This is a genomic window from Methylobacterium sp. 001424705 (assembly GCF_059816145.1).
Window position 1 is genome coordinate 1 of sequence record NZ_JCBANU010000009.1, and the last position, 57671, is coordinate 57671.

The following is a 57671-nucleotide window of genomic DNA, read 5'->3' on the forward strand; positions in this document are numbered from 1 at the left end:
AAGGTGAAGGCGGAAGCCGCGGCCGTCGCCGCCAAGTCCGCCGCCACCCAGGGCGCCTTCTACGGCGCGCTCGCCCTCATCCTGGGCGCGCTTGCCGGCTTCTTCGGCGGACGCCTCGGCGCTCCCAAGGCCGCCACCGTCGTGGCCGGTTACGACGCCCGCCGCGTCTGAACGGACGGGGCTGACCGACGCCGGCCAGCCCCGCCCCCTCCGATCGGGCGCCCCCGTCAGGCACGCACCGTGTCTCGGGGTCTCCTGCCGCCGACGTGTCCTTGCCTCCGCGACAGGCCACCGTTGCCGCCCAAGCCGCCGGCCCGCGATAGCCTGTTCGCTGGACATCGAGATGCCGGATCGGAGGCGCCGGGCGGCACGGTGGACATCGGCCGCCGGTCTGTTCGCCGGGCGAGGCCCCGCCAACGCAAGTGGTACGGTACTGATGCCTCGCCAGCCGGATTCGAGAGCAAGGATCGGGATGCGGCTCCGGGGATTTCAGGGCAGGACAGGCTGCGACGCGGCCGCGACAAGCGGGGGCCGCCCCTGGACGACGGAGGACGTTTCCCCATGCGGCGCGCTGACACCCATCCGGAGTGGGACGACCCGAGCGCCCCCGATGACGCGGACGCGCAGCGATGGGCCGCGCTCACCGCCCGCGACGCGCGGGCCGACGGCACCTTCGTCTACGCCGTTCGCACCACCGGCGTGTATTGTCGCCTCAGTTGCCCCTCCCGCGCGGCCAACCCGGAGAACGTGAGCTTCCACGCCACCTGCGACGCAGCCGAGGCCGCGGGCTTCCGCCCGTGCCGGCGCTGTCGGCCCAACGACGCGACCCTGGCCGAACGGCACGTCGCCGCGATCGTCCGGGCCTGCCGCCTGATCGACGCGGCCGAGACCATGCCGACACTCGAAGGCCTCGCCGCGGAAGCGGGCCTGAGCGCCTTCCACTTCCACCGCGTCTTCCGAAGGGTCACCGGCATCACGCCGAAGGCCTACGCGACGGCCAAGCGGGCCGAGCGCGTGGCGCAACGCCTGCCCGAGGCCGGGACGGTGACCGAAGCGGTCTTCGCGGCCGGCTTCAACGCGTCGAGCCGCTTCTACGCTGAAGGCCCGGATCGGCTCGGGATGCGCCCATCGGCCTATCGCACGGGAGGCGCCGGGACGGCGATCCGCTTCGCGGTGGCCGCGTGCTCCCCCGGCGCGCTCCTGGTGGCGGCGACCCCCAAGGGCCTCTGCGCGATTCTCCTGGGCGACGATCCCGACGCCCTGGTCCGCGATCTCCAGGACCGCTTCCCCAGGGCCGACCTGGCGCCCGGCGATCCAGCCTTCGACGGGTGGGTGGCGACGGTCGTCGGTTTCGTCGAGGCGCCGGGCCGCGGCCTCGACCTGCCCCTCGACATCGGCGGCACCATCTTCCAGCAGCGGGTCTGGGCCGCCCTTCGCGCCGTCCCGATCGGCACCACGACGACCTACGGCGCGATCGCCCAGGCCATCGGCGCCCCGACATCCATGCGGGCCGTGGCCCAGGCGTGCGGCGCCAACCGGCTGGCGGTCGCCATCCCGTGCCACCGGGTGGTCCGCGCGGACGGGTCGCTCTCCGGTTATCGCTGGGGCGTCGCGCGCAAGCGCCAGCTCCTCGACCGCGAGGCGGATGCGCGCTGAGGGTCTCGCCCGCGCCTGACGGTTTGAGAGAGCAGGTTCGACGTGTCGGGTTCGACGTGGCATGGGAGCCACAGGTCACGACCACAGGGTGTCCGACCCGTCGCGCCCCCTCGGTCCACGGGGTAGAAGCGACCTCGGCATTCCCGGACGCGCGATGCGCATGAATGGACGTCGCGGTTCGCGTCCGGCCCGACCGGCCTCCCTCCCTACGGCGTGACCCGCCCCCGCTCCCGTGGTCGAAACCGGCATGACCGCTGTTCCCCGTTCTCCGCGTTCCCAGGCCGTCGCGCCCCGAACTGCGGCCCCGCGAACCGGAGCCGTCCGGCTTGCCCTCGTCGCCGTCCTTCTCTCCGCGTCGGAGGTGCGCGCCGAGGAGGCGGGCGGGATCGTGCTGGAGGAGGTCTCGATCACGGCCGAGGGTCGCCCGGCACCGGCCGGGGTGCCGTTCGGTGTCTCGGCGCCCCCCGGTTCCAGCCCGAGCGTGATCGAACAGCCCCTGGGCGCCACCGCCACGCGCGTCAGCCGAACCGAAACGATCGAGAACCGGCCCGCCACAAGCCTCGGATCGGTGCTGGTGAACAGTCCCGGCGTCACCGTGCGCCCGGGCAATGGCGGGCGCGACGTGGTGATCTCCATCCGCGGCAACAATGCCCGCTCCACCGGCGTCATCCGGAACATGGTTGTGCTGGACGACGGCTTTCTCCTGACCCAGCCGGACGGCGCCTCGCGCTTCGACCTCGTCGATCCGCGCGCCTACAGCCGCATCGACGTGTTCCGCGGTCCGCAATCAGCGCTCTTCGGCAACTACGCCACCGGCGGCGCGCTCGCCTTCCGCACCCGGACGGGCCGCGAGATCGACGGCTTCGAGATCGGCACCGATGCGGGCAGCTTCGGCTACCTCAGCAATTACTTCACGGTCGGCGGCGTCAGCGGCCCCGTCGAGATCAGCCTGTTCGCAAGCGACGTCCGCGCCAACGGCTACCAGGATCACAGCGCCTACGACACGCAGACGATCAACCTGCTGGCCAGCTACACGCCGACGCCGGACAACCGCTTCACCCTGAAGGTAATCAACAACCCGTTGCAGGCGAACCTGCCCGCCCGGTCCTCCCTGAACCAGTACCAGATCAATCCCTACCAGCGCGGATGCGGCACGGTGGCGACGGCGGCACCGGGCTGTACCCTGACGAACCTGTTCGCCAACGGGGCCTTCGGCCGGACCGTCGGCGTGACCGCCACCGAGGGCGGGTTCGGACGGGACGACCGGCGCACCGTCGTGGCCCTGCGCTGGGAGCACGACCTCGACGCACAGACGACCTGGCGGACCCAGCTCGGCTTCGACGAGCGCAACTTCGACCAGCCGTTCTACACCTCCGCCGTCCGGGGCAGTTACCCGTCCCTGACCCTCCTCACGGACCTGACCCGACGCTACGACCTGATGGGCCTGCCGGCCGTGGGCTACGTGGCCTTCACCTCCGAGATCCTCGACAACCACGTGACCACGTTCAACCGGGCGCCGGGGGCGGGACGACCGGCCCTGGGCGCCCTGATCGGAGACCTGCGCGGCGACCAGACCAATCTCGGCGGGCGCGCCCGCACGGAGGTGGCACTTTCCGACCAGTGGAGCGGGCTCCTCGGACTCAGCGCGACGAACACCACGATCACCGGACGCAACAGCGCCTATACCTATTCGGAAGCCGGACGGACGGCCTCGGTGGTCGATGCCGCGCGCAGCTTCCTCAACGTCGCGCCGGAACTGGCCGTGGTCTATCGGCCCCGGGACGCCTGGAGCGTCCGCGGGCGCGTCGCCACCGGCTACGCCACGCCGACGGGCAGCAACCTGTTCGTCACCAGCGCGGGGCTGCCGGGCAACAACACGCAGCTTCAGGCACAGACGAACCTCGGCTTCGACCTCGGCGTCGACTGGACGCCGGTGGACTCCCTGCGGATCAGCCTCACGGGCTTCTACGAGTTCTTCCGCAACGAACTCCTGTCGCAATCACCGGGTGGGGGCCGGCTGAGCTACTTCATCAACGCCCCGGCCTCGGAGCATCGCGGCGTCGAACTCGGCGGCGACTGGGCCTTCGCGCCGGGCTGGCGCGGAACGCTGGCCTACAGCTTCGACGATCAGATCTACACGCGGTTCACCGAGCTGCTGAGCGCCGGTGCCGTCACCGCCCGTTTGGACCGGGCGGGCAAGTCCATTCCCGGCGTCCCCGCGCACCAGCTCCTGGCGCGGGTCGGCTACGATCAGGTCGGCGGCCCCCTGGACGGGCTCGGCGCCTTCGTGGAGACCGTGGTTCAGGACGGCGTCCTCATCGACAACGGAAACCGCCTGAGGACCCCCGGCTACGCCATCCTCAACGCGAACGTCCACTACGCCACGGAGCTTACCGGGGGCTACGCCAAGCGCCTCAGCCTGTACCTGGAAGTCCGCAACCTGCTCGACACGACCTTCATCGCCTCCGCCCTGAACCTGACGAGCACCCTCAGCCGGACTACCGGCCTGGAAAATGGAGCAGCCACCCTGGCGGGCACGGCCGGATCGATCCTCGCGGGTGCGCCGCGCAACGTCGTCGGAGGGCTGAAGCTCGCGTTCTGAGATCCTGCGGCTCGCGAGTCTGCGGCTCCGGCGGGCAGAGCGCGGGATTGCCTATATTTTAGGCGTTGGATGGGAGGTTTCTGGAGAGCGGCAAGGTCTCTGCGTGTCTTTGAGGCAATGCCTGGCCGCGTACCCGGCGACCCGGACAGCATTGTGGTGTCCTCGGTCGGTGCAGCACAGAATCGGGATCGTGGGCGGCAAGACATGATCAGGCGGCGTGTTCGTCTCGGGCGACCGGGAGCGGCGCGAGGGGTTGGCCGATGGATTGCATTCACGGTTCCGTCACGCCGTCTCCAGCCCATGGAAACCCGTCCGCGCATGTTTGCTTCCGTTTCCCGATGGTCGAAGTCCCGCCTTCTCGCCGCCGCCCTGCTGTCCGGGGTGCTGATGCCCACGGCCTTCGCGCAGGGCGTCCTCAAGATCGGTATGACGGCCTCCGACATCCCGCTCACCACGGGCCAAGCCGACAATGGCGGCGAGGGCATGCGGTTCACGGGCTATACGGTCTATGACGGGCTCATCAATTGGGACCTCTCCTCCGCCACCAAGCCCTCCGTGCTGGTGCCGGGCCTCGCCACGAGCTGGGCCGTCGATCCCGCCGACAACACCAAGTGGACCTTCAAGCTGCGCGAGGGCGTGACCTTCCACGACGGCTCGCCCTTCACCGCCGAGTCGGTGGTGTGGAACCTCGACAAGCTCCTGAAGACCGACGCGCCGCAATTCGACCCGCGCCAGTCGGCCCAGGGGCGCTCGCGCATCCCGGCGGTGGCGAGCTACCGCGCCATCGACCCGACCACCCTCGAAATCGTCACCAAGAACCCCGACGCGACGCTGCCCTACCAGATCGCGTGGATCATGATCTCGTCGCCGGCCCAGTGGGAGAAGGTCGGCAAGAGCTGGGACGCCTTCGCCAAGACCCCGGCCGGCACCGGCCCGTGGAAGCTCACCCTGTTCGCCCCGCGCGAGCGCGCCGAGATGGTGCCCAACAAGGAGTACTGGGACAAGGCCCGGGTGCCCAAGCTCGACAAGCTCGTGCTCGTGCCGCTGCCCGAGGCCAATGCCCGCGTGGCGGCCCTCCGTTCGGGTCAGGTCGACTGGATCGAGGCGCCCCCGCCGGATGCCGTCGCGTCCCTGAAGGCCGCCGGCTTCGGCATCGTCACCAACGCCTACCCGCACAACTGGACCTGGCACCTCTCCCGCGTCGAGGGCTCGCCCTGGAACGACATCCGCGTGCGCAAGGCCGCCAACCTCGCGGTGGACCGCGAGGGCATGAAGGAGCTGCTGAACGGGCTGATGATCCCGGCGCAGGGCTTCATGCCGCCGGGCTCGGCCTGGTTCGGCCACCCGACCTTCAAGCCGACCTACGACCCCGAAGCCGCCAAGAAGCTCCTGGCCGAGGCCGGCTACGGCCCGAACAAGCCCATCGTCACCAAGATCCTGATCGCGCCGTCGGGCTCGGGCCAGATGCAGCCCCTGCCGATGAACGAGTTCATCCAGCAGAACCTCGCGGATGTCGGCATCAAGGTCGAGTTCGAGGTGGTCGAGTGGAACACGCTCATCAACCTGTGGCGCGCGGGCGCCAAGTCCGACATGTCGCGCAAGGCGACGGGGATGAACTTCTCCTACTTCATCCAGGACCCCTTCACGGGCTTCATCCGCCACCTCCAGTGCAACCTCGCGGCGCCCAACGGCACCAACTGGGGCCATTACTGCGACCCCGAGATGGACAAGCTCTTCGACCAGGTCCGCACCACCTTCGACCCGGCCGAGCAGACCAAGGTCCTGGAAAAGGTGCACGAGAAGTACGTCGACGACGCCCTGTTCCTGATGGTGGCCCACGACACCAATCCGCGTGCCATGAGCCCCAAGGTGAAGGGCTTCGTGCAGGCGCAGAACTGGTTCCAGGACTTCTCGCCGATCTCGATGGGCAAGTGATCGGGCAAGTGGTTGAGCAAGTGACGATGAAGGTCGCGGTCATGAACCCTCCCCCCGCTGCGGGGGGAGGGTGGTCGCGCAGGAACCGGGGGAGGGGCATGCCGCATCCAGCAAAATCGCCTCCGCTCCCGCCTGCTCCGCAAGTACCCTCTTCCGCAGAGGAGAGAGGGCTGAGAACATGCTGAAGTTCATCCTCAAGCGCCTGCTCACCGTGACGCCGGTGGCGCTCGGCGTGAGCGTCGTCTGCTTCATGCTGGTCCACCTCGCCCCCGGCGATCCCTTGAGCGCGGTGCTCCCGGTGGACGCCACGCAGGAGACCATCGACGCCATGCGGGCGGCCTACGGCTACGACAAGCCGCTGCCCGTCCAGTACGTGATCTGGCTCTGGCACGTGCTTCAGGGCGATCTCGGCATCTCCATCGCCACCGGCCGCCCCGTGGTGCAGGAGGTCGGGCGGGCCGTGGTGAACAGCCTGATCCTGGCCTCCGTGGCGACGCTGATCGGCTTCACCTTCGGGTGCCTGTTCGGCTTCGTGGCCGGCTACTTCCGCAACTCGGTCCTGGACCGGCTCGCCTCGGCGGTCTCGGTCTTCGGGGTGAGCGTGCCGCATTACTGGCTCGGCATGGTGCTGGTCATCGTGTTCTCGGCCCAGCTCGGCTGGCTGCCGCCCACCGGGGCCGGGCCCGACGGCTCGGGCAACTGGCGGCCCGATCCCGACCACCTGCGCTACATCATCCTGCCGGCCCTCACGATGTCGGTGATTCCCATGGGCGTCATCGCCCGCACCATCCGGGCGCTGGTGGGCGACATCCTCGCGCAGGACTTCGTCGGTGCGCTCCGGGCCAAGGGCATGAGCGAGTTCGGCGTGTTCCGGCACGTCGTCAAGAACGCGGCCCCGACGGCGCTGGCCATCATGGGCCTGCAACTCGGCTACCTGCTGGGCGGCTCGATCCTGATCGAGACCGTGTTCGCCTGGCCCGGCACCGGCTTCCTCCTCAACGCCGCGATCTTCCAGCGCGACCTGCCCCTGCTGCAGGGCTCAATTCTCGTCCTGGCGATGTTCTTCGTCGCCCTCAACCTCATCGTCGACGTCGTCCAGACGGCGCTCGACCCGCGCATCGAGAGGGGCTGATGGCACGCGCGACACAGGCCGCCGCACCGATCCTCGACATCGCCGGCGGGGCCGCCCCGGCGCCGACGGCGCCGGACGCCTTCGTGCCCTCGCGGGGGTTCTGGGGGCAGGTCGGCCACAAGCTCCTGCGCGATCCCGTAGCGATGGCCGCCGCCGGCATCATCCTGGCGATCGTGGCGGTGGCGCTGCTCTCGCCCTGGATCACCCCGATGGACCCCTATCGCGGCTCGATGCTGCGGCGCCTGAAGCCTATCGGCGACGCCACCTACCTCCTGGGCTCGGACGAACTCGGCCGCGACATGCTGAGTCGCCTGATGATGGGCGGGCGCCTGTCCCTGTTCATCGGGGTCACCCCCGTCATCCTCGCCTTCGTCATCGGATCCGGCATCGGCATCCTGGCCGGCTACGTCGGCGGCTGGGTCAACACCGTGCTGATGCGCACGGTGGACGTGTTCTTCGCGTTCCCCTCGGTGCTGCTCGCCATCGCGCTCTCTGGCGCCCTGGGCGCGGGCATCTTCAACTCGATCGTGTCGCTGACCTGCGTGTTCGTGCCCCAGATCGCCCGTGTGGCCGAGAGCGTGACCACCCAGATCCGCGCCCGCGACTACGTCGACGCCGCCCGCCTCTCCGGCGCCTCGACCCTGACGATCCTGCGCGTGCAGGTGCTCGGCAACGTGCTGGGGCCGATCTTCGTCTACGCCACCAGCCTCATCAGCGTATCGATGATCCTGGCCTCCGGCCTCTCCTTCCTCGGCCTCGGCGTGAAGCCGCCGGAGCCCGAATGGGGCCTGATGCTGAACACCCTGCGCACGGCGATCTACGTGAACCCGATGGTCGCGGCCCTGCCGGGGCTGGCCATCTTCATCGTCTCGATCTCGTTCAACCTGTTCTCCGACGGCCTGCGATCCGCCATGGAGGTGAAAGCATGAGCCAGCCCATCGGCCTCGCCACCGTCCCGATCGCCCGCGACCGGGGCGGCCCGGCCCAGCCCCTCCTCACCGTCGACCGACTTGTGAAGCACTTTCCCGTCAAGAAGGGCATCGGCGGCACCAAGGCGGTGGTGCGAGCGGTGGACGGCGTCGATTTCGAAATCCTGAAGGGCGAGACCCTCGGCGTGGTCGGCGAGTCGGGCTGCGGCAAGTCCACCACCGCCCGGCTCATCATGGGCCTGATCCGCCACGATTCCGGCGACCTGCTGTTCGACGGCGAGCGCATCGGCAGCCGGGCGCTGCCCCTGCGGGACTTCCGGGCCCAAGCCCAGATGGTGTTTCAGGACAGCTACTCCTCCCTGAATCCGCGCATGACCGTCGAGGGGTCCATCGCCTTCGGGCCGCAGGTGCACGGGATCCCGAAGCGCCAGGCCATCGAGCGCGCCCGCAGCCTGCTCGCCCGGGTGGGGCTGGAGCCGGCGCGCTTCGCGGCGCGCTACCCGCACGAGCTCTCAGGCGGCCAGCGCCAGCGGGTGAACATCGCCCGGGCGCTCGCCCTCGAACCCCGCCTCGTGGTGCTCGACGAGGCGGTCTCGGCCCTCGACAAGTCGGTGGAGGCGCAGGTGCTGAACCTGCTGATGGATTTGAAACAGGAGTTCAACCTCACCTACCTGTTCATCAGCCACGACCTCAACGTGGTGCGCTTCATCTGCGACCGGGTGGCGGTGATGTATCTCGGTCAGGTGGTGGAGATCGGCCCCGCCGACACGGTGCTGGCCGCTCCGGCTCATCCCTACACGGCCGCGCTCCTGTCCTCGATGCCCTCGATGGACCCGGATGCGCGGACCACGGTGGCGCCGCTTGCCGGCGACCCGCCGAACCCCATCGACCCGCCCGCCGGCTGCCGCTTCCACCCGCGCTGCGCCCTCGTCGAAGAGGTCTGCCGCGGCACGGTCCCGCCCCTCGACGGCCGCGATGCGCGCCACCGCGTCGCCTGCCTCGCCCGCCAGCCCGGCTCGGGCCATTCCACGTCGCCCAGCCTGACGGTGGCCGCATGAGCGTATCGGCACCCGAGCCGGCCGTCGCGATCCGCGGCCTGACGGTGGTCTTCGGCGGCGTGGTCGAGGCCGTGGACGGGGTCGACCTCACCCTGGAGCGCGGCCAGGCCGTGGCGCTGATCGGCGAGTCCGGCTCCGGCAAGAGCGTCACCCTTCGGGCGATCATGCGCCTGAACCCGGAGCGCCGGACGCGGATCGGCGGCACGATCCGGGTTGGCGGCGCGGACGTGATGGCCCTGTCGCCCAAAGCCCTGCGGGCCCTGCGCGGCCGGGCCGTGGCGATGATCTTTCAGGAGCCGCTCCTGGCCCTCGATCCCGTCTACACGGTGGGCCAGCAGATCACCGAGGCGATCCGCCAGCACGAGCGGATCAGCGCCGGGGCGGCCCGCCAGCGCGCCCTGGCCCTGTTCGAGCGGGTCCGCATTCCGAGCCCGGAGCGGCGCCTCGACGCCTATCCGCACGAGATGTCGGGGGGCATGCGCCAACGCGCGATGATCGCTCTGGCGCTCGCCTGCCGGCCGCAGGTCCTGCTCGCCGACGAGCCGACCACGGCGCTCGACGCCACCGTTCAGATCCAGATCCTGCTGCTCCTGCGCGAATTGCAGGCGGAGCTCGGCCTCTCGACGATCTTCGTCACCCACGACCTCGGCGCCGCCGTGGAGGTCGCGGACCGGATCGCGGTGATGTATGCCGGCCGCATCGTCGAGGAGGGCTCCGCCCGGGACGTGGTGCTCGCTCCCCACCACCCCTACACGATCGGCCTCCTGCGCAGCCGCGCCGTTGGGGCGCTCGCCAAGGGCACGCGCCTGAAGACGATCCCCGGCAGCCCGCCTGATCTGGCCAACCGCCCGCCGGGCTGCCCCTTCGCCCCGCGCTGCTTCCTCGCCGAGGCGCGCTGCCGGGTCGAGGCGCCTCCTTACGTCAACGTGAAGCCGGACCACCGCGCTGCCTGTTGGCGTACGGAAGCGGCGCACGCAGCGTTCACGGAGGACAAGGCGCAGGTGCTGGAAGCGGCTGTGTAGCGTCGCGCGTCGGCTCCGACCTTCGGGGGCCGCTTTGACGTCGGCTCGGCTAGGCCGCCGCACGAGTCAAAAGCACGAAGAGATAGAAGGCTTGGCCGCCCGTCACGATGACGATCGCGGGGAGAAGGTCTCTGACGGCCCGTGCACCGTCGTGATCGTATCGGCGTGGGATCAGGATCGATGCCATCACGAAGCATCCGATCATGGGACCGAAGCTGAGCGCCATCCACTTCGGGGCGTACCATGTCGGGCGACCGTCGATCCCCCACTGCATCGGGAGGAAGCTCGCCTCACTGAATCGAACGCTCGCGACCCAAGACAGGCAAGTGAGAACAGCGACCGTCGCCGCGACGATCAGATAGGCACGCCTCATCGGTTGGTAAAACTCCAGGCTTCATCGGCGACAGATGATAACCTGGAGGTGTTTCTTTCGAATGACCCAGGTGTGCGAGATTCGAAGGTTGTCCGAAATCGCCGGTCTGACGAAGCTCCCGGACTGACGTCACCCCAGCCGCAAGCCCGCCTTCGCCTTGCGCCGCTGCAGGTACAGGCTGGTCCCCAACGCCAGTCCGATCACCGCGAGCGACAGGCCGGTGGTGAGGGTGCCCAGCGCGTAGATCTCCGGCGTGGTGACGGTGGTGGTCAGGCCCTGCAGCTCCAGTGGCAGGGTGTTGCGGCCGCCGATGGCCTGGCTGGTGCGGGCGAGCTCGTCGAAGGACAGGGTGAAGCCGAACAACGCGACGCCGACCAGCGAGGGGCCGAGGATCGGCACCACCACGTGACGCAGGGTCTGGGACCCGGTGGCGCCGAGGTCGCGGGCGGCCTCCTCGTAGGCCGGGTCGAACCGGTTGAAGACCGCGAACATGATGAGGAGGCCGAAGGGCAGGGTCCAGGTGAGGTGGGCGCCCAGCGCCGAGGTGTAGAGCCCCATCAGGGTACCGTGCTCCTGCAGCCAGCCCCATCCGGTCTCGGCCGCGGCCCATTTCACCGCCTCGTCGAGGAGCCGGAATTCCAACCCGATGCCGAGCGAGACCACGATCGAGGGGACGATCAGGCTCGCGACCGCGACCGTGAACAGCGCGCCCTCGCCGCGGAAGCGCTTGCGGAAGGCGAGGCCGGCGAAGAACGCGATGACGACGGTGAGCCCCATCACCACGAGGCCGAGGCGCAGGGAGCGCCAGAGGGCGCCCCAGATGTCGACGATGCCGAGGCCGGCCCAGAGCTTGCCGAACCAGTGCGTCGAGACCCCGTTCATCGGGAAGGTGAGGCCCCCCTGCGGCCCCTGGAAGCTGAGGACGAGGATGGTCAGCGTCGGCCCGTACAGGAAGGCCACGAAGAGGGCGAAGAACGCCGCCAGGGCGTAGAAGGCCGGGGAGCGGGGGCGGTCGCTCACGTCTAGAGTTCCTTCCGCAAGTCAATGAGCCGGGTCATGGCCACGATCATCAGCATCACGGCGCCCAGCAGGACCACCGCGTTGGCCGCGGCCGCCGGCAGCTGCAGGGCCGACATCTGGACCTGGATGACCTTGCCGACCGAGGCGATCTGCTGGCCGCCCATGACGCCGACGGTGACGAAGTCGCCCATCACCAGGGTCACCACGAAGATCGACCCGATGGCGATGCCGGGCTTGGCCAGGGGCACTACCACGTTCCAGAGGGTCTGCCAGCCGGTGGCGCCGGAATCATAGGCCGCCTCGATCAGCGACCGGTCGATGCGCGCCATGCTGTTGAAGATCGGCACGATCATGAAGACCGTGTTGAGGTGCACGAAGGCGAGCACCACCGAGAAGTCGGAATAGAGCAGGCCCTCGATGGGCGTCCTGATCAGCCCCATCCCCATCAGGGTGTCGTTGACGAGGCCGTTGCGGCCCAGCAGCGGGATCCAGGAGATCATCCGGATCACGTTCGAGGTCCAGAACGGGATCGTGCAGACGAGGAACAAGGCCATCTGCAGGGTGCGCGACCGGACATGGAAGGCGACGAAGTAGGCCACCGTGAAGCCGATCCCCAGGGTGAAGGCCCAGGTCAGCGCGCAGAATTTCAGGGTCGAGAGATAGGTCCGCACGGTGGTGCAGGCATCCGCCGTGTTGAGGCAGCCCTCGAACACGTCGATGTAATTCTGCACCGTGAAGGCGGGAATGATCTCGTACTCGTTGTACTCCCAGAAGCTGACGATCAGGGTCAGGCCCAGGGGCACCACGAAGAACACCAGGAAGACGAGCGCCATCGGCGCGGCCTGGAGGTAGGCCAGCGCCTGCCGGCGGCGGGTCCTCGTCGTGAGGCTGGCGGCGGGGGCCTTGGCGGGCGGCGCCTCCGTCACGGCGGCGGGAAGGGCGATGTCGGTCATGGCGCAACCCTCGTGACAGGCGAAACCCTCCCCCCCTCTGCGGGGGAGGGCGTTCGCATCGTCGCCCCGCTTACGCGGCGATGAACTCGTTCCACTTGCGGACCATGTAGGTGTTCTCGTCCATCACGGCGTTCCAGCAGGCGACGCTGCCCATGCGGGTCTCGAAGGAGCCGCCGTCGCGGGTGGCGCCGGCCTTCTCCAGCACGCTGCCGTCCGGTCCCTTGATGTCCTTCTCGGCGGGCTTGCCCTCCATCCAGTACGCCCACTCGTAGGGCTCCATGTGCGCCTTGGCCGTCTCCAGCACGGCCGAGTAGTAGCCCTGTCGGTTGAGGTAGGCGCCGGCCCAGCCGGAGAGGAACCAGTTGATGAAGTCGTAGGCCGCATCCAGCTTGCGGCCCGTCAGGGTCTTGGGCAGGCCGAAGCCGGTGGCCCAGGCCCGGTAGCCCTCCTTGAGGGGCTGGTAGGTGCAGGCCACGCCCTGGCTGCGGACCTTGGTGACGGCGGGCGACCACATCGACTGGATCACGGTCTCGCCCGATGCCATCAGGTTCACGGATTCGTTGAAGTCCTGCCAGAAGGCGCGGAACTGACCGGCGCGCTTGGCCTCGATCAGCACCTTGATGGTGCGATCGATCTCGGCCTTCGTCATGTTGCCCTTGTCGGGATAGGTGTAGTCGCCCGTGGCCTCGATCACCATGGCGGCATCCATGATGCCGATGGAGGGGATGTTGAGGATCGAGGCCTTCCCCTTGAATTCGGGGTTCAGGAGTTCCTTCCAACTCGCGATCGGGCGCTTGATCAGGTCCGGGCGGATGCCGAGCGTGTCGGCGTTGTAGGTGGTCGGGATCAAGGTGATCCACTCGGTGGGCGAGCCCGCGAAGGTCTTCGCGTTTTGCCCCTCGAGATAGAAGACCTTCTTGGGCGCCGTGCCCTGGTCGCCGATCGTCTTGCCCCCGACCTGGCCCTTGGTGAAGACCGGGGTGATGTTGTCCGCTTGCTTGATTCGGCGAGCGTCCATGCCCTGGATGTTGCCCGAGGGGATAAGCTTCTTCAGACTGAAGAACTCGGTGTCGAGGAGGTCAAAGGAGTTCGGCTGCGTCACCACGCGCTTCGTCACCTCGTCGGTGACGACGGGGATGTACTCGATCGTGATCCCGAGATCCTCCTTCACCTTGCGGGCGATGTCGCCGGACTGGTTCACGGCGGTGCCGAGGTAGCGCAGGGTCACGGGTTCGGCCGCGATCACGTTGGGAAAGCCGGTGATCGGACCGGCGCCGAGGGCCAGTCCGGTGGCACCCGCGCCCTGGAGCAAGGTGCGGCGGCTCAGCTTGATCGTGGTCGTCATGCAGGCTCCTCTGAGGAAACGCGGTCGGGTCAGGCGCTCAGGCTATGGGCGGCGTCGGCGTCCCAGCCCAGCGGCACGGTCTGGCCGAGGGCGAGGGGGGCGCCCGCATAGGCCGCGTCGTCGATCACGGCCGTGAGGGCGGTGGCGGGTCCTCCGCCGAGGCCGTCGGCCGCGAAGCCCACATGCACGCTGGTGCCCTGGTACTCCACCGAGACGACGCGGGCCGGCACCGCGTCCGGGCCGGCTTGCGCGCCGAGGCGCATCCGGTCGGCGCGCACCGCCACCTCGCTCGCGTCGGCCAGGCGGATGACGTTGTGGCCGCCGATGAAGCGGGCGACGAAGGCGGTGGCCGGGCGTTCGAACACGGTGCGGGGGGCGGCCGCCTGCTCGATGCGTCCACCATTCATCACCACCACGAGGTCGGAGAGCGCCATCGCCTCCTCCTGGCTGTGGGTGACGTGGATGAAGGTGATGCCGAGTTCGGCCTGCAGCCGCTTCAGCTCGGTCCGCATCCGCACCCTCAGGAACGGATCGAGGGCCGAGAGCGGCTCATCGAGGAGCAGGACCTTGGGTCCGGTGACCAGCGCGCGGGCGAGCGCCACGCGCTGCTGCTGGCCACCGGAGAGTTGCGCCGGCAAGCGCTCCGCCAGATGGGCCATCTGAACGAGGTCGAGCATCGCCAGCGCCTTGGCGCGGCGCTCGGCCTTCGCGATGCCCCGCATCTTCAGGCTGAAGGCGACGTTGTCGCGGCAATTCAGGTGGGGAAACAGGGCGTAGCTCTGGAACATCATCGCCGTGCCGCGCTCGGCCGGCGTGGCGTCTCCCACGGAGCGCGGGCCGATGACCACGTCGCCGCCGGACACAGTCTCGTGGCCGCCGATCATCCGAAGGGTGGTGGTCTTGCCGCAGCCCGAGGGGCCGAGCAGGCAGCAATAGGCGCCCGAGCGCACCTTCAGATCGATGCCGTCCACGGCGGTCGTGTGGCCGTAGCGCTTGGTCAGGCGGATCAGCTCGACGTCCATGCGTTGTCTCCCCGCCCGATCCCCAGCAAGGGACGGGCCAGACGATCCCCGTTTCGCCACCCAAATCGTCTCCGGTCGACGGCAACCGGGCTGGCGCGCGCCAGCCCGGAGACGGCCGGCCGGATCAGGCGGCAGACCCCGGCCCCGGCGTCCGGTCGAGGACCCGTCCACGCCCGTGCGGCCCGGTCACCCGCCCATCCTCGGCGACGACCTCGCCCCGCGCGAGGGTCATCACCGGCCAGCCCGTCACGGAAAACCCCTCCCAGGGGGTGTAGTCCGCCCCGTGGTGGAGGTTGGCCTGCCGGATCGTCTCGCGGCGGTTCGGGTCCCACAGCGTCAGGTCGGCGTCGAAGCCGATTCCGATCGAGCCCTTGCGCGGGTAGAGCCCATAGAGCTTGGCGTGGTTGGTGGCGGTGAGTTCCACGAAGCGATTGAGGGAGATGCGCCCCGCCGAGACGCCTTCCGAGAACAGGATGGGCAGACGGGTCTCGATGCCCGGGATGCCGTTGGGCACCCAGCGGAAGGAGGTCCGGCCCTTCGGGTTCAGCTTGCCGGCGGGATCGTCGTAGCGGAAGGGGCAATGGTCGGAGGAGACCACGTCGAACAATCCGGTCTGGATCCCGCGCCAGATCGCGGCCTGGTTGGAGGCCTCCCGCGGCGGTGGCGAGCAGACGTATTTCGCCCCGGCCATCGGGTCGTCGGAGCTGAGGCCCTTCATGTGGTCGGCGGTCAGGGTCAGGTATTGCGGGCAGGTCTCGGCGTGGATCTTCAGGCCGCGCTCCCGGCCCCAGGCGATCTGCTCCATGGCCTGCTGGCCCGAGACGTGGACGATGACGATCGGCAGGTCGACGAGCTCGGCGTGGCTGATGGCCCGGTGCGCCGCCTCGCGCTCGACCACCTGCGGCCGGGACAGGGCATGTCCGAAGGGGCGCGTCTCGCCGGCCTTCTCCAGACGCTCGGTCATATACCGGATGGCGTCGTAGCCCTCCGCATGGACCATGACGCGCGCGCCCTCCCGCCGCGCCAGGTCGAACACGTCGAGGATCTGGCGGTCGTTCAGGACGAGGTCGTCATAGGTCATAAATACTTTGAAGGAGGTGTAACCCTCCGCGATCAGGGCTGGCAGCTCCTGGCCGAGCACCGCCGGCGTCGGGTCCGAGACAATGAGGTGGATGGCGACATCGATGTGGCACTGCCCCTCCGCCAGCGCCCGGTAGGCATGGGTCGCCGCGCGGAGCGACGCGCCGCGAGGCTGGAGCGCGAAGGGCATCACGCAGGTGTTTCCGCCGACGGCCGCCGCGCGGGTCGCGGAGGCGAAGTCGTCCGCCATGACGATGCCGGGGCCGGACGCCTGCGCGATATGGACGTGGCTGTCGATGCCCCCGGGCAGGACGAGGAGGCCGGAGGCGTCGATCGTGCGGGCCGCATCGGCGATCCGCTCGCCGATCGCCGCGATGCGGCCGCCGCGGATGCCGAGATCGGCGGCGAACGTGTCGGTGGCGGTGACCAGCGTGCCGCCCCGGATGGCGAGGTCGAAGTCGGGCATGGCGTCAGTCCCTCACACGGGCGATGATCGCCACCGGGCCGCCGCCGTCCGGTCCCTGATGCTCGGCACCGCCCGAGACGAACAGATCGGTGCGCCCGATCGCGGCGGCGGCGACCCCGCCCACGAGGGCGCGGGCGTGCCGGGTGGCGTTGATGTCGCTGTCGTCGTTCATGATGTGGCGCCGGCGCCGGATCAGCCCGTCATGCGAGGGCTCCGCCTTGGCGAGCAGGGCGACCACGCGCTCCGACATCCCGGGAGCCAGCTGACCCGACGAGGAAAACCCGAGATCCGCCAGGACACCCTGGATCGCGTCGAAATCGATGCCGTCGCGCATGACCCGGTGGGCGATGGCGTGGGGGCCGGACCAGCCGGGGGCATTGCCCAGGACAATGACCTCATTGCGCATCAGCTCGATGCCGGCTGACGCACTCGCGCGCCCGGAATAGAGGTCGCGCCGCGTGCCGACGGCCGCGTCCGAAAGCTCTTCGCCCGAGACCTCTCCCAGGGCCAGGGCGATGCCCAGGGCCGAGGCGCCGCGCGACAAGCCCATGGAGGCGTAGGTGTCGTGGGTGGCCACACTTTCCCCGCGCTCGGCGGCCTCATGGATGCGGGCGCTGGTGAGGAGCGGGCACTTCACCTGCACGAAGTGGACGTCCTCCGGCGTGTCCAGCCCGGCCTGGACCATGGCTTCGCCGACCGCCGCGGCCGTCGCCCGCACCTGTGCCATCCGGCCGATCGCCTCGGGCCGGAAATCGGCCGTGAAGGCGGTGCCGATCGCCAGCGCCGACGCACCTTCGGCCTCGGGACCATCGCGGCGCGCCAGCACGAGGAGATGGGGAGAGAGCCCGCCCTCGGTGCCGCCCGACATGACCAGGGCGACCCGTGCGCCGACCGCCGCGGGCGTGCAGCCCATCGCGCCGGCGAGGGCGGTCTCCAGCGCCATCACGGCGAGCGGGCGGGTGAAGTCGTTGACGCAGCCGTTGCCCTCGGTCTTGCCAAAGATCGCCACGATCTCGTCCGCCGCCACGGCGCCGGCGGCGATGAGGTCCATCACCCCCGAGACGTCGGCGGGATGCCGGGTCGGCACGCGGAAGACGAGGCATTCGGGCATGGCGGGTTCGCGTCTGGATGAGAGGACGGGCCAAGCTAGGCCGCGCGTCCGGCCCGCGCGAGTGCTGGTTTGCGCACGCCGCGCTCCCGAACGGGCAACGGTCGGGATGGACCGAACGGTACGGCTCTTGCCGGGCCGGGGGCGACAAGGTGGTCGATGGCAGCGCGACCCGGTTTGGAGCTGCACGATTTGTGGCTTTCTGCCCCCGAGGGTGGCGCTCAATTGTCCGATCTGACCAAGCGGACGGCAATCGCGCCCTCGATCGACGGCGATGACCGATCTGTGGGTTTTGTTGGCATTGCTTTTGCCAAGCTGGATTTCGCGAGGCCCTGACAGCGTCCGGCGGCGGACACGGCCTCCCGCCGGCAATCCTGAGGAGCACGAACGCATGACAGACCCGACGATCAGCCGGCGCAGCGCGCTCAAGCTCGGCACGGCCGCCGCGGCGGGCGCCCTCGCGACGCCGTTCCTCGCCCGCCACGGCCTCGCCGCCGAGGAACCGATCAAGCTCGGGAGCCTCCTCGACGGCAGCGGCGCCCTCGGCCTCGAGGGCAAGCGGATGATCCAGACAACCGAATACGCGGTGGAACTGATCAACAAGGCCGGCGGCCTCCTCGGACGGCCGATCAAGATCATCGCCTACGACACCCAGTCGAGCATGCAGCTCTACACGCAGTACGCCCAGCAACTCGCACTGAAGGAGAAGGTCGACGTCATCCAGGGTGGCATCACATCGGCCTCGCGCGAGGCGATTCGGCCGATCTTCGGCCGGTCCAAGACCCTGTACTTCTACAACACCCAATACGAGGGCGGCGTCTGCGACCGCAACGTGTTCTGCACCGGCACGACGCCGGCCCAGACCGTGAATCACCTCGTCGACTATGCGCTGAAGACCTGGGGGAAGAAGGCCTACATCATCGCGGCCGACTACAATTACGGCCATATCACCGCGAGCTGGATGACGAAGTTCATGAAGGAGGGCGGCGGCTCGGTCGCCGGCACCGACTTCTTCCCCCTCGACGTGACGAATTTCTCCTCCGCGATCAGCCGAATCCAGCAGGCCCAGCCCGACCTCGTGCTCTCGGCCCTGGTGGGCGCCAACCATTCGGGCTTCTACCGCCAGTGGGACGCCGCCGGGATGAAGGGCCGGATTCCCGTGGCTTCCTCGGTCTTCGGGCTCGGCGACGAACTCACCACCATGGATGCTTCGACCACCACCGGCATCGTCACATGCTACGGCTGGTACAACGACCTGCCCGACGCCCGGAGCGTCGCGTTCATCAAGGGGATGCAGGCCAAGTTCGGCGCCGACGTCACCGACCTCAGCGAACTCGACACCGCCACCTACGACGGCATCATGCTCTGGGCCGAGGGGGTGAAGAAGGCCGGCTCCCTCGACCGCGACAAGGTCATCGCCGCCCTGGAATCCGGCATCTCCTACGAGGGTCCGACCGGCAAGGTGACCATGGACGGGGCGACCCACCATACCATCCGCAACACCTACCTCGCCCGGCCCAAGGACAAGAAGTGGGAGATCCTCGCGAGCTTCCCGGAACAGTTCCCCGCCGACACGGCCGGCGCCTGCGACCTCCTGAAGAATCCGAAGACCAACAAGCAGTTCACCCCCGACCTGAAGGGTTGAGGGTGAGCATGGCGCCCGATCTCGTCGGCCTCCTCGCCTTCAACGTCCTGGCGGGCATCGCGACACTCGCGCTGATCACCCTCGGCCTCGGGGTGATCTACGGAATGATGCGGATCATCAACCTCGCCCATGGCGAGTTCATGATGCTCGGCGCCTACACGGCGGTGGCCGCCTCCGATGCCGGCCTCAACATCTGGGTCGCCATGCTGGTGCTGCCGCCCCTCGTGGTCGGCCTCATCGGCCTCGTCCTCGAGCGCACCGTCATCCGCTTCCTCTACGGGCGCATGATGGACACGATGCTGGCGACCTGGGGGATCAGCCTCGGGCTGATCGGCCTCGTCACGTCGATCTACGGCAACGTGGTCCGGGGCGTGTCCACGCCGGTCGGGAGCTTCGAGATCGGGCGCTACGGCGCGAGCCTCTACAGCCTGGTCATCGTGGCGGTGGCCTGCGCGGCCCTAGCCGGCCTCTACCTGCTCCTGCGCCTGACCAGGTTCGGGCTGATCCTGCGGGCGACGATGCAGAACCCGCGCATGGCGGCCTCCCTGGGGGTTTCGCCGGACCGGATCTACATGGCGACCTTCGCCCTCGGGGCCGGCCTGGCGGGTCTCGCCGGCGGGGTGCTCGCACCGATCTCCGGCATCTCGCCGGCCATGGGGGCGGCCTACATCTCGCGCGCCTTCATCACGGTGCTGGGCGGCGGCCCGGCGATCCTCACCGGCACGGGGCTCGCCTCGACCCTGTTCGGGGTCATCAACGAGCTCGTCTCGTTCAAGACCACCCCCGTCATCGGCGACGTGGCCCTTCTGGTCGCCGCAGTCCTGCTCATCCGCGTGCTGCCCCAGGGCATCACCGGCCGCTACCTGAGGCGCAGCCTATGACCCGTCCCCCGTCGCCGCTCCGAGCCCTGGTCCGTCCGGCGGCCCTGAGCTTCCTCGCCATGGTCGCCTCGGGCCTCGTCATCCTGTTCGGAGCCCCCCACCTCCTCGACACCTTCGGCCTCGTGCAGATGACGGGCTTCGTGGCCATGGCGATGTTCGCCCTCAGCCAGGGCTTCATCTGGGGCTATGGCGGCGTGATGTCGTTCGGGCAGGCCGCCTTCTTGGGCCTCGGCGGCTACGCCTACGCCGTCGCGGTCCTGAACCTCGGTGACTCGACCCTGCCGGTTCTGCTCGCCATCGTGGTGCCGATGCTGTTCGCGGGATTGCTCGGCTACTTCATGTTCTACGGCCGAATCTCGGACGCCTATATCGGGGTGATCACCCTGACGGTCTCGGTGATCCTGTTCCAGCTCGTGAACACCACCTCGGGCAGCCAGTACCGGATCGGCGAGGCCGAACTCGGCGGCTTCAACGGCATCCCGGCCATCCCGGCCCTCAACCTGCCGGGCGACGCCGGCAACCCGCTCGACCCCGAGGGGATCTGGTATGCCGCGATGGGGAGCCTCATCCTCGTCTACGTGGTCCTGCGCGCCATCCTGGCGAGCCGGTTCGGCCGCGTGGTCGTGGCGATCCGCGAGAACGAGACCCGGGCGCAGCTCATCGGCTACGATCCGCGCCTTTACAAGCTCCTGGCCTTCATGATCTCGGCCGGCATCGCGGGCCTCGGTGGCTGCCTGTTCGCGAATTGGGGCGGCTTCATCAGCCCCACGGTCTTCGGCCTCACCATGTCGGCCCAGGTGATCATCTTCGTTCTCGTCGGCGGGCTCGGCACCCTGCTCGGCCCGATCCTCGGGGCGGTACTGATCCAGTGGCTGACCATCGAGGCCGGCGCCCAGAGCCTCATCGATTCCAACCTCGGCCTCGGCGCGATCCTGGTCACCTTCGTGCTGCTGATCCCGCAGGGTCTGGTGCCGGTGGCCCGCAACCTCTTCCTGCGCCTCGGCACGGCGCTCATCGGCCGGCGGATGCGGGCCAAGCCCCTCGGGCCCGCCCCGGGCGCGGCCCTGGCCGGGGAGGTCCGTCGATGAGCGTGTCCCCCGCGGCGAAACCCCTCCGCCCCCTGCTGGAAGCCAAGGGCGCCACCATGCGCTTCGGCGGCGTCACCGCCGTCAACGCGGTCGACTTCGTCCTCGGGGAGGTGGAGCTGCGCTGTCTCATCGGTCCGAACGGCGCGGGAAAGAGCACCTTCTTCAAGATGCTCACCGGCCAGCTCACGGCGAGCGCCGGGCGCATCCACTTCCGCGACACCGACATCACGGCCGCGCACCCGCACGAGATCGCCCGCCTCGGGGTCGGCATCAAGACGCAGGTTCCCAACGTCTTCAACGGCCTGTCGGTGCGCGAGAACGTCTTCGTCGCGGCGGGCCGCAAGAAGTCGCTCGCCCGCACCCGCGCCATCGTCGAGGAGACGCTGACCCGCCTCAAGCTCACCGAGATCGCCACCCGCCTCGTCGGGCAGCTCGCCCACGGCCAGCGTCAATGGGTCGAGATCGCCACGGTCCTGGCCCAGGAGCCGGAGCTGATCCTCCTCGACGAGCCCGCCGCCGGGATGACGAAGGAGGAGGTCGAGCGCACCGCCGCCCTCATCCGCGAGATCAACCGCACCCATGCGGTCATCGTGGTGGAGCACGACATGCCGTTCATCCGGATGATCGCCAAGACCGTGACCGTGTTCAACCAGGGCCGCATCCTGATCGAGGGCGATGTCGACACGGTACTGTCCGACGCCCGCGTCCGCGACGTCTATCTGGGCAAGCAGGCCGCATGACCGCTCCCCTCCTCGCCGTCGACGACCTGCATTCCGGCTACGGCCGCATCCCGATCCTCGGCGGCGTGTCGCTGCAGGTGAATGAGGGCGCGTTCGTCGGCATCCTCGGCCATAACGGCATGGGCAAGTCGACCCTGCTGCGGACGCTCACCGGCAACCTGCCCGCCACGGCCGGATCGATCACCTTCGACGGGCGCGACATCACCCGGCTCTCCCCGACCGCCCGGGCCCGGGCCGGCATCGGCTACGTCCCGCAGGGGCGCGAGATCTTTCCGGCGCTCAGCGTCCACGAGAACCTGCGGATGGGCTGCCTTCTGTCGCGCGACAGGGAGGAGGCGGTGATCGCCGACATCCTCACCTTGTTCCCGCGCCTGAAGGCCTATCTCGACCGGCCGGGCGGTACCCTCTCGGGGGGCGAACAGCAGCTGCTGGCCCTGGCCCGCTGCCTCTGCGGGGCCCCCCGCATCATCCTCCTCGACGAGCCCACCGAGGGCATCCAGCCCTCGATCATCGAGGAGATCATCGAGACGCTCCGGGCGATCGGCCGGCAACGGGGCCTCGCGGTGCTGCTGGTGGAGCAGAACCTGAACTTCATCGCGTCCCTCTCGCAGCGCGTGCTGATCCTGCAGAAGGGCCGCATCACCCGCGAGGTCCCGCCCGATGTCGCCCGCGACCGGGCGATGATCGACGAGTTCGTCGGCATGGCCTGAGGGCCACACCCCCGTTTTTTCCAGTCAGGAGACGTCCGGCATGGATGCCACGACACGCAGCCCCTTCGACGTGGTCGAGATGACCCTGGCCGATGCGGCCGACGCCTTTGCCAGCGGTGTGACCTCCGAGGCGCTGACGCAGGCCTTCCTCGATCGCATCGCGGCGCACAACCCGCACTACAACGCCCTCATCGTCATGAACCCGGACGCCCTGGCCGATGCCCGCGCCATCGATGTCCGGCGCGCGGCCGGCGAGGCCCTGGGGCCGCTGGCCGGCGTGCCCGTGGTGATCAAGGACCCAATGGACATGGCCGGGCTGCCGACCACCGCCGGCTGGCACTTCCTGAGCGCCCGGACCGGCGGCGTCGACCTCATCCCGGAGACCGACTCGCCCGTGGTGGCGCGGATGCGGGCCGCCGGCTGCGTCATGCTCGGCAAGACCAACGTGCCGGTGCTGAGCGCTACCGGCAGCCACGCCAACGACAGCTGGGCCGGCCCGACCTTGAACGCGGCCGCGCCCGAGAGCCTGCCCGGCGGCAGCAGCGCCGGGACGGCGACTGCCGTCGGCGCCAGCTTCGCGGTGCTGGGCCTCGCCGAGGAAACGGGCGGGTCGATCCAGAATCCCGCTTCGGCGCAGGGGCTGGTCGGCATCAAGCCGACCTTCGCCCTGGTGCCCAATGCCGGCGTGGTGCCGCTCGCCGGCAGCACCCGCGACGTGGTCGGTCCCATCGCCCGCTGCGTACGCGACGCCGCGCTGACCCTCGACGTGCTGGCAGGCTACACCCCCGCGGATCCGAAGACCGTGGCGGGCATCGGCAAGCGCCCGCGGGGCGGCTACACCGCCCACCTCGACACCGGAGCGCTGAAGGGCAAGCGCCTCGGCCTGTTCGGCCCGGGCTGGCGAGACCTGCCGCTCTCCCCGGAGGCGGGCACGCTCTATGCCCGCGCACAGGACGAGATCGCCGCCCGCGGCGCCACGCTGGTGGCCGATCCCTTCGCCGGGACCGGCTTCGCGGCGTTGGGCCGCCCCACGCCGGGCCTGAATCACTTCGATGCCCGCGGCATGGAATCGGTCCCCTACGACCTGCACCTCTATCTGCAGCGCCTCGGCCCGAGCGCCGCCATCCGCAGCGTCGAGGCCTTCGCCGCGGCCACCGAGGCCGAGGACGCCTTCGGCCCCATCGGCGTGCTGCGCTACCTGCATGCCATCCCGGCCTTCGCGCCGATCCTCGCCAACCCGACCGTGCCACCGGATCTCTCCGCCTTCCTCACCCTGCGGGAGGCCTACCTGGCGATCTTCGACGCGGTGATGGACGCGAGCGGCCTCGACGGCCTCGTCTTCCCGCAGATGCGGAACGAACTTCCGCCCCTTCACGGCGACGAGGCGATCAACGAGACCACGGTGTGCGAGATCAACATCGCCGGATTGCCCGGCGTGACGGTCCCGGCCGGATTCTACGCCTCGGGGTCGCCGTTCAACCTGATCTTCGTCGGCCGGATGTGGAGCGAGGCCGACCTCCTCGGCTTCGCCTACGACTACGAACAGGCGACGCGTCACCGCCGCGCTCCCGACCTGGTCGGCTGAGGCTCGGACGCGGGTATCCCGCGGGCAGGACTGCCCAAGGGATCGGCAAACGGCCCCGGCAATGAGCAGTAAAGCCACAGAAACCACAAAACCCAGATTTCCCGATTGACCCACCTCGCCAGTCGCGGCGTAATCGAAACGCGAAACGTTTCTCTTGGGAATTCCGGCAGACATACGCGTCGGGCGACGTGCGGACCATGCCGGGGTGGGGGTTCGATTGCATCCGGCGATGCCGCAGGATTTCGGGAAACGACCTGTGTCTGTGGTTTTTGACCGACCGGTCACACGCGCCGACGGCGCAAGGCGAGATTCGATGCATCATTCCAGTTGCAGGACAACGCGAACGAGCATGGGATACCGGATGCCGCGTCCGCATTCCCGCGCGACCGCGGCTACGGATCACCGTTATCATCGGGTGAACGGTAGGACGGCCATCGAGCATGCTGACGGATCATCGCCACCAGGAAATCCTGTCCCGCCTCCATGGGACGGGCCGGGTCGGCGTCGCGGATGTGGCCCTCTTCCTGAAGGTGTCCGAAGAAACCATCCGCCGCGATCTGAAGATGCTGGAGGAACGCGGCCTGCTCCGGCGCATCCACGGCGGCGCGGTGCCGCCGCGCCTCGATCAGGAGCGCCCCCTGCAGGAGCGCGGCAAGCTCAATACCCGCGAGAAGGGGCGCGTGGCGGTTCTGGCCGAGGCCCTGGTGCTGGACGGGATGTCGGTCTTCATCGACACGGGCACCACCACGCTCGCCCTCGCCCGGCGCCTCACCGGGCGCAACCTCACCATCACGACCAACTCGGTGGACGTGGCCCTGCATCTCGGCAGCGGCCCGGCCCGGGTCAACCTGACGCCCGGCACCCTGCGGAGCAACGACAACGCGCTGGTGGGCTACGAGACCGTGGCCTACGCCCGGCGCTACTTCTTCGACATCGCCTTCATGGGGATCGCCGCCTGCGATCTCGAGCACGGCTGGATGGATTACGAGGAGCACGAATCGGTGCTGCGCCGGACGCTGAAGGGTCAGTCGCGCAGGGCCGTCCTGCTCGCCGATTCCCGCAAGTTCGGCCGGCAGGCCAATCTCTGCACCTTCGGTCTCGGCGAGAAGCTCAGCATCGTCACCGACAAGCCGCCGCCGGAGGCGTTCCAAGACGCGTTCGCCCGGCATGAGATCGAGACCATCCATACCTGAGGCCGGCGAGGCGCGGGCCCTCGCGGACCTCCTCGACCGGTTCTCCGCCTGCGGCGCCACCCCCGGGGGCGGCGTGACCCGCCTCTGCGCAAGCCCCGCGGACGGCGCCGCCCGCGCCGTGTTCGCGGAGATGGTCCGGGCGGCCGGCGGCACCCTGCGGGTCGACGCGACGGGCAACCAGTTCGGCCTGTTTTCGCTGACGGATCAGGAAGATGCGCCCCTCGTCATGATGGGCTCGCACCTCGACAGCCAGAGCCGCGCCGGCCGCCTCGACGGTACCTACGGCGTCGCCGCCGCCCTGCGGGTGGGTGCCGGCCTGATGGCGGCCCGGCGGGCCGGAGGGCGCTTCAACGCCGATTTCTGCGCCGTGAACTGGACCAACGAGGAGGGCGCCCGCTTCCGGCCGAGCCTCCTCGGCAGCGGTACCTATGTCGGCCGACACACGGTGGCGGAGGCGCTGGCCTGCCGCGACGACGACGGCATCCGCCTGGGGGCGGCTCTGGCGGCGATCGGCCAGGCGGGCGGCGACGCACCGCCACCGCAGCCGGCCTGCTACCTCGAGATCCACGTGGAGCAGGGCACCGCGCTGGAGGAGGCCGGACGGACCATCGGCATCGTCACCCGCAACTGGGGGGCGACCAAGATCGAGGCGGCCTTCACCGGCGTCCAGGCCCATACGGGGCCCGGGCGGATGGAGCGCCGGCGCGACGCGCTGCTCGCCGCCGCCTATGCCATCGCGGACATCCGGGCGCTGGCCGATGCGTGGCCCGGCCTGCTGTATACCGCGGTGGGTCGTGTCGAGGTCGCGCCGAATTCCGCCAACGTGGTCGCCGCACACGTCGCGATCTCGGTGGAGCTCCGGTCCGCCGACGACGCCATCCTGGCCGAGGCCGGGCGCCGGGCCGACCGCCTCCTCGCCGGGGCCGCCGACCGGGCCGGCACCGGGCTGACGATCACGAGCCGGGGCGAGCGCCCGATCCGGGCGATGCCCGAGGCGGTCTGCGACCTCGTCGCCGCCTGCGCCGCGGCGCAGGGCCTCGAATCCTTGCGGATGGACACGGTGGCGGGGCACGACGCCCTGAGCTTCCTCGGGATCTGCCCGACGGGACTCGTCTTCGTGCCGAGCATCGACGGCATCGCCCACAACGAGGCCGAGGCCACCGACCCGGCCGACCTCGCGGCGGGCCTCGCCCTGATGCGGGAGGCGGCCAGGCGCCTGTGCCGCCGGGGCGGCGACCCAGTGCGGGCCGCGCAACCGGAGCCGACAGGATGATGGCCCCCGAACCGGACTTCGCGACGCGCATCGCCGACGCCCTGGCGCGCCTCCCGGGCTGGGAGGCCGGGGCGGCGCAGATCGCCCTGGCGGCGGCGCCGGTCGCCTCCCCGACCCACCGGGCGGTGGCCTCGGACTGCGCCCGGGTCCGGCGCGACGGCGCCGATCCCGTCTTCGTCAAGCGGCGCCACGCCGACATGGCCGCCGACATCCGCCCCGCCATGGCGGAGGCGACGCGCCGGGCCGGGACCCTCGGCCTCGGCCCGGCCCTGCTGGCCCAGGGCGAGGACGTGGTCGTGCTGGCCGACCTGCCCGAGCCCTGGCGCTACGCCCGGGTCGGCGACCTGCAGGAGGCGGACACGATGGCACAGGTCCTCGGCGCCCTGCGGCGGCTGCACGGGGCGGAGCCCCTCGGCCAGAGCTTCTGCCCGTTCGGGCGGATCGCCGCCCTCGCGGCGGAGGCCCGGGCCTGCGCCGCCCCGGTGCCCGACGACTTCGCGGTGCTCCTGGCGGAGGCCGAGCTGATCCGCGCGGCGATCGCGGCGGCGGGCTTCGACCAGCGGTTCTGCCGCAACGACGGCACCGCCTCGAACCTCATGCTGCGCTTCGACGGGGGCGGCCTCGCGCCCGACGGCGTCCGCCTCGTGGATTTCGACCTCGCGGGCGATTTCGACCCCTGGTTCGAGATCGGCGCGCTCCTCAACGAGGCCTATGTCTTCGAGCCCGAGCGCCGGCAGGCCATCGAGACCTATGCCGGGCGCTGCACCGACGCCCTGCTCGCCCGCTGCCGCCTCTACGGCGCGGTGGACGACCTGATGTGGGGCCTCTGGGGGATCACCCGGGCGGTGACCTCGCGCCGGCCCGGCATCGAGTTCTTCAAGTATGGCCAGTGGCGGCTGCGGCACGCGCGCACCACGATGGCGGCGCCGGACTTCGAGCTCTGGCTGCGCCGGCTGTGACGGACCGGACGGCTGCGGGGAGGACGCGATGAGCTGGACACGGATGGGCGAGGGGCGGGGCGCCCCCGAGCAGGCCCTGGAGGCGATCCTCGCCCGGGTGCCGGCCTGGGCCGGCACGCCCCTGCGCTACCGCGCCGTCTCGGGCGGCATCAGCAACACCAACTGGCGGGTCCAGGCGGGGGAGGGGATCGACGTCTTCCTCAAGGTGCCCGGGCGCGGCACCGAGATGTTCATCGCGCGGGACGCCGCCCACGAGGCCAGCCGGCGGGCCGAGGCCTGCGGCTTCGGGGTGGCGGTGCTCGACTACCTGCCGGAGGACGGCGTCGAGATCTTCGCCTTCCTGGACGACTTCCGGGCGTCCTCGAACCTCGACTTCCTGCGCCCGGTCGTGCGCCAGAACGCGGTCCGGGCCCTGCGGGCCTTCAACGACGCCCCGGCCCTGACCCTGACCAAGACGATCTTCGACATGATCGAGGAGCATGTCGGGCAGGTGGAGGCCGTCGGCGGCCGAGTGCCGCAGGATGCGGCCTTCCTGATGCGGCGCTATGGCCAGGCCAAGGCCGCGCTCCTGGCCTCGGGCCTCGACCTCGTGCCCTGCATGAACGACACCCTGGCCGGCAACTTCATGCTCGACGGGCAGGACCAGGTCCGCCTCGTCGACTTCGAGTACGCCTCGAACAACGAGCGCGCCTACGAGCTCGCCCTGTGGTTCGACGAGATGGCGTTCCCGGCCGCGGTCGAGCGCGAGATGATCGAGGCCTATTGGGGCCGCTGGACCCCGCAGATCGACGCCCGCACCGCGGTGCTGAAGGCGCTGGGCGACCTCAAATGGGCGACCTGGGCGATGATCCAGGAGCGCGTCTCGACCCTCGACTTCGACTATTACAAGTACGGGACCTGGAAGCTCGCGCGGGCCCGGACCCTGTTCCACCATCCCGACTGGCCGCGCTGGCTGCACCTGCTGTGACCGCCGCCCTCCCGTTCCCGCGTTCCCCGTCGCCCAAGGCCGATCCCATGTTCCCGACCCTCGCCGCGCCGGCGGGCTTCGACGCCACGCCCGACGGGCTGATGGCCTTCGCCCACCACCTCGCCAACAGCGTGCGCCCCCTGGCGCGCCGCCACTTCCGCACGCCGCTCGCCGTGGAGGCCAAGGCCGATGCGAGCCCCGTCACCGAGGCCGATCGCGGCATCGAGGCCCGTCTGCGGGCCGAGATCCGCCAGGCCTACCCGGCGCACGGCATCCTCGGCGAGGAGGAGGGCGGCGACTTCAGCCACGACCTGACCTGGGTGGTGGACCCCATCGACGGGACCCAGAGCTTCATCACGGGCATGCCGCTCTTCGGCACCCTGATCGCCCTGGTGCGGGGCGGGCGGCCGCTCCTCGGCCTGATCGACATGCCGGCCCTGGCCGAGCGCTGGCACGGCAACGGCAGCAGCGCCTGGTTCGGCGGCAAGCCGATCCGCACCAGCCGGCGCGCCCTCGCCGAGGCCCGGCTGTTCGCGACCTCCCCCGACCTGTTCCGGGGGGCCGACGCCGAGGCCTTCGCGGCCCTGAGCGCCGCTGTGGGCCTGCGCCGCTTCGGCGGCGACTGCTACGCCTACGGCCTCCTCGCCTCGGGCCATTGCGACCTCGTCGTCGAGGCCGGCCTCAAGGTCTACGACGTGATGGCCCTGGCCCCCGTGGTGGAGGGCGCCGGCGGCGTGATGACCGACTGGGCCGGCCGCCCGCTCACCCCGGACTTCGACGGCCGCGTCATCGCCGCCGCCAACCCGGAGCTGCACGCGGCGGCCCTGCGCCACCTGACGGGATTTGCCTGAGGCGCGGCGACCGGAAGGGCGGCGAATCCCGGGAGCGCCCCCTCCACCTGGTCATCGGGGGGCCGGTTGCGACCCAAGCCGGTCGTTCACATCGTTGTCGGCGCTTCCTGTAAGCAGCCGTTCGTCGCCCTGAGGGCGACTTTGGTTCGAAGCGAAAAGCAGGCACCATAGCCCGGCGGAGGAGCAATCCCTCGGCGACCACTGAAGGCGCGTGTGTCATAAGGGGGCATGGCCCCTGAAATGTCCTCCGATAAGCCGAAGCGCGCGATCACGTCTTTCGGCGACTGCGAAAATTACGACCGCACGGTCTTCGACACGCTCGATGAGAGGTGTCACCGATCCAGCAAGAAGACGTCCGGGCGCAGCCATTGCCGCTTCGTACGGCGTCCGCTGGGCATGACACGGTGAGCGACGCGACAGCGTTCCTGGCTGGGGGCGGCGAGGCCGCGCGCCTCATCCGCGAGCGCGACTGGTCTGCCCATCCTCTCGGGCAACCCGAGACGTGGCCGCAAGCTTTCAAGACCGCGCTCTCGCTGGTCCTGAACTCGCCCGAGAGCATGATCCTGGCCTGGGGGCCGGACCTGCACTTCTTCTTCAACGACACCTATTCCCGCCTGCTCGGCCCCCGGGTGGCCTGGGCCACGGGCGAGCGTTTCGACAGAGTCTGGGCGGATGCCTGGGAACAGGCCAAGCCCATCATCGAAGACGCGTTCGCCGGGCGCAGCCACCGCTTCGAGGACCTTCCGTGGACGCTCGATACCGACCGGGGGGCGGCGGAGACGTGGTTCTCCTTCTCGTATTCACGGGTGCTCGACGCCGACGGCAGGATCGCGGGCCTGTTCATCTTCACCAACGAGACCACGCAGCGAGTGCTGGCCGACGCCGCGCTGAAGGACAGCCAAGAGAGCCTGGAACGGGCACTCGGCGAGGTGCGCAGCCTGAACGCGACCTTGGAGCGGCGCGTCGAGGAGCGCACGAACGAACGAGACCTGATGTGGGACACCGCGCCCGACCTGATGCTCATCATCGACTTCGCGGGCGTCTTCCGGCGGGTCAACCCGGCATGGACCCGCCTTCTCGGCTACGAGCCGCACGAACTGGTCGGTCACCACGTCAACGAGTTCGTCCTGGCGGAGGACCACGTCGAGACGGTCGACGCCTATACCGAGGCGTCCGAGGGCGGGATGCCCCATATCGTCAACCGCTACCGGCACAAGGATGGCTCGACGCGCTGGATCTCATGGACCGCCGCCCCGGCCGGAACGCTGACCTACGCGACCGGACGTGACATCACCGAGGCCCGGGAAAGGCAGGCCGAGCTGGAGCAGGCCCAGGAGGCCCTCCGCCAATCCCAGAAGCTGGAAGCCGTCGGCCAGCTTACCGGCGGCGTCGCGCACGATTTCAACAACCTGCTGACGATCATCCGCTCGTCCGTGGACTTCCTTCGCCGACCGGACCTGCCAGAGGCGCGCAAGGATCGCTACCTGAACGCCGTCTCAGATACGGTTGAGCGCGCGGCCAAGCTGACCGGCCAGTTGCTCGCCTTCGCACGCCGGCAGGCCCTCAAGCCAGAGGTGTTCGACGTCGGCGAGAGGATGCGTGGGATCGCGGAAATGCTCGATACCGTGACGGGCGCACGCGTCCGCGTGGTCGCGGAGGTGCCCCACGCGCCATGCTTCGTCCGGGCGGATTTAAGTCAGTTCGAGACCGCACTCATCAACATGGCCGTCAACGCACGCGATGCCATGGACGCGGTAGGAACACTCACCCTGCGCCTCGGATGCCGGACAACCCTTCCCGTCATCCGCGGCCATGCCGGCTCGCGCAAAGCCTTCGCCGCGGTCTCCCTCGTCGACACGGGTTCAGGCATCCCCCCGGACCTGCTCAGCCGGATCTTCGAGCCGTTCTTCACCACCAAGGAGGTCGGCAAGGGCACCGGACTCGGCCTGTCGCAGGTATTCGGCTTTGCAAAGCAATCGGGCGGCGACATCGATGTGGCCAGCACGGTAGGGGAAGGCACAACCTTTACGCTCTACCTGCCGGAAGTCGAGCAAGAGGAGGTCCCGGCCCGTGTCCGCGGGCCCGACGGGGGCGTGACGCCTCTTGGCACGGGGCAGCGCATCCTCGTTGTCGAGGACAACATCGGGGTCGGTCAGTTCGCGACCCAGATCCTTGAGGACCTGGGTTATCGTCCGACCTGGGCGGCCAACGCCGAGGAGGCGTTGGACCGATTGGGCGGCGACGGCGCCGGCTTCGACCTGGTGTTCACCGACGTGGTGATGCCAGGCATGGGTGGCATAGAGCTCGCCAAGGCACTGCAGCGGCGGATACCGCACCTGCCGGTGGTCCTGGCATCCGGCTACAGCCACGTGCTGGTGCAGGAGGGCACGTACGGGTTCGAGCTACTGCAAAAACCGTATTCGGCGGTGCAACTGGGCGACGTCCTGCACCGGCTCCTCGGCTTCCATGCGAGGGGTTCGGTCTAATCAGGCCCGGCCTCAACTTGGTCGGTGCGTTCGAAACCCCACGATGTCCGCTTCGATGCACTTGCCGTCCGAAAGCAGACCGGCGGAAAGCCATCCATTGCAGACGGCAGCCGCAATGTTCCAATAGGTGTTGCTCGATGAAACGGATCCGCTTGAACAGGGCTGCCGAAAACCTGTGATGGAAGTTCACTTTGGCACTTACCTGATAAACCTTCGTTGAGTTTCGCATCGGACAATGACGGCGCTTGGAGTCATACGATGCCCTCAAACTGGAAGGTTTTCTGGTTTTATCCAATCGCCTTTGCATCTCAGATGCTCGTCAGGGCTTGCTATGGGAAAATCTACGCTGTTGAAACCGAATTCCTCTTGTTTGCGATAGGCTGGGTCCTGGTCTTCTTCACGTCCATCTGGCTCGATCGTCTTTTCGGGCGCGTTTCCACAGGCGAGACGGATCGGGAGAAGGACGTCATCCGCCGGTTTATCGAAGGCGACAGGGCCGGCACGCGCCGACGCGAGCTTTGAACGCGACGCATCAGGTCCGCACCCCCTCCTCAACGGCCGTTCACACGGTCACCCGCCGCAGCCGGATGCCGAGCACCGGCGCGTCACCCGTGATCGCCCAGGCCGCGATCCGCCGGCAGAGTGGACCACGCAGCCCGCGCCACCTGACGGGATTTGCCTGAAGCGCGCGGCGCAGCGGAAGGTCGGCGAAGGGTCGGCGGATTCCGGGAGCGCCCGCCTCCGCTGGACCATCGGGGGCAGGTTGCGACCCGCGGAAGCCGCAGAGACAGCCGCCGGCGCTTCCCGGACGCGGTCGTTCATGGGCTTTCGGCCAAGTCCGGCGCGGGGCGGAAAGCGGACCCTCATGGAAGGGACGGGCGCGAGCCGAGGGCATCGAGAAGGCTGCGGAGGCCATCCAGTGCCGCAGCCGCGGAAGCTTCGCCGAACTGCGCGTTCACAGCCGCTCCGTCCAGGGCCAGAGTGGCGGCCCAGGCGATCTCGGCGCGACCCCTCGCGGTCGGGGGCAACAGCGCCGCAATCGCATCCCGCACCTCGTGCTTGTGCTGCGCCGCGATGCCGGCGAGTGGCAAGGCGGCCTCCCCCGCCTCCGCGACCGTGTTGGCGAAGGCGCACCCCCGGAAGTCGGCGAGGCCGAACCACGCTCGCGCGGCGTCGAGCACGGGCACCAGCGGTGCCTCCCTGCGCTCTGCCTCCGGCTGGGCGGCGCGGGCGGACGACAGCGCCGCGCGGAACCAAGCCATCCAGGCCACGTGCCGCCGCTCCAGATAAGCCCGGATCAAGACGTCCTTGGAGGGGAAGTGCCGATAGAAGGTCACCTTCGTCACCCCCGCCTCCGCGATGATCCGGTCGATGCCGGTGGCGCGGATGCCTTGTCTGTAGAACAGATCCTGTGCCGTCCGCAGGATGCGATCCCGGGCCGGGATGGGAGCGGATGCCGCGGTGCCTGGGTCTGATGTCATCCCGACCATGTAGACAGGCCGTCCCATGTGAGACAGTGTAGACAGACCTGTCTACATGAGGCCGCCGCGATGCCCGCACCCACTGCCGCTCTCCCCGCCCAAAAGCGGGACTCGGCCTCTGCCCTCTCCACCATCGGCCTCTTCGCCTTCGTGGTCCTGGCCTGGAGCCTCAACTGGGTCGTCATGAAGCTGGCGGTACGGGAGGTCACGCCGCTCTGGGCAGTCGCCATCCGCACCGGGCTGGCCGCTCTCGTCCTGTTCCCATCCCTGTTTGCGGCCCGACAGCTTGTCTTGCCGTCCCGGGCCGACCTGCCGGTCATCCTCGTGATCGCGCTCTTTCACATGGTCGCCTTCGCGAGCCTCATGACGGCGGGGCTCGTCTTCGTTCCGGCGAGCCGCGCCATCGTGCTGGGCTACACCACCCCGCTCTGGGTCGCGCCCGCCGCCTTCTTCTTCCTCGGCGAGCGCGTGTCCGCGCGGCAAGTCGCCGGCATCGCGGTCGGCATCGCCGGCCTGCTGGTGCTCTTCGAGCCGGGCAGCTTCGCGTGGGGGGACGCGGCGGTCCTTTTCGGGAACGGCTTGGTGATCGTGGCCGCGCTCTGCTGGTCGGTCAGCATCGTCTACACCCGGGCCCATCGCTGGGAGGCGACGCCGCTCCAGCTCATGCCCTGGCAATGCCTGCTCGCGACCATCGTCCTTGTGATCCTGGCGCTCACGGTCGAGGGTGCACCGCCGACGCGGATCGGGACGCCCGCGCTGCTGGCGCTCACCTACAACGGCGTCATCGGAACAGCGCTCGGGTTCTGGGCCATGACGGTCGTGAACCGGCGCGTGCCGGCGACCACCGCATCTCTCGGTGTTCTTGCGACGCCTGTCGTGGAGATCGGTCTGTCGGCTGTCATCCTGGCCGAAGGGCTGGATCCGCGGCTCGTCGTCGCGGCGCTCACCATCCTGGTCGGAATCGCGCTCGGTGCGAAAGGACGGGGATGAACCGGCGATTCCCGTTTTGGTGGGGGGACTCACTCAGCCGCCTGCGATGACACCGGCAACGCGGGCGACGGCGGCCGGATCGTTGCCGTCCGGGCAGTTACAGCCGGTTGCGACGCGCCGCGAGTTCGGGAGACGGCCGAACAGGCGTTGCACCCGGACGGGGCCCGCGGCAGCGATCTCGGCGGGCCGTCGCTCTCCGGTGTGGGAAGGGGTCGGGGTGAGGGGCGTGGCCCATCCGACGCGGTCCCGCACTTCACCCTGTCCCTCTCCCTCCCGGAGGGGACCCGCGCGCGAGAAGCGCCCGAGGAATCAACCGGCGAGGGTCATCACGCGGTGCCCTCGATCAGGCCACGGATGCGGGTGGCGAGGGCCTCCAGGGCGAAGGGCTTGACCAGCACCTGCATGCCGGGGGCGAGGTGGCCGTGGTTGAGGGCGGCGTTCTCGGCGTAGCCGGTGATGAACAGCACCTTCAGGCCGGGCCGGGACACCAGGGCCGCCTCCGCCATCTGGCGGCCGTTCATGCCGCCGGGCAGGCCGACATCGGTGACGAGGAGGTCGATGCGCACGTCGGATTGCAGCACCTTGAGGCCCGAGGCGCCGTCGGCCGCCTCGATGGCGGCGTAGCCGAGATCCTCCAGCACCTCGGTCACCAGCATCCGCACCGTGGGCTCGTCGTCCACCACCAGCACCGTCTCGCCGACCTTGGCCCGGGCCGCCTCCGACAGGTCCGGCACCGTCTCCACCCCCTCCGCCGCGCCGAGATGGCGCGGCAGGTAGATGCACACCATCGTGCCCGCGCCGGGCTCGGAGTAGATCCGCACCTGGCCGCCCGACTGCTTGGCGAAGCCGTAGATCATCGACAGGCCGAGGCCGGTGCCCTCGCCGAGGGGCTTCGTGGTGAAGAACGGATCGAAGGCCTTGGCGGCGACGTCGGGCGTCATGCCGGTGCCGTTGTCCGAGACGCAGAGGGAGACGTACTGGCCCGGCTCCAGGTCGCGCTCCCGCGCCGCGCGGGCATCGAGCCAGCGGTTGCCGGTCTCGACCACGATGCGGCCGCCGTCCGGCATGGCGTCACGGGCGTTGATGCAGAGGTTCAGGAGGGCGTTCTCGAGCTGGCTCGGGTCGACCAGGGTCGGCCACAGGCCGGCCGCGCCCACCACCTCCACCGACACCGCCGGCCCCACCGTGCGGCGCACCAGCTCCGCCATGCCCTCGACGAGGCGGTTCACGTCGGTGGGCTTCGGGGCCAGGGTCTGGCGGCGCGAGAAGGCGAGGAGCCGGTGGGTCAGGGCGGCGGCCCGGCGCGCCGCCCCCTGCGCGGCGCCGATGTAGCGCTCCAGGTCGCCGACCCTTCCCTGGAGCATCCGGGTCTGCATCAGCTCGAGGGAGCCGACGATGCCCGCCAACATGTTGTTGAAGTCGTGGGCGAGGCCGCCCGTGAGCTGGCCCACCGCCTCCATCTTCTGCGACTGGCGCAGGGCCTCCTCGGCCCGCATCAGCTCGGCCGTGCGTTCCGCGACCCGCTGCTCCAGGGTCTCGTTGAGGCTGCGCAGCTGCTCGGTGACGCGCGCGCGCTCGGCCTCGCCGGCCCGGCGCTCCTCCACGTCGATGAGCACGCCGGGAAAGCGTAAGGGGGTGCCGTCCGGGCCGTGCTCGACGCGGCCGTTCGCCTCGAGCCAGTAGTAGCGGCCGTCGACCCGCCGGGTGCGGTACTGGTGCGCGTAGGCGCCGCCCCGGGCGATCGCGGCCTCGATGGCCTCGGCGAGGCCGGCGCGGTCGTCCGGATGCACGGTCTCCACCACCTGGGCGAGGCTCAGGCCCTCGCGCCCGGCGGCGGGGTCGAGGCCGAAGCTGCGCGCGAAGGCCTCGTCGACGCTGAAGCGGTCGGTGGGCAGGTCCCAGATCCAGGTGCCGATGATCGCCCCGGCGGCCAGGGCGAGCTGCACCCGCTCGATGTTCTCCCGGGCCAGGGCCTCGCTGGCGCGCAGGGCGTCCTCCGCCCGGCGGCGGGCCGAGATGTCCCGGAACAGCACCGAGACCTGGCGCCGGCTCGCCGGTTCGATCCGGGCGGCGGAGACCTCGATGTGCCGGCCGGCCAGGGGAAAGGCGCGCTCGAACCGGATCGCGGTGCCGGTGCGCAGGACGCCGCCGTAGAGCTCGAGCCAGCCCTCGGCCTCCGCCGGCGCGAGGTCGCGCAGGGTGCGGCCGACGATGTCCGGGATGCCGGTGTGGCGCTCGTAGCCGGCATTGGCCTCGACGTGGACGTAGTCGCTCAAGGGGCCGTGCGGCCCGTCGAGGAACTCGATGATGCAGAAACCGTCGTCGACGGCCTCGAACAGGGCGCGGTAGCGCGCCTCGCTGGTGGCCAGGGCGTCGCGGGCGGAGCGCGCCTCGGTGACGTCCCGGGCGACGCCGGAGAACCGCAGCGGGCGCCCCGCGGCATCGCGCTCGATCTCGCCCCGGCGGGCGATCCAGCGGCGTTCGCCGGTGTCGGGCCGGCGAATGCGGTACTCGACGTCCCGGGGCGGCTCGCCCCGCCGGCGGCTCTCCGCCGTGGAGACGAGGTGCGAGTCGTCCGGGATGACCAGGCGCTCGAAGACCGAGGCCGGATAGGTCGCGGCCACGGGCAGCCCGTAGAGGCGGCAGAATTCCGGGGTCGGGTGCAGGATGCCGTCGTCGATGCCCACCGAGAACACGCCGATGCCGCCGGCCTCCTGGGCACGGCGCAGGCGCATCTCCGCGTTCTGCAGGGCGTCCCCGGCCCGGTGCTCCGCGGTGCGGTCACTCACGACCTTGACGTAGCCGATATGCCGGCCGTCGCCGTCCCGCAGGGGCATCATCTCGCCCGAGGCCCAGAAGCGCGTGCCGTCGGCGCGCAGGTGCCAGCGCTCGTCCTCGGCGCGGCCCTGCTCCAGGGCGAGGCGCATCTCGATCCCGGGCCGGTCGATCGCGCGATCCTCGGGGGTGAACAGGCAGGCGATGCCGCGGCCGCGGATGGCGGCGGCTGGCCAGCCGAAGAGGCGGGCGGCGCCGGCATTCCAGTCGGTCACCACCCCGTCGCGATCCGTGCCCAGGATGGCGAAGCGCGTCGTGCTGTCGAGGATCGCCTGCCGGTGCGGGATCGGGTCGGCCTCCGGCCCCGCCCCATCCGGCCCCGCCCCATCCGGTCCGGCCTCATCCGGCCCGATGCCCGGCCCTTCGGCGGAGCGGCGGGCCTCGGCCCGCAGGCGCGCGGCCTCCCGCTCCAGCTCCGCGGCGCGGCGCAGGCGCGCGTCGGTCTCGGGCTGGCTCATGCCGGGACGTCCTCCTTCCGGGGTGTCGATCAGGGGCGACGGGTCTCGGCAAGGGCGGTAGAGGCGCCGCCCGCCCGGGTCAAACGGCGGCGGCGCGGCCCCGCGGCGCAGAACGTCGAGAGCCGGCCCCGCGGCAACGGAACCGGCCCTCGATCCGGGCTTCGCGGTCCAGCCCGAATCGTAGGCGGGACCGCCGGTCAGACCTTGACGAAGTTGATGGCCGCGAGGGGGCCGAAGGGCAGTTCCGCCAGCGGGCCGCCGGTGTCGAGGGCGCCGAGGTCGACGGGGAAGAACCGCATGGCCTCAATCAGCGCGCGGATCTCGGCCTTCGCGGCCGCATCGTCGCCGGAATAGAACAGCACGCGCTGACCGCCGGAGAGTTGGGGCTGGGGCAGGGCGTTGACGTCGAGGTGATTGAAGGCCTTGACCACGCGTGCGCCGGGGACGAGGGCACGGATCAGGCTGCTCGACGCGCGGCCGCCGAGATCGACGGCCTTGATGCCGTAGGCGGCCAGCGGGTTGGCCGGATCGTTCGCGGCGGGCGAATTCGGGTCGAGGAACTCGACCGGGTTGGTGCCATCGACCACGATGCGGTTGTTCCAGGCCGGCAGGCGGCTCAGCACCGTCTCGGTGTCGGTCCAGCGCAGCGCGACGAAGACGATGTCGGCGCTGGCCGCCTCCGCGACGGTGCCCGCCGTGATCGAGGGACCGAGTTCCGCGACGAGGGCCGCCAGCGAGGCCGGCCCCCGACTGTTCGCCACCGTGGCGGCGATGCCGTTGCGAGCCAGTGCCCGCGCCAAGTTCGAGCCGAGGCCGCCGGAACCAAGGATACCGATGCTCATGGTGTCGCTCCTGTCATGAAGGGGGTTGCTGCCGGGGGCTTTGCGTCTTCGAGCCGTCCGCGCCCCGGTGGCGAACGATCCGCATTCAATACCGGCCGCATCCGTCTTGAATGTTGCTATGTCGACGACGCGATTACACTTTAGGGTAAAAAACGATCACCAGGAGAGGGGGATCGTGAACTTGCCGAGGCGCGCCACCTCGGCGGCGATGTCGGCGATGGTGACGGTCGCCAACTCGTCCTCCAGGGCCTGCCGGGCCCGCCCGAGGATCGGGCTGAGGGCGGCCTGGATCTGTCCGCCGACCGCGCAGGCCTCGCAGGGCGGGGTGCGGTGCAGGGTGAACAGCGCCGTATCCTCCACCGCTCCGTAGACGTCGAGGAGGCGGATACGTTCGGCCGGTCGGGCCAGCAGCGCGCCGCCGCCTGCCCCCATCTGCGAACGGGTCAGCCCCGCCTCGCCGAGGCGGGACAGAAGCCCCCGGATCACCACCGCGCCCGTGTTGACGGAATAGGCGAGATCCTCGGACCGGAGCGGCTTGCCGCCGCTCACCGCCAGGGCGGCGAGGATGTGGACGGCGACGGCGAAGCGGGTGGTGGTGGGCATGATCGATTTCGCTTGTGTGTCGATGACAATACGACACATCTCGCGCATGTCAACCGGGTTCCCGCGCATCGTCGCGCCGTCGCTGGCCGAGGCCTCTCGAGGCCTCACACGGGTGAGGGGCGCCGGATCAAGCCGGGTCGGGCGGGCCCTCGCCCTTGCCCACGAAGGGGATGCCCTCGATCGGGCATTCCGGGGTGCCGACGCTCGGCCGGGTGATCGCCCGCACGGCCTCGCGGGTGGCATCGGGGTCCTCGATCCAGCGGCGGTAGAAGTCGTAGGGGCATTCCGACAGGCCGTGCCGGTTCTCCTTCGAGGCGATCATGCCGGTGTAGCCGCGATGCAGCAGCTTGAAGAGGTGGTTCTCCGATTGCCCGTGGGCGCGGGCATCGCGGATCAGGAACTTCGACAGGGCGGCGTACTGGATGCCCATCTCCTCCTCGCCGCACTCGCCCAGCGTCCGCCCGTCGAAGCCGATGATCGCCGAGTGGCCGAAGTAGCTGTAGACCCCGTCGAAGCCGGCGGCATTGGCCACCGCCACGTAGGTGTTGTTGGCGAACGCCATCGCCTTCGACATCAGGACCTGCTGCTCTTTCGCCGGATACATGTAGCCCTGGCAGCGGACGATGAGCTCGGCGCCCCGCATGGCGCAGTCGCGCCAGATCTCCGGGTAGTTGCCGTCGTCGCAGATGATGAGGCTGATCTTCAGGCCCTTGGGGCCGTCGGAGACGTAGGTCCGGTCGCCCGGATACCAGCCCTCGATCGGCGTCCAGGGCATGATCTTGCGATACTTCTGCACGATCTCGCCCTGGTCGTTCATCAGGATGAGGGTGTTGTAGGGCGCCTTGTTCGGGTGCTCCTCGTGGCGCTCGCCCGTGAGGGAGAACACGCCCCAGACCTTCGCCTTGCGGCAGGCGGCGGCGAAGATGTCGGTCTCCGGCCCCGGGACCGTGGTGGCGGTCTCGTACATCTCGGCCGCGTCGTACATGATCCCGTGGGTCGAGTATTCGGGGAAGATCACCAGGTCCATGCCGGGCAGGCCGGACTTCATGCCGACCACCATGTCGGCGATCTTGGACGCGTTCTCCAGGACCTCGTCCCGCGTGTGCAGGCGGGGCATCTTGTAGTTCACGACGGCGACGCCGACGCTGTCCTGGCTCGACGAAATGTCTCCGTGCATCATGGCGCGATCCTCCGGTTTCGAGACGTGGCGCGTGCCGCGGTGTTTGGCGGCACGCGTGGGGGAGACGGGGTCCCCCGGGCCCCTAGCCCGGCGCGAGGCCGAGGAGGGTTCCGAGGGGAACCACGAGGGTGAAGCCGCCATAGACGCCGTCCTTCGGCCGCCGGGCGGTGTAGGGGTTCCAGAACGAGTTCGGATTGACGACGTACTGGACCACGGGCTCGAGGATCACGCCGGCCCCGACGTCGATGTGGGCGTTGGCCTCGAAGATGAACTTGTCCCGCGAGAACGGCGCGCCCGAGCCGCCCGAGATGAAATTGGCATCCGCCAGGAAGTCGGCGTAGTTGGCGTTGATCCGCTGCCAGTTGGCCTTCAGACCGTAGGTGTTGTTGGGCCGGGACTGGTCGGGCGACTGCAGAAGGATTCCGGCGAAGGAATTGAACCGGATCGGGATCGTCGGGTCGAAGGCGTAGCCGGTGCCGGTATAGACCGAGACCGAGGCCGGGTGCGGGTTGGCGGCCTCGGCGCCCCCGTCGGCGCGCCAGACCGTCTGCGAGGCGGTCAGCACCACGCCGGAGGTGCCGGATTTCTGCAGGGCCGGATCGCCGGGGAACAGGCCCTTGGAGCGCCCGAGCGCCGTCTTGAAGTTATCCTCGTGGTCGGCGGTGTTGTAGAAGCCGGTGAGCGAGACGCGCCCCGGATAGGCCTCCTGGGAGAAGTCGGTCTTGCGGCCGATCTCGGTCATCACCACCGCGCCGGCCAGGCGCTCGTAGCCGAAATCATAGCCCGACAGCCCGTTGGTGTTGGGGTTCACGCTGAAGGCGCCGGCTTGGACGTAGGTGGTCGGCGAGAGCTTGTAGGCGACGTTGGCGCCCCAGACCCCGTAGAGCGGCGAGGTGAAGCCGGCGTTGAAGTAGAACATGTCCTGGAAGCAGGAATTGATCGAGTTGCACGGCGGAAGGCCGTAGTACCGGTCCGGATGGGTGCGGCCGACCTCGACCACGAGGCGGTCGTCGAGCAGCTTCTGCTGGTAGGTGAACAGCGACAGCCGGGCGAAGTTGGGGTTGAACGGCGGCTGGTAGCCCACCGTGGTGTCGCCGATGTCGGCGGCCATGTTGAGGTTGCGCACCAGGCCGAAGAAGGTCTGGGTGAAGTTGATCGTCCCGCCCGAGATGCCGGCGATCTTCTGCATGTCGGCCGTCATCGACAGGACGAAATAGGCCGAGTTCGACTGCTCGCCGGGCCGCAGACCCATGGTCGGGTTGGCCTGGTAGAAGTCGTAGACGTTGACGTCGAAGGTCAGGCCGCGGGCCGCCATCTCGGTGGCCCAGGGCGCGAGCGGGCCGACCCGGACCGGGTCCTTCGGCTTGTCGGCGATGGCCGGGTCGGTGCGCGGCTGCGTCTGGTCGTTGAACTGGCCCACCGGCGAGGCCGTCTGCGCCAGGGCCGGCCCGTCCACCAGGACGCCGGCGGACGCGACCGCCGCCGACAGGAGCGCGCCCCGGGCCGCCCCCCATCCCATCCGGCGCCTCGGCACCGGTCCCCGTTCGAATCTCTGGATCATCGTACCACCCCACGCTCCAGCATCGATCCCGCCTCGGACCCATCCCATCCACTTCATCTGTGGAATTATATCTCGATAGGCCCAGACACTGTGCAGATCTGCTGTCGGGTAATACTTTGCAATTGCAGTGCCAGTGCTTAATTCAGTGGCTGATCATCCAGGGGCGCGCCGATGGAAAGCTTTTGGCGGCCGGCGTTGCTTGCGTTTTGGTCTTCGCCGACCCGCTGCAGCAGCCGCAGCCGGCGCCGTGCCCCGAAACCTTGCGGGGGGCATGACGGCTGCGCTCGTTGGTGGCGTGCGCCTTGCGCAATCCCGCATCCATGGAGGCGAGGTTCGGCGCGGTGAGGAAGGCGCGGCCGCAGGCGGTCCCGCAATCCGGGCAGTCGTGGGGATCGCGGAACTCGGCCATCGGGCGCAGCACCGTGAACGGGCCGCAGCCCTCGCAGGCGTAATCGTAGACGGGCATGGGGACCTCTCGGTGCTGTCTGCTGGGTGGAGCGCGGCGAGCGGAGTGCGACCCACGACTCTGGACGTTCGCGCGTTCGCATGCGGCCCGCCGCGTCATTCCGGGGCGCCGCAGGCGAGCCCGGAATCCGGACCCGCCGACGGCATGCAGTCTCGAACCGCCTGTGCGTCTGGATCCCGGGCTCCGCTGCGCGGCCCCGGGATGACATGGTGCGACGGGAGACGTCTCGGCGCGCGAACCGGCATCTGCGGTCCCCCTGCCAGGAGGAGGGGGATGCGCGCCGGATCGGGCGCGACCCGATCCTCAAAGATCGGGCGACAGGGGCATCTGGATCGAGCCGTCGAGGAACTTCGTCGGTCCGTCGGCGCCGGGATTGATGTCGAAGTCGAAGATCTTCGTCGGAATCCAAAGGGTGGCGCAGGCGTTCGGGATGTCGACGACGCCGGAGATGTGACCCTGGACCGGCGCGGTGCCGAGGATCGAGTAGGCCTGGGCCCCCGAGTAGCCGAACTTCTTCAGGTATTCGATCGCGTTGAGGCAGGCCTGGCGGTAGGCCACCGTGACGTCGAGGTAGTGCTGCTTGCCGTACTCGTCGACGGAGACGCCCTCGAAGATGAGATGGTCGTCGAACTTCGGCGTGATCGGCGACGGCTTGAAGATCGGGTTCTTGATCCCGTACTTGGCCATGCCGTCCTTGATCAGGCTGACCTTGAGATGGACCCAACCCGCCATCTCGATGGCGCCGCAGAAGGTGATCTCGCCGTCGCCCTGGCTGAAATGCAGGTCGCCCATCGAGAGGCCGGCGCCGGGGACGTAGACGGGGAAGTAGATCTTCGAGCCCCGCGACAGGTCCTTGATGTCGCAATTGCCGCCGTGCTCGCGGCCCGGCACCGTGCGGGCGCCCGTCGCCGCCGCCTTGTCGCGTCCCTCGCCCTTGAGCCGGCCCATATGGGCGGTGGGGGCGAAGGGCAGGGTGGCCAGGGCCGGGACCCGGTTGGGGTCGGTGTCGAACAGCGCCTTCTCGCGGGTGTTCCAGGTCTCCAGCATCTTCGGATCGGGCAGGCAGCCGATCAGGCCGGGATGGATCAGGCCGGGGAAGCGCACGCCGGGAATGTGGCGCGACTTCGTGAACATGCCCTCGAAGTCCCAGATCGATTTCTGGGCCTGGGGGAAATGCTCGTCGAGGAAGCCGCCGCCGTTCTTCTTCGAGAAGAAGCCGTTGAAGCCCCACTGGCTCTCGGGCTTGGCGCCGATGTCGAGGAGGTCGACCACGAGGAGGTCGCCGGGCTCGGCACCCTCGACGCCGATCGGGCCGGACAGAAAGTGCACGATCGACAAATCGATGTCGCGCACGTCGTCGGCCGAATCGTTGTTCTTGATGAAGCCGCCGGTCCAGTCGTAGGTCTCGACGATGAAGTCGTCGCCGGGCTTGACCATCGCCACCATGGGGATGTCGGGGTGCCAGCGGTTGTGCACCATGTCGTTGTCGTAGGCCGATTGGGTCAGATCGACCTTGATCAGGGTCTCGGGCATGTTGCGTCGGTGCTCCCTTCCCAGACAGGGGACATGCGTCCCCGTTCGCGCCGGCGGTGAGATCCGCCGGCGGGCGATGTGGCGGTGATCGTCGGGCCGGCGCGCGCCGGGCCCGGTCGCCGTCAGCGTGCGAGCAGCTCCTTCAGGGCCGCATCGAGTGTGGCGATGTCGTCGGGGCTCGTCCCCGGTCCGCCCGCAAAGTGGCCCCACCAGGTGTCGAGGACGCGCAGATCCGCGTTCGGCATGGCCGCCGCCTCGATGGCGTTGTCCTCGGGGGGGAAGTAGAGGTCGGTGGAGGCCGGCATCAGGATCGCGTCGGCGCGGATCGCTCCGAGCGCGGCGTCGAGATCACCGTTGAAGCGGTTGTTGGCGCTGATGTCGCCGTTCTGCCAGGTCCACAGCATCGCCAGCAGGTCGTTGGCGTCGCGGGTGTAGAACAGCCCCTCCCAGAACCCGACGAGGAAGTCCTCCAGGGACGCGTAGCCCATGTGGGTCCGGTCCGCCTCGATCCGGTAGAAGGTCTGCGACAGGCCCCAGCCGGCATAGACCCGGCCGAAGGCGCGCAGGCCTCGGTTCGGCGGGCTCGTGTACCAGCCCTCCGCGTAGGCGGCGTCGGCCTGCAGCGCGGCCTTGGCGCCCTCCAGGAAGACGAAGTTGTGCCGCGAGCACTTGGCCGAGCCCTGAAACGGCAGGATGCGGGGCACCATGTCGGGGTAGAGCGCCCCCCAATGATAGGTCTGCAGGGCGCCCATGGACCACCCGGTCACCAACACCAGCGTCTCGATGCCGAAATGCTCGGTGACGAGGCGGTGCTGCGCCGTGACGTTGTCGTAGGCGGTGACGTTGGGAAAGCGCGGCCCGTTCCAGGGGGGCGGCGTGTTGCTCGGCGAGGACGACAGCCCGTTGCCGAACAGGTTCGGGACGATGATGAAGTAGGTGTCGGGATCGAGCGCCTTGCCCGGCCCGATCAGCCACTCGTTCTCGGTGTGCTGGCCCGAGTACCAGGTCGGGTAGACGATGGCGTTGTCCCGGGCGGCATTGAGCGTGCCGAAGGTCTTGTAGGCGAGCCGGGCGTTGCGCAGCGTCTTGCCGCACTGGAGGACGAAGTCGCCGAGCTCGAAGATCTCGTAATCGACCATTCTGACCTCCATCAGACCGAAAGGAAGCGGGCGACCTGGGCCTCGTCGATGTCGGCGCGCAGACTCTCGTGCACGATCACGCCGTTCTCGATCACCAGCACCCGGTCGGCGACGTCGAGGGCGAAGCTCAGAACCTGCTCGGAGACCACGATGGAGAGGCCGCGCTCGTCGCGGATCTTCTTCAGGGTCCGGCCCATCTCGCGGATGATCGAGGGCTGGATGCCCTCGGTGGGCTCGTCGAGGAGGAGGACCTTGGGCCGGCTCGCCAGGGCCCGGGCGATGGCGAGCTGCTGCTGCTGGCCGCCCGACAGGTTGCCGCCGCGCCGGCCCTTCATCTCGAGGAGGACCGGGAACATCGTGTAGAGGTCCTGGGGCACCCGGCGTTCGCCGGTGACGGTGAGCCCCGTCTCGATGTTCTCCTGCACGGTCATGGCCGAGAAGATCATGCGGCCCTGGGGCACGTAGGCGAGGCCCTTGGCCACGCGCTGGTGGCTCTTGAGGCCCTCGACCGCGGCCCCGTCGACCCGGATCGTGCCGGACTTCACCGGCACGATGCCCATCAGGGTCTTCATCAGCGTGGTCTTGCCCATGCCGTTGCGGCCCATCACGGCGACGATCTCGCCGGGCGCCACCGCGATGTCGAGGCCGTGCAGCACCTCGCTCTGGCCATAGGCCGCGTGAAGGTCGCCGATCGCCAGCATCGGCTGGAGCCCGGCCTGGATGGGCGCCACGGCGGCGGGAGAAGGCGTGGTCTGGAGCATGGCGCCGTTTCCCTGTCAGTGGCCGAGATAGACTTCGATGACCTTCGGGTCGTTCTTGACCCGCTCCATCGAGCCCTCGGACAGGACCTTGCCCTGGTGCAGCACGGTGACCCGGTGGGCGATGTCCTCGACGAACTTCATGTCGTGCTCGATCACCAGCACCGAGCGGCCCTTGATGATCTCGTTCAGGAGTTCGGCGGTCTTGATGCGCTCGCCGACGCTCATGCCGGCCACCGGCTCGTCGAGCATCAACAACTCCGGGTCCTGGATCAGGAGCATGCCGATCTCGAGCCACTGCTTCTGGCCGTGGCTGAGGAACTCGGCCCGCTCCAGGAGCTGGTCCTTGAGGAAGATCATGCTGGCGACCTCCTCGATGCGGTCGCGGACCTGGGCGTCGCGCTTGAAGGTGAGCGCCCCGAACACCGAGCGGCCGCGCGGAAAGGAGATCTCCAGGTTCTCGAACACCGTCAGGTCGTCGTAGATCGACGGCGTCTGGAACTTGCGGCCGACACCGGCCAGCACGATGGCACTCTCGGACAGCCGGGTCAGCTCCTGGCCCTTGTACTTGATCGAGCCGGAGCTGGCCTTGGTGCGGCCGCAGATCAGGTCGAGCACCGTGGTCTTGCCGGCGCCGTTGGGGCCGATGATGACCCGGATCTCGTTGGGGTCGACGTAGAACGAGACGTCGTTGACCGCCTTGAAGCCGTCGAACGAGACGGTGAGGGATTCCACCGCCAGCAGGAAGTCCTTTTCGGCCGGATCGGCGCCGATGCGGTGCGCGGGCAGGAGGGCTGCGTTCATCGGAGGTCCTACTCGGCCGCGTGGGGCAGGGCGACGGCGGGCGCGGGCTCCAGGGCCTTCACGCGCCGGGTCAGGCGGGGCTCGACATGGGTGCGGTAGATGCCCGCCAGACCGTTGGGGAAGGCCAGCACCACCAGGATGAAGAGCCCCCCGAGGCCGAACAGCCAGAGCTCCGGAAAGCTCTCCGAGAAGCTGGTCTTGGCCCAGTTCACGAGGAGCGTGCCCCAGACGGCGCCGAACAGGGACAGGCGCCCGCCGACCGCGGCGTAGATCACCATCTCGATCGAGGGCACGATGCCGACGAAGGAGGGCGACATGAACCCGACCTGGAGGGTGAACATCGCGCCCCCGATGGCGGCGAACACCGCCGCCAGGCAGAACGCGAAGGTCTTGAAGCTCGCCACCTGGTAGCCCGAGAACCGGACCCGGTCCTCCTTGTCGCGCATGGCGAGCAGGATGCGCCCGAGCTTCGACTTCTTCACCATCTGGGCGAACAGGATGCAGGCGACGAGCAGGCCGGCGTTGACGAAGTAGAGGATGTTGTGGGCGCTGTCGGTGCGGATGTCCCAGCCGTGCAGGGTGCGCAGGTCCGTGATGCCGTTGATGCCGCCGGTATAGCCCTGCTGCCCGACGATGAGGATCGTCAGGATGGCGGCGATGGCCTGGGTGATGATGGCGAAGTAGGTGCCGCCGACCCGGCGGCGGAACATCGCCGTGCCGATGACGAAGGCGAAGAGGGCCGGCACCACCAGCACCGCCAGGAGGGTGAAGGGCAGGCTCTCGAACGGCTTCCAGAACCAGGGCAGGGCGGTGATCTGGTTCCAGTCCATGAAGTCGGGGATGCCCGGCGTCGACTGGATCTTCGTGTTCTCGACGCTGGAGGCTTCGAGCTTGAGGTACATGGCCATCAGGTAGCCGCCGAGGCCGAAGAACACGCCCTGGCCGAGGGACAGGATGCCGCCGAAGCCCCAGCAGATGACGAGGCCGAGGGCCACGAAGGAATAGGTCAGGTACTTGCCGACGAGGTTGAGCCGGAAGGCGTCGAGCAGCATCGGCAGCAGGACGAAGATGACGCCGACGAGGAGCGCCAGGCTCACCCACTCCATCGGCTTCATGAAGGGGTTGTCGTTGACGACGGGGGTTTTGGAGCGGGTCATGACGTTCGGGCTCCTCAGCGCCGGACCTTGAGGGTGAAGAGGCCCTGGGGCCGCAGCATCAGGATGCCGACCACCGCCAGCAGCGTGAGCACCTTCGCGGTGGAGCCCGAGAGGAAGAACTCCAGGGTCGACTGCGTCTGCGAGATCGAGAAGGCCGACGCGATGGTGCCGAGGAGCGAGGCGGCGCCGCCGAAGACCACGATCAGGAAGGTGTCGACGATGTAGAGCTGGCCCGAGGTCGGCCCCGTGGAGCCCACCATGGTGAAGGCCGAGCCGGCGATGCCCGCGATGCCGCAGCCGAGGCCAAAGGTGAGGCGGTCCACCCGCTCGGTGTCGATGCCGACGGCGCCCGCCATGGCGCGGTTCTGCACCACGGCGCGGACCTGGGCGCCGAAGCGCGAGCGGTACATCAGGAGGGCGACGCCGACGGTGATCAGGGTGGTGACGCCCATGACGAACATGCCGTTGATCGGGATCTCGATGGTGTCGGTGACCTGCACCGAGCCGATGAGCCAGGACGGCAGCTCGACGCCGACCTCGCGGGCGCCGAAGATCGTGCGGTAGGCCTGCTGCAGGATCAGGGAGAGGCCCCAGGTGGCCAGCAGCGTGTCGAGCGGGCGCTTGTAGAGGTGGCGGATCAGGGCCCATTCCACCAGCATCCCGAGGGCCCCCGAGGCCAGGAAGGCCAGGGCCATCGCCACGAAGAAGTAGGCCGGGAACAGGGCCGGCAGCTGGGTCTGGAAGAAGCCCGAGCAGAGATAGGTCATGTAGGCGCCGAGGATCATGAACTCCCCGTGCGCCATGTTGATCACCCCCATCTGGCCGAAGATGATCGCCAGCCCCAGGGCCATCAGAACGTAGACCGAGAACAGGATCAGCCCGGCGAAGCCCTGCATGACGAAGATCGAGCTGAGATCCCCGAGCGAATAGTCACCGAACATGGGTCCGTTCTCCGAAGGATGCCGCGAAGGTCGTGCAAGCATCGGGCCGAGTCAGGCCTCAGATTTCCCCTCCCCCTTGTGGGGAGGGGGAGGGGTGGGGGTGGCGCCGCCAGCCTCCGCAGGTCGAGGGTCACCCGACCACCCCCACCTCCAACTCCAACTCCTCCCCACAAGGGGGAGGAGGGCACGTTGGAGTCCTACTGGTAGCCCTTCGGGAAGGGGTTCGGCTCGATCAGGTCGGGGCTCTCGTAGACCACCTCGAACTGGCCCGAGGGCAGGGCCCTGGCGACCCGGGTCTTCGACCAGAGGTGATGGTTCGGGTGGATCTTGACGTAGCCTTCCGGCGCCTCCTTGAACTCGAGGCCCGGCGAGGCGGCGACCACCTTGTCGACGTCGAAGGAACCGGCCTTCTCGCAGGCCATCTTCCACAGGAACGGCCCGAGATAGGCGGCCTGCGTCACGTCGCCGATGACGGTCTTCTCGCCCCACATCTTGTGGAAGGCGGCGACGAACTTCTCGTTGTTCGGGTTCTTGAGCGACTGGAAGTACTTCATGCAGGAATAGGCGCCGGCGATGTTGTCTCCGCCGATGCCGTCGACCTCGTCCTCGGTCACCGAGATCGTCAGCAGGGTCTGCTTCGCGAGGTCGATGCCGGCCGCCTTGAGCTGCTTGTAGAACGCCACGTTCGAGCCGCCGACCACGTCCGTGAAGATCACGTCCGGCTTGGTTAGCTTGAGCTTGTTGATCACCGAGTTGAACTGGGTGTGGCCCAGCGGGAAATATTCCTCGCCGACGACCTTGGTCTTGAGCACGTTCTCGATGTGCTTGCGGGCGATCTTGTTCGAGGTGCGCGGCCAGATGTAGTCCGAACCGATGAAGAAGAACGTCTTGGCGTTCTTTTCCTTGGTGACCCAGTTCAGCGATTCGAGGATCTGCTGGGTGGCCTCCTGGCCGGTGTAAAAGACGTTCTTCGACTGCTCCAGGCCCTCGTAGAAGGTCGGGTAGTACAACAGGCCGTTATACTGCTCGAAGACCGGCAACGCGGCCTTGCGCGAGGCCGAGGTCCAGCAGCCCATCACGGCGGCGCAGTGGTCGTTGACGAGGAGCTTCTTGGCCTTCTCGGCGAAGGTCGGCCAGTCGGAGGCGCCGTCCTCCTGAATGATCTTGATCTTGCGGCCGAGCACGCCGCCCGCCTCGTTGATCTGGGAGATCGCGAGCTTCTCGGCCTGGATCGAGCCGGTCTCGGAGATCGCCATCGTGCCGGTGGCCGAGTGCAGGATGCCGACCGTGACCTCCGTGTCGGTCACGGCGAGGCCGGTGGTGTTCACCGCCGAGGTCGGCGGCGCCGCCGCGAAGCTCATGCGCGGCATCAAGGCGATCGCCGGAGCGCCGGCGAGCCCCATGAGAAGCCTGCGCCGGAGCGCCGATTGCAGGCCGTTGCCCTTGTCCTCTGCCATCGTGCCCAAAACCCCTGTCGGTCGTCGCACGGCGCATCGGACGGCCGCGGATCGACGGAGCGGAGGCTAGGCCGCGTTGTGCAGTGCGGCCTATACGCTGTTTTGCGTATGTCGGAGCCGGGCGGACAGGCCCATTCTGGCGAACTGCCCGCGAGTCCAGGGTCCCATCGCCGCTCCGGCCACTGGACGGGGTGCGCGCCCACGTGGAAGCACGGGATCGGGCACGGTCCTTGCTACGCTGGGGACGACGGAGCGCCACGGTTTCGGACAGGCCGGGATGCCGCGCCAGACCCCGCGCCGCATGATACCGTCCCCGCCGAACACGATGACCGAGCACCAGCGTATCCTGCCGATCCGGCGCGACTACAACCGCCTCGTCGCCGACGAGACGCTGGAGGACTATGCCCTGCGCTTCACCGCCAAGAAGGCGCGGCGCTGGTCCGGGTTCCGGGTCGCCCAGACCGCCCTCGGGTCGCTTTCCTTCCTGGCCCTGGAGGCGATCGGCGGCACCCTGGTGCTGACGGTCGGGTTCACCAACACCCTGGCGGCGCTCCTGGTGGTCAGCGCCATCATCGTCGCCACCGCGACGCCGATCAGCCTCTACGCCGCCCGCTACGGCGTCGACATCGACCTCCTCACCCGGGGCGCCGGCTTCGGCTATATCGGCTCGACCGTGACCTCGCTGATCTATGCGAGCTTCACCTTCCTGTTCCTCGCCATCGAGGCGGCGATCATGGCCCTGGCGCTGGAGCTGTGCTTCGGGCTGCCGCCGAGCCTCGGCTACCTCGTCAGCGCCCTCGCGGTGATCCCGCTGGTCGTCTACGGCTTCGCCATGATCAGCCGCTTCCAGCTCTGGACGCAGCCGATCTGGATCGTCCTCAACCTCGTGCCGCTCGCCTGCATCGCCTGGGCCGGGGACGCCCCGGTGGCGGCCTGGCTCGCCCATCCGGGGGCCGACGGACTCGGGGGCTTCGACTGGCCCCGCTTCGGGCTGGCCTCCGGCATCCTCCTGGCGCTGCTGGCCCAGGTCGGCGAGCAGGTCGATTTCCTGCGCTTCGTGCCGGCGCGCACGCCCGAGCGCGCCGGGCGCTGGTGGGCGGCGGTGCTGGGCGCCGGCGGCGGCTGGATCCTGCCCGGGATGCTCAAGATCCTGCTCGGGTCGTTTCTGGCCGTGCTCGCGATCGCGCACGGCGTTCCGGCCGAACGGGCCGCCGAGCCGACCCAGATGTACGCGGTGGCCTTCGGCTACGTGGTGCCCTCGGGCATGGGCGCGGTCGCCCTGATGACCCTGTTCGTGGTGGTCTCGCAGCTCAAGATCAACGTCACCAACGCCTATGCGGGCTCCATCGCCTGGTCGAACTTCTTCTCGCGCCTGACGCACAGCCATCCGGGCCGCGTGGTCTGGCTCGTCTTCAACGTCGCCATCGCCCTGCTGCTGATGGAGCTCGGCATCGACAAGACCATCGTCAGCACCCTGTCGCTCTACGCCGTGGTGGTCTCGGCCTGGGTCGGCGCGCTGGCGGCGGACCTCGCCATCAACAAGCCCTTCGGCCTGTCGCCCCCCGGCATCGAGTTCAAGCGCGCCCATCTCTACGCCGTCAACCCGGTGGGCACCGGCGCCATGGCGCTGGCGATCCTCACGGGGTTCGTGGCCCATGCGGGCTGGCTCGGGACGCAGGCCGTGCCGTTCGCGCCGCTGCTGGCCCTGGTCGTCGCCGTCGCGGGCGCCCCCGCGATCGCCCTCGCCACCGGCGGGCGCTACTACCTCGCCCGTACCCCGCGCACGGACTGGCAGGGGGCGACCGAGATCACCTGCCGGGTCTGCGAGCACCCGTTCGAGCCCGAGGACATGGCCCAGTGCCCGGCCTATGCCGGGCCGATCTGCTCCCTGTGCTGCTCCCTCGACGCCCGCTGCGGCGATCTCTGCAAGCCGCACGGCCGCCTGGAAGCCCAGGCCCAGAGCGTGCTCGCCCGGGTCGCCCCGGCCCGCACCGCCGCCTGGATCGGCGCGCCGCTGGGGCGCTACCTCGCGCTGATGCTCACCCTGGTGGCGGCGATCGGGCTGATCCTCGGCATCGTGCATGCGGGGGCCAGCGCCGAGCATCCCGAGCACCGCGCGGTGCTCGGCGCGGCGCTGACCAGCGTGTTCCTGATCCTCATCGTGATCCTGGGCATCGTCGCCTGGCTGTTCGTGCTGGCCCAGGAGAGCCGCCGGGTCGCCCTGGAGGAGACCGCCCGCCAGACCGGGCTCTACCAGGCCGAGATCGAGGCCCACAAGGTCACGGACGCCAAGCTGCAGCAGGCCAAGGAGGTGGCGGAGGCCGCCAACCTCGCCAAGAGCCGCTACGTGGTCGGCATCAGCCACGAGCTGCGCACGCCCCTCAACGCGGTGCTGGGCTACGCGCAGCTCCTCGAGGGCGATCCCGCGATCCCGGCCCCGCGCCAGAACGGGATCCGGGTCATCCGGCGCTCGGCCCAGCACCTCTCGGGGCTGATCGACGGCCTGCTCGACATCTCCCGGATGGAGGCGGGCCGCCTCCAGATCCACCGCAACGAGGTCCGGCTCGCCGACTTCCTCGACCAGATCGTCGACATGATCCGGCTCCAGGCCCAGGGCGCCGCCCTGGCGTTCCGCTTCACCCGGCCCGAGACCCTGCCGGCGGTGGTCGCCACGGACGAGAAGCGCCTGCGCCAGATCCTGCTCAACCTCCTGTCGAACGCGATCAAGTTCACCCCCGCCGGCACGGTGACCCTCGACCTGACCTACCGCAGCCAGATCGCGGTGTTCACGATCAGCGACACCGGCCTCGGCATCCGCCCGGACGACCTGGAGCGCATCTTCGAGCCGTTCGAGCGCGGCTCGATGGCCGCCGCCCGCTCCACCCCCGGCACCGGCCTCGGGCTGACCATCGCGCACCTGCTCGCCCAGGTGATGGGAGGCGAGATCACGGTGGCGAGCGAGGTCGGGCGCGGCACGCGCTTTCGCCTCCGGCTGATGCTGGCCTCGGTGGCGCGGCCCAAACCCGTGCTGGCGGCGCAGGCGAGCGCCCCGCCGCGCGTCTACGCGGGGGCCCGCCGCACCATCCTGGTGGCCGACGACGATGCCGCCCATCGCGGGCTGATGCGCGACATCCTCGAACCCCTCGGCCTGGTGGTCTGGGAGGCGGGCGACGGCCCGGCCTGCCTGGCGCTGGCCGAGACCCAGCCGCCGGACCTGTTCCTCCTCGACATCGCCATGCCGGGCATGAGCGGCTGGGGGCTGGCCAAGGCCCTGCGGGAGGCCGGCCACACGGCGCGCATCGCCATGATGTCGGCCAACGTGCACGAGATCAGCCCGGTGCGGGGCGACGACGCGCCTCACGACGCGATCATCGCCAAGCCCTTCGACCTGCGCGACTTCCTCGAATGCGTCACCGGGCTCCTCGGCCTCGACTGGACGGCGGGGGACGCGCCCGCGCCGCCCCCGCCCGAGGCCGCCGCGCCGGACCCGCGGCCGGAGCACCTCGCCGACCTCCTGCGCCTCGTGCGCATCGGGCACGTCCGCGGCATCGAGGCGAAGCTCGCCGAGATGGACAGCGGCCCCGCGGCACCGACCGCCTTCATCGCGCAGATGCGGGGGCTCACCGCCGCCTTCGACCTGCGCCGCGCCCGGGCGGTGATCGAGGGCCTGCTGGAGCCCGCCGATGGCTGAGGCGCAGCGCGACACCGTCCTGGTGGTCGACGATTCCCCCGAGACCCTGAGCTTCCTCACCGAGGCGATCGAGCGCTCGGGCGCCACCGTGCTGGTGGCGGTGGCGGGCAACCTCGCCCTGGCCCTGGTCGACGAGATCACCCCCGACGTCATCCTGCTCGACGCGATGATGCCCGGCATGGACGGGTTCGAGACCTGCCGCCGCCTCAAGGCGAAGGGGCACCTCGCCCACGTGCCCGTCATCTTCATGACCGGCCTGTCGGAGACCGAGCACATCGTGAAGGGCCTGGAAGCGGGGGGCGTCGACTACGTCACGAAGCCCATCGCCCCCGACGAGATCCTGGCCCGCATCCGCGTGCATCTCGCCGGTGCCCGGGCGGCCCAGAGCGCGCGCGCCGCCCTCGACACCACCGGCCGCACCCTGTTCGCGGTGGACCGCGACGGCACGGTCCTGTGGGGCACGCCCCAGGCCGCCCGGCTGCTCGGCGGCTTCACCGAGCCCGGCGCTCCCTCGAGCCTGCCGCCGCAGGGGGCCGCCTGGCTCCGGGGCTGCCTCGCCGGCACGGGCGCGCCGGCCCTGACCCTCGGCGACCGCGCGGGCACCGCCTATACCTTCAGCTTCATCGGCGGCACCGGCGACGAGATCCTGCTGCGCCTGTCGCGCGACGGCACCGAGGCGGGCCTGGAACGCCTGCGCCTGCGCCTGCGGGTCACCGGACGGGAGGCGGAGGTGCTGCTCTGGCTCTCGCGCGGCAAGTCGAGCCGCGACATCGGCGAGATCCTGGGCCTGAGCCCCCGCACGGTGACGAAGCACCTGGAGGGCATCTACGAGAAGCTCGGCGTCGAGAACCGCACGGCCGCGTCCGTCATCGCCGCCCGCCACCTGCAGGACCTCGACTGACGGGCGGCGGAGCGGATATTTCCGGCCGACCCCCTCGCTTTGGCGGCGCGACACACGATCTATCAGACAGGTCAGGCTGGGAGCTTCGCGATGAACTGGATGACGTGGTTGGTCGGCCGCTGCGTGGACCTCACCGAGCGCGTCGTGCCCGGCCTCGAGCGGCGCGAACCCGGACGGCCGGGCGCGCCGCCGGCCCTGCGCGGCCGGGTGCGCGGCTCGGGCTCCGAGCCGGCGGTGATGCAGCCCGGGGGCGGCCCGCGCCCGGACTGATCCGGTTCGACCGGCCCTCAGGCCAGGGCGCGGGCCGCGGCGCCGGCCTTGCGCACCGAGGCGTCGACGTCGATCGTGGCGGCGGCGATCCCGTCCATGTTCTGGCGCACGACCTCGACGCTCCGGGCGGCGTTCTGCATGTTGATCGTCATGTCGCGGGTCACCGCGGCCTGCTCGGTCACGGCCGAGGAGACGCTCAGCGAGATCTCGCTGAGATGGCCGATCGTCCGGGCGATGGCCTCGATCGCGGTCACGGCCTGGGTGGTGGAGCCCTGCACCGCCGCGATCTGCGTCCCGATCTCCTCCGTGGCCCGGGACGATTGGTTGGCCAGGGCCTTCACCTCGGCGGCGACCACGGCGAAGCCGCGGCCCGCCTCGCCGGCGCGGGCCGCCTCGATGGTGGCGTTGAGCGCCAGCAGGTTGGTCTGGTCGGCGATCGTGCGGATGACCGAGATCACCTCGCCGATCTTGTCGGCGGCCGAGGTCAGCCCGGCGATGATGCCGGAGGCCTCCTCAGCCCGGATCACCGCCTCCTCGGACGCGACCTTCGCCTCGGACGCGTGGCGGCTCAGTTCCTCGATGGAGGCCGAGAACTCCTCGGCGCCGGCCGCCACCGCCTGGACGTTGCCGGAGGTCTGGGCCGCCGCCTCCGCCGTGAGGGTCGCCTGATGGCTGACGTCGGAGATCGAGCCGGTGATGACCCCGAGATCCTTGTCGATCGCCTGCTGGCCCTCTTGCCGACGCAGCCGGTCGGCGACCTGAGCGGTGACGTCGCTGGCGAACTTCACCACGGAGACCACCCGGCCGTCGGGTCCGAAGACCGGATTGTAGGCGCCGTAGATCCACACCTCGCGGCCGCCCCTCGCCAGGCGACGGAACTCGCCGGCCTGGTAGGCGCCGCCCGCCAGCGCCGTCCAGAAGGCGGCGTAGGCCGGCGTGTCCCGGTCCGCCGGCGCCACGAACTGGCTGTGGTGCCGACCCTTGATCTCGTCGAGGGTGTATCCGAGCGCGGCGAGGAAGTTCGGGTTGGCGTCGGTGACGAGACCGTCCGGCGTGAAGTGGATCACCGCCTGCGACCGGTTGATCGCCGCGATCTGGCCCTCGAACGCGGCGTTGCGCGCCACCTGCGCGGTGATGTCCATGGCGAACTTCACCACCTTCACCGGCTTGCCGCGGCGATCGAGGATCGGGTTGTAGCTCGCCCGGATCCAGATCCGGCGGCCGTCCTTGCCGATCCGGCAGAAATCGCGCGCCTGGTGCTCGCCCCGGCGCAGGCTGTCCCAGAAGGCCCGGTAGGCCGGGGTGTCCCGCTCCTCCGGAGGGACGAACAGGCTGTGCGGGCGGCCACGGACCTCTGCGAACGTATAGCCGATGAGATCGAGAAAGATCTGGTTCGCGCTCTGGACACTTCCATCCATCGCGAACTCGATTCGACCTTGCGATCGATCGAGCGCTTCGAGTGTTGCACGAAGACCGGCGCCCAACATCGTCAATTTCTTTCGCGGAAACGGTGACTGATACGCGACTAGACGGGTCGCATTTTGATGCTCGTAACTTTAATTACAATCCGTGAATTTGTCTTTAACGGTCGAAGATCCTGAAACGACTTTGCAAAAAACAACATATGGAAGCGTGCCGAGCGCCCTCGCATCCGGACGCGGGCCGGGTCCGTGCGACACCGGCCAACCGCGCAATCCGAGGCCGCCGCTCGGTCGCGCGGGAGAGGGGCGCCGCCGTTCACGAGTCGCGGGGCGGATGAACCTTGGCCGAGACTTCATGCGTTAGGTCGTCACGATCGCGCCGCACGGTGCGATCGGCGCGATGCCAGGGAATCCGATGCCAGGGATTCCATTTTCCAGGGTTCCGATGACGCACCATCAGTCCGACCGTCCGATCTTCGCCGCCCCGCCGCGCCTCTCGGCCCGCCCCCGGCGGCGGGGCCGGACGCGCGCCGCGGCCCTCCTGGGCGCCCTCCTCCTCCCGGGGGTCGTCTTCCTCCCCCGCACGGTCCTGGCGCAGGGCGCCGCCGCCGCGCCGACGGCGACGCTCACGAAGGTGGCGAGCTTCGACCACCAGGTGACAGGGGTCACCGTCTCCAAGGACGGGCGGATCTTCGTGAACTTCCCGCGCTGGACCGAGGACACCGCGGTGTCGGTGGCCGAATTGAAGGACGGCAAGCTGGTGCCGTTCCCGGATGCGGCCTGGAACTCCTGGCGCAACGCCAAGAAGGACGAGATCTCGGCCAAGGATCACTGGGTCTGCGTCCAGAGCGTGGTGGCGAGCCCGAACGGCAACCTCTGGGTCCTCGATCCGGCCGCCCCCGCCATGGCGGCTCTGGTGCCCGGCGGTCCCAAGCTCGTCGAGATCGACCTGAAGACCAACCAGCCCGCGCGCACCATCGCGTTCGACGAGAGCGTGGCGCCGCAGGGCTCCTACCTCAACGACGTGCGCTTCTCCCCCGACGGCAAGACCGCCTACCTCACCGATTCCGGCGCCCGGGGCGCCCTGGTGGTGGTCGACCTCGA

Annotated in this window: 47 protein-coding genes (1 of these 47 running past the window's edge); 25 read left to right on the forward strand and 22 right to left on the reverse strand. The window is 69.5% G+C overall.

Annotated elements, in window-relative coordinates; genetic code table 11:
- Positions 1 to 561 precede the first annotated feature (561 nt).
- From ada to AC6EUL_RS08950, 7 genes are all read left to right on the forward strand, one after another.
- The gene (ada, locus tag AC6EUL_RS08920) at positions 562 to 1656 is read left to right on the forward strand and encodes a bifunctional DNA-binding transcriptional regulator/O6-methylguanine-DNA methyltransferase Ada (RefSeq protein ID WP_499869872.1); all 1095 of its coding nucleotides are present in this window, start codon (positions 562 to 564) and stop codon (positions 1654 to 1656) included.
- 247 nt (positions 1657 to 1903) lie between these two features.
- Positions 1904 to 4258, forward strand: coding sequence for a TonB-dependent receptor family protein (locus tag AC6EUL_RS08925; protein ID WP_499869873.1), 2355 nt, complete (start codon positions 1904 to 1906; stop codon positions 4256 to 4258).
- Between the two features lie 387 nt (positions 4259 to 4645).
- Entirely contained in the window at positions 4646 to 6193 is a 1548-nt protein-coding gene (locus AC6EUL_RS08930) for an ABC transporter substrate-binding protein (RefSeq protein ID WP_244479716.1), read from the forward strand.
- 178 nt (positions 6194 to 6371) lie between these two features.
- A complete protein-coding gene (locus AC6EUL_RS08935; protein WP_499869874.1) occupies positions 6372 to 7325 on the forward strand; it encodes an ABC transporter permease in 954 nt (317 codons plus the stop codon).
- Positions 7325 to 8254, forward strand: a complete 930-nt coding sequence (locus tag AC6EUL_RS08940; RefSeq protein ID WP_056221351.1) for an ABC transporter permease — start codon at positions 7325 to 7327, stop codon at positions 8252 to 8254. The genes AC6EUL_RS08935 and AC6EUL_RS08940 overlap by 1 nt, the downstream gene beginning before the upstream one ends.
- A complete protein-coding gene (locus tag AC6EUL_RS08945) occupies positions 8251 to 9312 on the forward strand; it encodes an ABC transporter ATP-binding protein (protein ID WP_056274299.1) in 1062 nt (353 codons plus the stop codon). The genes AC6EUL_RS08940 and AC6EUL_RS08945 overlap by 4 nt, the downstream gene beginning before the upstream one ends.
- Positions 9309 to 10334 carry an ABC transporter ATP-binding protein gene (locus AC6EUL_RS08950; protein WP_056274302.1) on the forward strand — a complete coding sequence of 342 codons (1026 nt, stop codon included), beginning with the start codon at positions 9309 to 9311 and terminating at the stop codon, positions 10332 to 10334. Before AC6EUL_RS08945 ends, AC6EUL_RS08950 begins: the two co-directional genes overlap by 4 nt.
- A gap of 49 nt (positions 10335 to 10383) precedes the next feature.
- On the opposite strand, the gene AC6EUL_RS08955 is transcribed toward AC6EUL_RS08950, so the two are convergent.
- The 7 genes from AC6EUL_RS08955 to atzD all read right to left on the reverse strand — a co-directional run bounded on the left by AC6EUL_RS08955 (position 10384) and on the right by atzD (position 17704).
- A complete protein-coding gene (locus AC6EUL_RS08955; RefSeq protein WP_056274305.1) occupies positions 10384 to 10707 on the reverse strand; it encodes an SdpI family protein in 324 nt (107 codons plus the stop codon).
- A gap of 129 nt (positions 10708 to 10836) precedes the next feature.
- Positions 10837 to 11727 carry an ABC transporter permease gene (locus AC6EUL_RS08960; protein ID WP_499869875.1) on the reverse strand — a complete coding sequence of 297 codons (891 nt, stop codon included), beginning with the start codon at positions 11725 to 11727 and terminating at the stop codon, positions 10837 to 10839.
- Positions 11728 to 11729: 2 nt separating this feature from the next.
- A complete protein-coding gene (locus tag AC6EUL_RS08965; protein ID WP_499869876.1) occupies positions 11730 to 12680 on the reverse strand; it encodes an ABC transporter permease in 951 nt (316 codons plus the stop codon).
- A 70-nt stretch (positions 12681 to 12750) separates the two neighbouring features.
- Positions 12751 to 14025 (reverse strand): ABC transporter substrate-binding protein, encoded by a 1275-nt coding sequence (locus tag AC6EUL_RS08970; RefSeq protein ID WP_499869877.1) that lies wholly within the window; start codon positions 14023 to 14025, stop codon positions 12751 to 12753.
- 29 nt (positions 14026 to 14054) lie between these two features.
- Positions 14055 to 15047 carry an ABC transporter ATP-binding protein gene (locus AC6EUL_RS08975; RefSeq protein ID WP_499869878.1) on the reverse strand — a complete coding sequence of 331 codons (993 nt, stop codon included), beginning with the start codon at positions 15045 to 15047 and terminating at the stop codon, positions 14055 to 14057.
- A 124-nt stretch (positions 15048 to 15171) separates the two neighbouring features.
- Positions 15172 to 16593: a dihydropyrimidinase gene (gene hydA, locus AC6EUL_RS08980; protein WP_499869879.1), complete on the reverse strand. Its 1422-nt coding sequence runs from the start codon at positions 16591 to 16593 to the stop codon at positions 15172 to 15174.
- A gap of 4 nt (positions 16594 to 16597) precedes the next feature.
- Positions 16598 to 17704: a cyanuric acid amidohydrolase gene (atzD, locus tag AC6EUL_RS08985; RefSeq protein ID WP_499869880.1), complete on the reverse strand. Its 1107-nt coding sequence runs from the start codon at positions 17702 to 17704 to the stop codon at positions 16598 to 16600.
- Positions 17705 to 18092: 388 nt separating this feature from the next.
- On the opposite strand from atzD, the gene AC6EUL_RS08990 reads away from it, so the two are divergent.
- From AC6EUL_RS08990 to AC6EUL_RS09050, 13 genes are all read left to right on the forward strand, one after another.
- Entirely contained in the window at positions 18093 to 19346 is a 1254-nt protein-coding gene (locus tag AC6EUL_RS08990) for an urea ABC transporter substrate-binding protein (protein ID WP_499869881.1), read from the forward strand.
- An 8-nt stretch (positions 19347 to 19354) separates the two neighbouring features.
- Complete coding sequence (locus tag AC6EUL_RS08995; RefSeq protein ID WP_056221764.1) at positions 19355 to 20227, forward strand: branched-chain amino acid ABC transporter permease; 873 nt, start codon at positions 19355 to 19357, stop codon at positions 20225 to 20227.
- Positions 20224 to 21315 carry an ABC transporter permease subunit gene (locus AC6EUL_RS09000; protein ID WP_056221387.1) on the forward strand — a complete coding sequence of 364 codons (1092 nt, stop codon included), beginning with the start codon at positions 20224 to 20226 and terminating at the stop codon, positions 21313 to 21315. The genes AC6EUL_RS08995 and AC6EUL_RS09000 overlap by 4 nt, the downstream gene beginning before the upstream one ends.
- Positions 21312 to 22055 carry an ATP-binding cassette domain-containing protein gene (locus AC6EUL_RS09005; RefSeq protein WP_056221390.1) on the forward strand — a complete coding sequence of 248 codons (744 nt, stop codon included), beginning with the start codon at positions 21312 to 21314 and terminating at the stop codon, positions 22053 to 22055. Before AC6EUL_RS09000 ends, AC6EUL_RS09005 begins: the two co-directional genes overlap by 4 nt.
- Complete coding sequence (locus AC6EUL_RS09010) at positions 22052 to 22765, forward strand: ABC transporter ATP-binding protein (RefSeq protein WP_499869882.1); 714 nt, start codon at positions 22052 to 22054, stop codon at positions 22763 to 22765. Before AC6EUL_RS09005 ends, AC6EUL_RS09010 begins: the two co-directional genes overlap by 4 nt.
- 40 nt (positions 22766 to 22805) lie before the next feature.
- The gene (locus AC6EUL_RS09015) at positions 22806 to 24350 is read left to right on the forward strand and encodes an amidase (RefSeq protein WP_056350142.1); all 1545 of its coding nucleotides are present in this window, start codon (positions 22806 to 22808) and stop codon (positions 24348 to 24350) included.
- Positions 24351 to 24790: 440 nt separating this feature from the next.
- Complete coding sequence (locus AC6EUL_RS09020) at positions 24791 to 25543, forward strand: DeoR/GlpR family DNA-binding transcription regulator (protein ID WP_056350145.1); 753 nt, start codon at positions 24791 to 24793, stop codon at positions 25541 to 25543.
- Positions 25518 to 26816 (forward strand): Zn-dependent hydrolase, encoded by a 1299-nt coding sequence (locus AC6EUL_RS09025; RefSeq protein ID WP_499869883.1) that lies wholly within the window; start codon positions 25518 to 25520, stop codon positions 26814 to 26816. Before AC6EUL_RS09020 ends, AC6EUL_RS09025 begins: the two co-directional genes overlap by 26 nt.
- A complete protein-coding gene (locus AC6EUL_RS09030; protein WP_499869884.1) occupies positions 26813 to 27775 on the forward strand; it encodes a phosphotransferase family protein in 963 nt (320 codons plus the stop codon). The genes AC6EUL_RS09025 and AC6EUL_RS09030 overlap by 4 nt, the downstream gene beginning before the upstream one ends.
- A 28-nt stretch (positions 27776 to 27803) precedes the next feature.
- Entirely contained in the window at positions 27804 to 28742 is a 939-nt protein-coding gene (locus tag AC6EUL_RS09035; protein ID WP_082501298.1) for a phosphotransferase, read from the forward strand.
- Between the two features lie 47 nt (positions 28743 to 28789).
- The gene (locus tag AC6EUL_RS09040) at positions 28790 to 29593 is read left to right on the forward strand and encodes an inositol monophosphatase family protein (protein WP_499869885.1); all 804 of its coding nucleotides are present in this window, start codon (positions 28790 to 28792) and stop codon (positions 29591 to 29593) included.
- Between the two features lie 557 nt (positions 29594 to 30150).
- Entirely contained in the window at positions 30151 to 32079 is a 1929-nt protein-coding gene (locus tag AC6EUL_RS09045) for a hybrid sensor histidine kinase/response regulator (RefSeq protein ID WP_499869933.1), read from the forward strand.
- Between the two features lie 258 nt (positions 32080 to 32337).
- On the forward strand, positions 32338 to 32601 hold the full coding sequence (locus AC6EUL_RS09050) for a hypothetical protein (RefSeq protein ID WP_499869886.1): 264 nt from the start codon (positions 32338 to 32340) through the stop codon (positions 32599 to 32601).
- A 341-nt stretch (positions 32602 to 32942) separates the two neighbouring features.
- On the opposite strand, the gene AC6EUL_RS09055 is transcribed toward AC6EUL_RS09050, so the two are convergent.
- Positions 32943 to 33560 carry a TetR/AcrR family transcriptional regulator gene (locus AC6EUL_RS09055; RefSeq protein ID WP_056350264.1) on the reverse strand — a complete coding sequence of 206 codons (618 nt, stop codon included), beginning with the start codon at positions 33558 to 33560 and terminating at the stop codon, positions 32943 to 32945.
- Positions 33561 to 33629: 69 nt separating this feature from the next.
- Between AC6EUL_RS09055 and AC6EUL_RS09060 the strand changes: the two genes are divergently transcribed.
- Positions 33630 to 34550 carry a DMT family transporter gene (locus tag AC6EUL_RS09060; RefSeq protein WP_499869887.1) on the forward strand — a complete coding sequence of 307 codons (921 nt, stop codon included), beginning with the start codon at positions 33630 to 33632 and terminating at the stop codon, positions 34548 to 34550.
- A gap of 326 nt (positions 34551 to 34876) precedes the next feature.
- Here AC6EUL_RS09060 and AC6EUL_RS09065 read toward each other — a convergent pair whose 3' ends face one another.
- From AC6EUL_RS09065 to urtA, 13 genes are all read right to left on the reverse strand, one after another.
- Positions 34877 to 37843: a PAS domain-containing hybrid sensor histidine kinase/response regulator gene (locus tag AC6EUL_RS09065; RefSeq protein ID WP_499869888.1), complete on the reverse strand. Its 2967-nt coding sequence runs from the start codon at positions 37841 to 37843 to the stop codon at positions 34877 to 34879.
- 197 nt (positions 37844 to 38040) lie between these two features.
- Positions 38041 to 38685 (reverse strand): NADPH-dependent F420 reductase, encoded by a 645-nt coding sequence (locus AC6EUL_RS09070; protein ID WP_499869889.1) that lies wholly within the window; start codon positions 38683 to 38685, stop codon positions 38041 to 38043.
- A 156-nt stretch (positions 38686 to 38841) separates the two neighbouring features.
- Entirely contained in the window at positions 38842 to 39288 is a 447-nt protein-coding gene (locus AC6EUL_RS09075; RefSeq protein WP_056274360.1) for an Rrf2 family transcriptional regulator, read from the reverse strand.
- Between the two features lie 127 nt (positions 39289 to 39415).
- Positions 39416 to 40468 (reverse strand): aliphatic amidase, encoded by a 1053-nt coding sequence (locus tag AC6EUL_RS09080; protein WP_056350156.1) that lies wholly within the window; start codon positions 40466 to 40468, stop codon positions 39416 to 39418.
- An 82-nt stretch (positions 40469 to 40550) separates the two neighbouring features.
- A complete protein-coding gene (locus AC6EUL_RS09085; RefSeq protein ID WP_499869934.1) occupies positions 40551 to 41987 on the reverse strand; it encodes a carbohydrate porin in 1437 nt (478 codons plus the stop codon).
- Between the two features lie 184 nt (positions 41988 to 42171).
- Positions 42172 to 42495 (reverse strand): FmdB family zinc ribbon protein, encoded by a 324-nt coding sequence (locus AC6EUL_RS09090; RefSeq protein ID WP_056221483.1) that lies wholly within the window; start codon positions 42493 to 42495, stop codon positions 42172 to 42174.
- 303 nt (positions 42496 to 42798) lie between these two features.
- Positions 42799 to 44028 carry a formamidase gene (gene fmdA, locus AC6EUL_RS09095; RefSeq protein WP_056221485.1) on the reverse strand — a complete coding sequence of 410 codons (1230 nt, stop codon included), beginning with the start codon at positions 44026 to 44028 and terminating at the stop codon, positions 42799 to 42801.
- A 122-nt stretch (positions 44029 to 44150) separates the two neighbouring features.
- Positions 44151 to 45167 (reverse strand): alpha/beta fold hydrolase, encoded by a 1017-nt coding sequence (locus tag AC6EUL_RS09100; protein WP_499869890.1) that lies wholly within the window; start codon positions 45165 to 45167, stop codon positions 44151 to 44153.
- An 11-nt stretch (positions 45168 to 45178) separates the two neighbouring features.
- Positions 45179 to 45868: an urea ABC transporter ATP-binding subunit UrtE gene (gene urtE, locus AC6EUL_RS09105; RefSeq protein ID WP_056221777.1), complete on the reverse strand. Its 690-nt coding sequence runs from the start codon at positions 45866 to 45868 to the stop codon at positions 45179 to 45181.
- A 75-nt stretch (positions 45869 to 45943) separates the two neighbouring features.
- Entirely contained in the window at positions 45944 to 46729 is a 786-nt protein-coding gene (gene urtD, locus AC6EUL_RS09110; RefSeq protein WP_499869891.1) for an urea ABC transporter ATP-binding protein UrtD, read from the reverse strand.
- A gap of 8 nt (positions 46730 to 46737) precedes the next feature.
- On the reverse strand, positions 46738 to 47886 hold the full coding sequence (gene urtC / locus AC6EUL_RS09115) for an urea ABC transporter permease subunit UrtC (RefSeq protein WP_056221495.1): 1149 nt from the start codon (positions 47884 to 47886) through the stop codon (positions 46738 to 46740).
- A gap of 14 nt (positions 47887 to 47900) precedes the next feature.
- Positions 47901 to 48827: an urea ABC transporter permease subunit UrtB gene (gene urtB / locus AC6EUL_RS09120; protein WP_056221498.1), complete on the reverse strand. Its 927-nt coding sequence runs from the start codon at positions 48825 to 48827 to the stop codon at positions 47901 to 47903.
- A 197-nt stretch (positions 48828 to 49024) separates the two neighbouring features.
- On the reverse strand, positions 49025 to 50284 hold the full coding sequence (gene urtA, locus AC6EUL_RS09125; protein WP_056221501.1) for an urea ABC transporter substrate-binding protein: 1260 nt from the start codon (positions 50282 to 50284) through the stop codon (positions 49025 to 49027).
- 325 nt (positions 50285 to 50609) lie between these two features.
- Between urtA and AC6EUL_RS09130 the strand changes: the two genes are divergently transcribed.
- The 3 genes from AC6EUL_RS09130 to AC6EUL_RS09140 all read left to right on the forward strand — a co-directional run bounded on the left by AC6EUL_RS09130 (position 50610) and on the right by AC6EUL_RS09140 (position 55146).
- On the forward strand, positions 50610 to 53975 hold the full coding sequence (locus AC6EUL_RS09130; protein WP_499869892.1) for a hybrid sensor histidine kinase/response regulator: 3366 nt from the start codon (positions 50610 to 50612) through the stop codon (positions 53973 to 53975).
- Complete coding sequence (locus tag AC6EUL_RS09135; protein WP_499869893.1) at positions 53968 to 54876, forward strand: response regulator; 909 nt, start codon at positions 53968 to 53970, stop codon at positions 54874 to 54876. The genes AC6EUL_RS09130 and AC6EUL_RS09135 overlap by 8 nt, the downstream gene beginning before the upstream one ends.
- Positions 54877 to 54966: 90 nt before the next feature.
- Positions 54967 to 55146: a hypothetical protein gene (locus AC6EUL_RS09140; RefSeq protein WP_056380357.1), complete on the forward strand. Its 180-nt coding sequence runs from the start codon at positions 54967 to 54969 to the stop codon at positions 55144 to 55146.
- 17 nt (positions 55147 to 55163) lie between these two features.
- Here AC6EUL_RS09140 and AC6EUL_RS09145 read toward each other — a convergent pair whose 3' ends face one another.
- The gene (locus tag AC6EUL_RS09145; RefSeq protein WP_499869894.1) at positions 55164 to 56564 is read right to left on the reverse strand and encodes a methyl-accepting chemotaxis protein; all 1401 of its coding nucleotides are present in this window, start codon (positions 56562 to 56564) and stop codon (positions 55164 to 55166) included.
- 448 nt (positions 56565 to 57012) lie between these two features.
- Between AC6EUL_RS09145 and AC6EUL_RS09150 the strand changes: the two genes are divergently transcribed.
- Positions 57013 to 57671 carry the 5' portion of an SMP-30/gluconolactonase/LRE family protein gene (locus AC6EUL_RS09150; RefSeq protein ID WP_499869895.1) on the forward strand. The gene runs 619 nt beyond the window's last position, so only the first 659 of its 1278 coding nucleotides appear in the window; its start codon is at positions 57013 to 57015; its stop codon lies off the right edge, out of view.

Coding starts and splice junctions, on each gene's coding strand:
- ada (WP_499869872.1), top strand. CDS start 562: ATGCGGCGCGCTGACACCCATCCGGAGTGGGACGACCCGAGCGCCCCC.
- AC6EUL_RS08925 (WP_499869873.1), top strand. CDS start 1,904: ATGACCGCTGTTCCCCGTTCTCCGCGTTCCCAGGCCGTCGCGCCCCGA.
- AC6EUL_RS08930 (WP_244479716.1), top strand. CDS start 4,646: ATGCCCACGGCCTTCGCGCAGGGCGTCCTCAAGATCGGTATGACGGCC.
- AC6EUL_RS08935 (WP_499869874.1), top strand. CDS start 6,372: ATGCTGAAGTTCATCCTCAAGCGCCTGCTCACCGTGACGCCGGTGGCG.
- AC6EUL_RS08940 (WP_056221351.1), top strand. CDS start 7,325: ATGGCACGCGCGACACAGGCCGCCGCACCGATCCTCGACATCGCCGGC.
- AC6EUL_RS08945 (WP_056274299.1), top strand. CDS start 8,251: ATGAGCCAGCCCATCGGCCTCGCCACCGTCCCGATCGCCCGCGACCGG.
- AC6EUL_RS08950 (WP_056274302.1), top strand. CDS start 9,309: ATGAGCGTATCGGCACCCGAGCCGGCCGTCGCGATCCGCGGCCTGACG.
- AC6EUL_RS08955 (WP_056274305.1), bottom strand. CDS start 10,707: ATGAGGCGTGCCTATCTGATCGTCGCGGCGACGGTCGCTGTTCTCACT.
- AC6EUL_RS08965 (WP_499869876.1), bottom strand. CDS start 12,680: ATGACCGACATCGCCCTTCCCGCCGCCGTGACGGAGGCGCCGCCCGCC.
- AC6EUL_RS08970 (WP_499869877.1), bottom strand. CDS start 14,025: ATGACGACCACGATCAAGCTGAGCCGCCGCACCTTGCTCCAGGGCGCG.
- AC6EUL_RS08975 (WP_499869878.1), bottom strand. CDS start 15,047: ATGGACGTCGAGCTGATCCGCCTGACCAAGCGCTACGGCCACACGACC.
- hydA (WP_499869879.1), bottom strand. CDS start 16,593: ATGCCCGACTTCGACCTCGCCATCCGGGGCGGCACGCTGGTCACCGCC.
- atzD (WP_499869880.1), bottom strand. CDS start 17,704: ATGCCCGAATGCCTCGTCTTCCGCGTGCCGACCCGGCATCCCGCCGAC.
- AC6EUL_RS08990 (WP_499869881.1), top strand. CDS start 18,093: ATGACAGACCCGACGATCAGCCGGCGCAGCGCGCTCAAGCTCGGCACG.
- AC6EUL_RS08995 (WP_056221764.1), top strand. CDS start 19,355: ATGGCGCCCGATCTCGTCGGCCTCCTCGCCTTCAACGTCCTGGCGGGC.
- AC6EUL_RS09000 (WP_056221387.1), top strand. CDS start 20,224: ATGACCCGTCCCCCGTCGCCGCTCCGAGCCCTGGTCCGTCCGGCGGCC.
- AC6EUL_RS09005 (WP_056221390.1), top strand. CDS start 21,312: ATGAGCGTGTCCCCCGCGGCGAAACCCCTCCGCCCCCTGCTGGAAGCC.
- AC6EUL_RS09010 (WP_499869882.1), top strand. CDS start 22,052: ATGACCGCTCCCCTCCTCGCCGTCGACGACCTGCATTCCGGCTACGGC.
- AC6EUL_RS09015 (WP_056350142.1), top strand. CDS start 22,806: ATGGATGCCACGACACGCAGCCCCTTCGACGTGGTCGAGATGACCCTG.
- AC6EUL_RS09020 (WP_056350145.1), top strand. CDS start 24,791: ATGCTGACGGATCATCGCCACCAGGAAATCCTGTCCCGCCTCCATGGG.
- AC6EUL_RS09025 (WP_499869883.1), top strand. CDS start 25,518: ATGAGATCGAGACCATCCATACCTGAGGCCGGCGAGGCGCGGGCCCTC.
- AC6EUL_RS09030 (WP_499869884.1), top strand. CDS start 26,813: ATGATGGCCCCCGAACCGGACTTCGCGACGCGCATCGCCGACGCCCTG.
- AC6EUL_RS09035 (WP_082501298.1), top strand. CDS start 27,804: ATGAGCTGGACACGGATGGGCGAGGGGCGGGGCGCCCCCGAGCAGGCC.
- AC6EUL_RS09040 (WP_499869885.1), top strand. CDS start 28,790: ATGTTCCCGACCCTCGCCGCGCCGGCGGGCTTCGACGCCACGCCCGAC.
- AC6EUL_RS09045 (WP_499869933.1), top strand. CDS start 30,151: ATGATCCTGGCCTGGGGGCCGGACCTGCACTTCTTCTTCAACGACACC.
- AC6EUL_RS09050 (WP_499869886.1), top strand. CDS start 32,338: ATGCCCTCAAACTGGAAGGTTTTCTGGTTTTATCCAATCGCCTTTGCA.
- AC6EUL_RS09055 (WP_056350264.1), bottom strand. CDS start 33,560: ATGACATCAGACCCAGGCACCGCGGCATCCGCTCCCATCCCGGCCCGG.
- AC6EUL_RS09060 (WP_499869887.1), top strand. CDS start 33,630: ATGCCCGCACCCACTGCCGCTCTCCCCGCCCAAAAGCGGGACTCGGCC.
- AC6EUL_RS09065 (WP_499869888.1), bottom strand. CDS start 37,843: ATGAGCCAGCCCGAGACCGACGCGCGCCTGCGCCGCGCCGCGGAGCTG.
- AC6EUL_RS09070 (WP_499869889.1), bottom strand. CDS start 38,685: ATGAGCATCGGTATCCTTGGTTCCGGCGGCCTCGGCTCGAACTTGGCG.
- AC6EUL_RS09075 (WP_056274360.1), bottom strand. CDS start 39,288: ATGCCCACCACCACCCGCTTCGCCGTCGCCGTCCACATCCTCGCCGCC.
- AC6EUL_RS09080 (WP_056350156.1), bottom strand. CDS start 40,468: ATGATGCACGGAGACATTTCGTCGAGCCAGGACAGCGTCGGCGTCGCC.
- AC6EUL_RS09085 (WP_499869934.1), bottom strand. CDS start 41,987: ATGGGATGGGGGGCGGCCCGGGGCGCGCTCCTGTCGGCGGCGGTCGCG.
- AC6EUL_RS09090 (WP_056221483.1), bottom strand. CDS start 42,495: ATGCCCGTCTACGATTACGCCTGCGAGGGCTGCGGCCCGTTCACGGTG.
- fmdA (WP_056221485.1), bottom strand. CDS start 44,028: ATGCCCGAGACCCTGATCAAGGTCGATCTGACCCAATCGGCCTACGAC.
- AC6EUL_RS09100 (WP_499869890.1), bottom strand. CDS start 45,167: ATGGTCGATTACGAGATCTTCGAGCTCGGCGACTTCGTCCTCCAGTGC.
- urtE (WP_056221777.1), bottom strand. CDS start 45,868: ATGCTGGCGATCGGCGACCTTCACGCGGCCTATGGCCAGAGCGAGGTG.
- urtD (WP_499869891.1), bottom strand. CDS start 46,729: ATGAACGCAGCCCTCCTGCCCGCGCACCGCATCGGCGCCGATCCGGCC.
- urtC (WP_056221495.1), bottom strand. CDS start 47,886: ATGACCCGCTCCAAAACCCCCGTCGTCAACGACAACCCCTTCATGAAG.
- urtB (WP_056221498.1), bottom strand. CDS start 48,827: ATGTTCGGTGACTATTCGCTCGGGGATCTCAGCTCGATCTTCGTCATG.
- urtA (WP_056221501.1), bottom strand. CDS start 50,284: ATGGCAGAGGACAAGGGCAACGGCCTGCAATCGGCGCTCCGGCGCAGG.
- AC6EUL_RS09130 (WP_499869892.1), top strand. CDS start 50,610: ATGACCGAGCACCAGCGTATCCTGCCGATCCGGCGCGACTACAACCGC.
- AC6EUL_RS09135 (WP_499869893.1), top strand. CDS start 53,968: ATGGCTGAGGCGCAGCGCGACACCGTCCTGGTGGTCGACGATTCCCCC.
- AC6EUL_RS09140 (WP_056380357.1), top strand. CDS start 54,967: ATGAACTGGATGACGTGGTTGGTCGGCCGCTGCGTGGACCTCACCGAG.
- AC6EUL_RS09145 (WP_499869894.1), bottom strand. CDS start 56,564: ATGGATGGAAGTGTCCAGAGCGCGAACCAGATCTTTCTCGATCTCATC.